General features: G+C 74.0%; 53 protein-coding genes and 1 pseudogene (1 of these 54 only partly in view). 21 read left to right on the plus strand and 33 right to left on the minus strand.

Annotated elements, in window-relative coordinates; translation table 11 throughout:
• Window positions 1-209 precede the first annotated feature (209 nt).
• Both ABZ923_RS02655 and ABZ923_RS02660 read right to left on the minus strand, forming a co-directional pair.
• Window positions 210-869 carry a response regulator transcription factor gene (locus ABZ923_RS02655; RefSeq protein ID WP_361465806.1) on the minus strand — a complete coding sequence of 220 codons (660 nt, stop codon included), beginning with the start codon at window positions 867-869 and terminating at the stop codon, window positions 210-212.
• A 259-nt stretch (window positions 870-1,128) separates the two neighbouring features.
• A complete protein-coding gene (locus tag ABZ923_RS02660) occupies window positions 1,129-1,806 on the minus strand; it encodes a DUF3000 domain-containing protein (protein WP_361465809.1) in 678 nt (225 codons plus the stop codon).
• A gap of 163 nt (window positions 1,807-1,969) precedes the next feature.
• On the opposite strand from ABZ923_RS02660, the gene hemE reads away from it, so the two are divergent.
• Window positions 1,970-3,028 (plus strand): uroporphyrinogen decarboxylase, encoded by a 1,059-nt coding sequence (gene hemE / locus ABZ923_RS02665; RefSeq protein WP_361465811.1) that lies wholly within the window; start codon window positions 1,970-1,972, stop codon window positions 3,026-3,028.
• 13 nt (window positions 3,029-3,041) lie between these two features.
• Here the strand turns inward: hemE and ABZ923_RS02670 are convergent, their stop codons facing one another.
• Complete coding sequence (locus tag ABZ923_RS02670) at window positions 3,042-3,866, minus strand: rhomboid family intramembrane serine protease (protein ID WP_361465814.1); 825 nt, start codon at window positions 3,864-3,866, stop codon at window positions 3,042-3,044.
• Window positions 3,867-3,958: 92 nt separating this feature from the next.
• Here ABZ923_RS02670 and ABZ923_RS02675 point away from each other — a divergent pair, with 92 nt between their 5' ends.
• Window positions 3,959-4,240, plus strand: coding sequence for a hypothetical protein (locus ABZ923_RS02675; protein WP_358647708.1), 282 nt, complete (start codon window positions 3,959-3,961; stop codon window positions 4,238-4,240).
• Here ABZ923_RS02675 and ABZ923_RS02680 read toward each other — a convergent pair.
• Entirely contained in the window at window positions 4,237-5,631 is a 1,395-nt protein-coding gene (locus tag ABZ923_RS02680; RefSeq protein ID WP_361465817.1) for an FAD-dependent oxidoreductase, read from the minus strand. The genes ABZ923_RS02675 and ABZ923_RS02680 overlap by 4 nt on opposite strands.
• A 27-nt stretch (window positions 5,632-5,658) precedes the next feature.
• Entirely contained in the window at window positions 5,659-6,621 is a 963-nt protein-coding gene (locus tag ABZ923_RS02685) for a DUF4349 domain-containing protein (protein ID WP_361465820.1), read from the minus strand.
• Window positions 6,622-6,779: 158 nt separating this feature from the next.
• Here ABZ923_RS02685 and hemG point away from each other — a divergent pair, with 158 nt between their 5' ends.
• Both hemG and hemQ read left to right on the plus strand, forming a co-directional pair.
• Complete coding sequence (hemG, locus tag ABZ923_RS02690; RefSeq protein WP_361465823.1) at window positions 6,780-8,234, plus strand: protoporphyrinogen oxidase; 1,455 nt, start codon at window positions 6,780-6,782, stop codon at window positions 8,232-8,234.
• A gap of 5 nt (window positions 8,235-8,239) precedes the next feature.
• Entirely contained in the window at window positions 8,240-8,971 is a 732-nt protein-coding gene (gene hemQ, locus ABZ923_RS02695; protein ID WP_361465826.1) for a hydrogen peroxide-dependent heme synthase, read from the plus strand.
• 111 nt (window positions 8,972-9,082) lie between these two features.
• Here the strand turns inward: hemQ and ABZ923_RS02700 are convergent, their stop codons facing one another.
• From ABZ923_RS02700 to ABZ923_RS02720, 5 genes are all read right to left on the minus strand, one after another.
• Entirely contained in the window at window positions 9,083-10,747 is a 1,665-nt protein-coding gene (locus tag ABZ923_RS02700) for an alpha/beta hydrolase (protein WP_361465828.1), read from the minus strand.
• Between the two features lie 147 nt (window positions 10,748-10,894).
• Window positions 10,895-11,674, minus strand: coding sequence for a TIGR04222 domain-containing membrane protein (locus ABZ923_RS02705; RefSeq protein ID WP_361465829.1), 780 nt, complete (start codon window positions 11,672-11,674; stop codon window positions 10,895-10,897).
• Between the two features lie 116 nt (window positions 11,675-11,790).
• Window positions 11,791-12,561 (minus strand): DUF4142 domain-containing protein, encoded by a 771-nt coding sequence (locus ABZ923_RS02710; RefSeq protein WP_361465832.1) that lies wholly within the window; start codon window positions 12,559-12,561, stop codon window positions 11,791-11,793.
• A gap of 155 nt (window positions 12,562-12,716) precedes the next feature.
• Window positions 12,717-14,021 carry a DUF692 domain-containing protein gene (locus ABZ923_RS02715; RefSeq protein ID WP_361465834.1) on the minus strand — a complete coding sequence of 435 codons (1,305 nt, stop codon included), beginning with the start codon at window positions 14,019-14,021 and terminating at the stop codon, window positions 12,717-12,719.
• Between the two features lie 122 nt (window positions 14,022-14,143).
• Complete coding sequence (locus ABZ923_RS02720) at window positions 14,144-14,863, minus strand: peptidyl-tRNA hydrolase (protein WP_361465837.1); 720 nt, start codon at window positions 14,861-14,863, stop codon at window positions 14,144-14,146.
• Window positions 14,864-15,010: 147 nt separating this feature from the next.
• Between ABZ923_RS02720 and ABZ923_RS02725 the strand changes: the two genes are divergently transcribed.
• Together ABZ923_RS02725 and ABZ923_RS02730 are read left to right on the plus strand one after the other, a co-directional pair.
• A complete protein-coding gene (locus tag ABZ923_RS02725) occupies window positions 15,011-15,889 on the plus strand; it encodes an ATP-binding cassette domain-containing protein (protein WP_361466193.1) in 879 nt (292 codons plus the stop codon).
• Window positions 15,886-16,557 carry an ABC transporter gene (locus ABZ923_RS02730; RefSeq protein WP_361465840.1) on the plus strand — a complete coding sequence of 224 codons (672 nt, stop codon included), beginning with the start codon at window positions 15,886-15,888 and terminating at the stop codon, window positions 16,555-16,557. Before ABZ923_RS02725 ends, ABZ923_RS02730 begins: the two co-directional genes overlap by 4 nt.
• Here the strand turns inward: ABZ923_RS02730 and ABZ923_RS02735 are convergent.
• The 9 genes from ABZ923_RS02735 to zapE form a co-directional block, all read right to left on the minus strand.
• A complete protein-coding gene (locus ABZ923_RS02735) occupies window positions 16,549-16,731 on the minus strand; it encodes a hypothetical protein (RefSeq protein WP_361465842.1) in 183 nt (60 codons plus the stop codon). The two genes, ABZ923_RS02730 and ABZ923_RS02735, sit on opposite strands and share 9 nt — an antisense overlap.
• 17 nt (window positions 16,732-16,748) lie before the next feature.
• Window positions 16,749-17,585 carry a polysaccharide deacetylase family protein gene (locus ABZ923_RS02740; RefSeq protein ID WP_361465845.1) on the minus strand — a complete coding sequence of 279 codons (837 nt, stop codon included), beginning with the start codon at window positions 17,583-17,585 and terminating at the stop codon, window positions 16,749-16,751.
• Window positions 17,586-17,676: 91 nt separating this feature from the next.
• Entirely contained in the window at window positions 17,677-19,200 is a 1,524-nt protein-coding gene (locus ABZ923_RS02745) for an FAD-dependent oxidoreductase (protein ID WP_361465848.1), read from the minus strand.
• 58 nt (window positions 19,201-19,258) lie between these two features.
• Window positions 19,259-20,128, minus strand: a complete 870-nt coding sequence (locus ABZ923_RS02750; protein ID WP_361465850.1) for a PPK2 family polyphosphate kinase — start codon at window positions 20,126-20,128, stop codon at window positions 19,259-19,261.
• Window positions 20,129-20,170: 42 nt separating this feature from the next.
• Window positions 20,171-20,995 carry a slipin family protein gene (locus tag ABZ923_RS02755; protein WP_361465853.1) on the minus strand — a complete coding sequence of 275 codons (825 nt, stop codon included), beginning with the start codon at window positions 20,993-20,995 and terminating at the stop codon, window positions 20,171-20,173.
• Between the two features lie 104 nt (window positions 20,996-21,099).
• The gene (locus ABZ923_RS02760) at window positions 21,100-22,578 is read right to left on the minus strand and encodes a SulP family inorganic anion transporter (protein ID WP_361465856.1); all 1,479 of its coding nucleotides are present in this window, start codon (window positions 22,576-22,578) and stop codon (window positions 21,100-21,102) included.
• Between the two features lie 8 nt (window positions 22,579-22,586).
• Complete coding sequence (locus tag ABZ923_RS02765) at window positions 22,587-23,165, minus strand: carbonic anhydrase (protein ID WP_361465859.1); 579 nt, start codon at window positions 23,163-23,165, stop codon at window positions 22,587-22,589.
• An 86-nt stretch (window positions 23,166-23,251) separates the two neighbouring features.
• On the minus strand, window positions 23,252-23,647 hold the full coding sequence (locus ABZ923_RS02770; protein ID WP_361465861.1) for a hypothetical protein: 396 nt from the start codon (window positions 23,645-23,647) through the stop codon (window positions 23,252-23,254).
• Between the two features lie 207 nt (window positions 23,648-23,854).
• Window positions 23,855-24,958: a cell division protein ZapE gene (gene zapE / locus ABZ923_RS02775; RefSeq protein WP_361465863.1), complete on the minus strand. Its 1,104-nt coding sequence runs from the start codon at window positions 24,956-24,958 to the stop codon at window positions 23,855-23,857.
• A gap of 37 nt (window positions 24,959-24,995) precedes the next feature.
• On the opposite strand from zapE, the gene ABZ923_RS02780 reads away from it, so the two are divergent.
• From ABZ923_RS02780 to ABZ923_RS02800, 5 genes are all read left to right on the plus strand, one after another.
• Window positions 24,996-25,829 carry a pyrimidine reductase family protein gene (locus tag ABZ923_RS02780; protein ID WP_361465866.1) on the plus strand — a complete coding sequence of 278 codons (834 nt, stop codon included), beginning with the start codon at window positions 24,996-24,998 and terminating at the stop codon, window positions 25,827-25,829.
• A 129-nt stretch (window positions 25,830-25,958) separates the two neighbouring features.
• Entirely contained in the window at window positions 25,959-26,432 is a 474-nt protein-coding gene (locus ABZ923_RS02785) for an indole-3-glycerol phosphate synthase (protein ID WP_361465868.1), read from the plus strand.
• A gap of 124 nt (window positions 26,433-26,556) precedes the next feature.
• Window positions 26,557-27,948 (plus strand): UDP-N-acetylmuramate--L-alanine ligase, encoded by a 1,392-nt coding sequence (gene murC / locus ABZ923_RS02790; RefSeq protein ID WP_361465871.1) that lies wholly within the window; start codon window positions 26,557-26,559, stop codon window positions 27,946-27,948.
• Window positions 27,949-27,963: 15 nt separating this feature from the next.
• On the plus strand, window positions 27,964-28,371 hold the full coding sequence (msrB, locus tag ABZ923_RS02795) for a peptide-methionine (R)-S-oxide reductase MsrB (protein ID WP_361465874.1): 408 nt from the start codon (window positions 27,964-27,966) through the stop codon (window positions 28,369-28,371).
• An 80-nt stretch (window positions 28,372-28,451) separates the two neighbouring features.
• A complete protein-coding gene (locus ABZ923_RS02800) occupies window positions 28,452-29,675 on the plus strand; it encodes a PP2C family protein-serine/threonine phosphatase (RefSeq protein WP_361465877.1) in 1,224 nt (407 codons plus the stop codon).
• A gap of 215 nt (window positions 29,676-29,890) precedes the next feature.
• Here ABZ923_RS02800 and ABZ923_RS02805 read toward each other — a convergent pair whose 3' ends face one another.
• The 3 genes from ABZ923_RS02805 to ABZ923_RS02815 form a co-directional block, all read right to left on the minus strand.
• Window positions 29,891-33,667, minus strand: coding sequence for a CHAT domain-containing protein (locus ABZ923_RS02805; RefSeq protein ID WP_361465880.1), 3,777 nt, complete (start codon window positions 33,665-33,667; stop codon window positions 29,891-29,893).
• A gap of 366 nt (window positions 33,668-34,033) precedes the next feature.
• The gene (locus ABZ923_RS02810) at window positions 34,034-34,918 is read right to left on the minus strand and encodes a hypothetical protein (RefSeq protein ID WP_361465883.1); all 885 of its coding nucleotides are present in this window, start codon (window positions 34,916-34,918) and stop codon (window positions 34,034-34,036) included.
• A 12-nt stretch (window positions 34,919-34,930) separates the two neighbouring features.
• The gene (locus ABZ923_RS02815) at window positions 34,931-35,317 is read right to left on the minus strand and encodes a hypothetical protein (protein ID WP_361465885.1); all 387 of its coding nucleotides are present in this window, start codon (window positions 35,315-35,317) and stop codon (window positions 34,931-34,933) included.
• Between the two features lie 120 nt (window positions 35,318-35,437).
• Between ABZ923_RS02815 and ABZ923_RS02820 the strand changes: the two genes are divergently transcribed.
• The 3 genes from ABZ923_RS02820 to ABZ923_RS02830 are packed head-to-tail and all read left to right on the plus strand — an operon-like array spanning window position 35,438 to window position 37,895.
• Entirely contained in the window at window positions 35,438-36,580 is a 1,143-nt protein-coding gene (locus tag ABZ923_RS02820; protein ID WP_361465888.1) for an ABC transporter ATP-binding protein, read from the plus strand.
• Entirely contained in the window at window positions 36,577-37,230 is a 654-nt protein-coding gene (locus tag ABZ923_RS02825) for an ABC transporter permease subunit (RefSeq protein ID WP_361465891.1), read from the plus strand. Before ABZ923_RS02820 ends, ABZ923_RS02825 begins: the two co-directional genes overlap by 4 nt.
• A complete protein-coding gene (locus ABZ923_RS02830) occupies window positions 37,227-37,895 on the plus strand; it encodes an ABC transporter permease (RefSeq protein ID WP_361465894.1) in 669 nt (222 codons plus the stop codon). Before ABZ923_RS02825 ends, ABZ923_RS02830 begins: the two co-directional genes overlap by 4 nt.
• A gap of 3 nt (window positions 37,896-37,898) precedes the next feature.
• Here the strand turns inward: ABZ923_RS02830 and ABZ923_RS02835 are convergent, their stop codons facing one another.
• Genes ABZ923_RS02835 through ABZ923_RS02850 form a run of 4 tightly spaced genes read right to left on the minus strand, consistent with a single transcriptional unit; the run spans window position 37,899 to window position 42,024 of the window.
• A complete protein-coding gene (locus ABZ923_RS02835) occupies window positions 37,899-38,501 on the minus strand; it encodes an ATP/GTP-binding protein (protein WP_361465896.1) in 603 nt (200 codons plus the stop codon).
• Window positions 38,488-38,904: a DUF742 domain-containing protein gene (locus tag ABZ923_RS02840; protein ID WP_361465899.1), complete on the minus strand. Its 417-nt coding sequence runs from the start codon at window positions 38,902-38,904 to the stop codon at window positions 38,488-38,490. Before ABZ923_RS02840 ends, ABZ923_RS02835 begins: the two co-directional genes overlap by 14 nt.
• A gap of 16 nt (window positions 38,905-38,920) precedes the next feature.
• A complete protein-coding gene (locus tag ABZ923_RS02845) occupies window positions 38,921-39,397 on the minus strand; it encodes a roadblock/LC7 domain-containing protein (protein WP_361465902.1) in 477 nt (158 codons plus the stop codon).
• The gene (locus tag ABZ923_RS02850) at window positions 39,394-42,024 is read right to left on the minus strand and encodes an ATP-binding protein (RefSeq protein WP_361465905.1); all 2,631 of its coding nucleotides are present in this window, start codon (window positions 42,022-42,024) and stop codon (window positions 39,394-39,396) included. The genes ABZ923_RS02845 and ABZ923_RS02850 overlap by 4 nt, the downstream gene beginning before the upstream one ends.
• Before the next feature lie 298 nt (window positions 42,025-42,322).
• On the opposite strand from ABZ923_RS02850, the gene ABZ923_RS02855 reads away from it, so the two are divergent.
• The gene (locus tag ABZ923_RS02855) at window positions 42,323-43,282 is read left to right on the plus strand and encodes an ABC transporter substrate-binding protein (RefSeq protein WP_361465907.1); all 960 of its coding nucleotides are present in this window, start codon (window positions 42,323-42,325) and stop codon (window positions 43,280-43,282) included.
• A 471-nt stretch (window positions 43,283-43,753) separates the two neighbouring features.
• Window positions 43,754-45,142, plus strand: coding sequence for an MFS transporter (locus ABZ923_RS02860; protein ID WP_361465910.1), 1,389 nt, complete (start codon window positions 43,754-43,756; stop codon window positions 45,140-45,142).
• A gap of 97 nt (window positions 45,143-45,239) precedes the next feature.
• Here ABZ923_RS02860 and ABZ923_RS02865 read toward each other — a convergent pair whose 3' ends face one another.
• Both ABZ923_RS02865 and ABZ923_RS02870 read right to left on the minus strand, forming a co-directional pair.
• Window positions 45,240-46,253: an Lrp/AsnC family transcriptional regulator gene (locus ABZ923_RS02865; protein WP_361465914.1), complete on the minus strand. Its 1,014-nt coding sequence runs from the start codon at window positions 46,251-46,253 to the stop codon at window positions 45,240-45,242.
• Window positions 46,254-46,281: 28 nt separating this feature from the next.
• A complete protein-coding gene (locus ABZ923_RS02870; protein ID WP_361465917.1) occupies window positions 46,282-46,737 on the minus strand; it encodes a TerB family tellurite resistance protein in 456 nt (151 codons plus the stop codon).
• Between the two features lie 195 nt (window positions 46,738-46,932).
• Between ABZ923_RS02870 and ABZ923_RS02875 the strand changes: the two genes are divergently transcribed.
• Both ABZ923_RS02875 and ABZ923_RS02880 read left to right on the plus strand, forming a co-directional pair.
• Entirely contained in the window at window positions 46,933-47,301 is a 369-nt protein-coding gene (locus ABZ923_RS02875; protein ID WP_361465920.1) for a metalloregulator ArsR/SmtB family transcription factor, read from the plus strand.
• Window positions 47,291-47,527, plus strand: a pseudogene (locus ABZ923_RS02880) (cation-transporting P-type ATPase); the annotation flags it as partial. The gene ABZ923_RS02875 and the pseudogene ABZ923_RS02880, both read left to right, overlap by 11 nt.
• Window positions 47,528-47,721: 194 nt before the next feature.
• On the opposite strand, the gene ABZ923_RS02885 reads toward ABZ923_RS02880, so the two are convergent.
• From ABZ923_RS02885 to ABZ923_RS02895, 3 genes are all read right to left on the minus strand, one after another.
• Window positions 47,722-48,699 carry a sporulation protein gene (locus ABZ923_RS02885; protein WP_361465922.1) on the minus strand — a complete coding sequence of 326 codons (978 nt, stop codon included), beginning with the start codon at window positions 48,697-48,699 and terminating at the stop codon, window positions 47,722-47,724.
• A 293-nt stretch (window positions 48,700-48,992) separates the two neighbouring features.
• Window positions 48,993-49,445, minus strand: a complete 453-nt coding sequence (locus ABZ923_RS02890; RefSeq protein WP_361465925.1) for a DUF6114 domain-containing protein — start codon at window positions 49,443-49,445, stop codon at window positions 48,993-48,995.
• Window positions 49,446-49,450: 5 nt separating this feature from the next.
• A complete protein-coding gene (locus ABZ923_RS02895; RefSeq protein ID WP_361465927.1) occupies window positions 49,451-50,149 on the minus strand; it encodes a DUF6230 family protein in 699 nt (232 codons plus the stop codon).
• Between the two features lie 639 nt (window positions 50,150-50,788).
• Here ABZ923_RS02895 and ABZ923_RS02900 point away from each other — a divergent pair.
• Window positions 50,789-51,439, plus strand: coding sequence for a Tat pathway signal sequence domain protein (locus ABZ923_RS02900; RefSeq protein WP_361465930.1), 651 nt, complete (start codon window positions 50,789-50,791; stop codon window positions 51,437-51,439).
• An 18-nt stretch (window positions 51,440-51,457) separates the two neighbouring features.
• On the opposite strand, the gene ABZ923_RS02905 is transcribed toward ABZ923_RS02900, so the two are convergent.
• Entirely contained in the window at window positions 51,458-52,414 is a 957-nt protein-coding gene (locus tag ABZ923_RS02905; protein ID WP_361465932.1) for a lytic polysaccharide monooxygenase, read from the minus strand.
• Window positions 52,415-52,850: 436 nt separating this feature from the next.
• Here ABZ923_RS02905 and ABZ923_RS02910 point away from each other — a divergent pair, with 436 nt between their 5' ends.
• Window positions 52,851-53,498, plus strand: a complete 648-nt coding sequence (locus tag ABZ923_RS02910; RefSeq protein WP_361465935.1) for a ScbR family autoregulator-binding transcription factor — start codon at window positions 52,851-52,853, stop codon at window positions 53,496-53,498.
• Between the two features lie 22 nt (window positions 53,499-53,520).
• Entirely contained in the window at window positions 53,521-54,720 is a 1,200-nt protein-coding gene (locus ABZ923_RS02915; RefSeq protein WP_361465938.1) for a damage-control phosphatase ARMT1 family protein, read from the plus strand.
• On the opposite strand, the gene ABZ923_RS02920 is transcribed toward ABZ923_RS02915, so the two are convergent.
• On the minus strand, window positions 54,697-55,875 hold the 3' portion of the coding sequence (locus ABZ923_RS02920; protein ID WP_361465941.1) for a cytochrome P450. The gene runs 87 nt beyond the window's last position; only the last 1,179 of its 1,266 coding nucleotides appear in the window; its start codon lies off the right edge, out of view; the stop codon is at window positions 54,697-54,699. The genes ABZ923_RS02915 and ABZ923_RS02920 overlap by 24 nt on opposite strands.

Here is a 55,875-nt window from a genome sequence, read left to right on the forward strand (position 1 = left end):
GTTTCGCGGGGTTGGGGGGGGACCGGGGGGTGGTGGGGGCGGGGGGGGCGGTGTTGGGGTCGTTTTGGGGGTTTGGGGGGGGGGGCGGGCGCCGGGCGCGGACCGGGCCGGCCGCGGGGCGCTCCAGGGTCGTAAACCAGTCAGTCAGGGGCACGGCCGGGTGCAGGCGAGTGAACGGCGGGTTCCGCCGAAGGGGGGAGCGGGTGGGCTCAGTGGATGATCCCCGTGCGCAGGGCCACGGCCACCATGCCGGCCCGGTCGCCCGTGCCGAGCTTGCGGGCGATGCGGGCGAGGTGGCTCTTCACGGTGAGGGCGGACAGGCCCATGGACACGCCGATCGCCTTGTTCGACTGGCCCTCCGCGACCAGCCGCAGCACCTCGACCTCGCGTCCGGACAGCTCCCGGTAGCCGCCCGGGTGGCTCGGGGCACCCGGGGGACGGCGGTGCATACGGGCGGCGGCGCCGAGGGGGGCGGCACCAGGTCGGACAGGGAGCCCGATGTTGGTGCGGGTGCCGGTGACGACGTAGCCCTTGACGCCGCCGGCCAGCGCGTTGCGGACCGCGCCGATGTCGTCGGCGGCGGACAGCGCGAGTCCGTTGGGCCAGCCCGCGGCGCGGGTTTCGGACAGCAGGGTGAGGCCGGAGCCGTCGGGGAGGTGGACGTCGGCGACACAGATGTCGCGCGGGTTGCCGATGCGGGGACGAGCCTCCGCGATGGACGAGGCCTCGATGACGTCGCGCACCCCGAGCGCCCACAGGTGGCGGGTGACGGTGGAGCGGACGCGCGGGTCGGCCACGACCACCATGGCGGTCGGCTTGTTCGGGCGGTAGGCGACCAGGCTTGCGGGTTGCTCAAGGAGAACGGACACCAGGCCTCCTGGGTGGGGGACGGGGCCGGCTTGTGGGGATGAAGCCGGGACGAACCGTGCTTTCAAGGTCACAGTCGTCTTCGGCAGCAAACTCGTCCGCCTTTAGAGAATGATCACGATCTAGTGAGTAACAATCTGTGCAATTCGGACACGCGATCGATCATCCGAAGATCGAGTCGGTTCGAGCGGGTGCGATTCGAGTACGGAAAGTGGCCGTATCGACAAAGAGATGGTCAATCGGGCGTTTCGCGGCGACCCCTCACCGGGACTGCGGGCCCCTGCGCTGCGGCAGGCTCACCACCGACGCGTCCCCCGGCCCGGCCGGCGGCAGCCCCGCGACCTGCGCCAGCAGATCGCACCACGCGGCCAGGTGCGCGGCGGTGTCCGGCACCCCGCCCAGGCCCTCCCGGGGCGTCCAGGAGGCCCGGATCTCGATCTGCGAGGCGGCCGGCCGCTCGGCGAGACCGCCGAAGTAGTGCGAGCTCGCGCGCGTGATCGTGCCGCTCGGCTCGCCGTAGCCCAGCCCGCGCGCCGCCAGCGCCCCGGTCAGCCACGACCAGCACACCTCGGGCAGCAGCGGATCCGCCGCCATCTCCGGCTCCAGCTCCGCCCGCACCAGCGTCACCAGCCGGAACGTGCCCCGCCAGGCCTCGTGCCCGGCCGGGTCGTGCAGCAGCACCAGCCGCCCGTCGGCCAGCTCCTGGTCGCCGTCGACGACCACCGCCTCCAGCGCGTACGCGTACGGCGCGAGCCGCTGCGGGGCGGGCGTCGGCTCCACCTCCACCTGGGGCCGCAGCCGGCTGCCGCGCAGGGCCTCGACCGCGCTGCGGAAAGCCGGCGGCCCCGGGACACCGGGGTGCCCGTCCGCCTCCTCGGTGTCCTTCACTTCGCCCGCTCCATCAGCGCTGTCCGACCTTCGTCCGTGAGCCGCAGCCATGCGGGGAAGAGTAAGGGGAAGCGAGGCGTCGTGCAGGGCAAGACACCCCTATGACATGGGGCGCCATGGGCGCCCCGGGGGCCGTGCGCCGCGGTGCGCCGCCGCCGGCGGCGGCACCGCCGGGGCGTCGGGCGCCGATCCGGCGGCATGCGAAACTTGCCTCGTGACCGCCAATGACACCCCGCAGCCGACAGCGACGTACGACAGCGCCTTCCTCAGGGCGTGCAGGCGCGAGCCCGTGCCGCACACGCCCGTGTGGTTCATGCGCCAGGCAGGCCGCTCCCTGCCCGAGTACCGCAAGGTGCGCGAGGGCGTCCCGATGCTCGAGTCCTGCATGCGGCCCGAGCTGGTCACCGAGATCACCCTGCAGCCGGTGCGCCGGCACGACGTGGACGCGGCGATCTACTTCAGCGACATCGTCGTCCCGCTGAAGGCCATCGGCCTCGACCTCGACATCAAGCCCGGCGTCGGCCCGGTCGTCGAGCAGCCGATCCGCACCCGTGCCGACCTGGCCCGGCTGCGCGACCTCACCCCCGAGGACGTCTCCTACGTCACCGAGTCCATCGGCCTGCTCACCCGTGAACTGGGCGCCACCCCGCTCATCGGATTCGCCGGCGCGCCTTTCACCCTCGCGAGCTACCTGGTCGAGGGCGGTCCCTCGCGCACGTACGAGAACGCCAAGGCGATGATGTACGGCGACCCCGAGCTGTGGGCCGACCTGCTGGACCGGCTCGCCGACATCACGGCCGCCTTCCTGAAGGTCCAGATCGAGGCCGGCGCGAGCGCCGTCCAGCTCTTCGACTCCTGGGCCGGCGCGCTGGCCCCCGCCGACTACCGGACCTCGGTCATGCCTGCCTCCGCGAAGGTCTTCGACGCCGTCGCCGGGTACGGCGTCCCGCGCATCCACTTCGGCGTCGGCACCGGCGAGCTGCTGAAGCTCATGGGCGAGGCCGGCGCGGACGTCGTCGGTGTCGACTGGCGCGTCCCGCTGGACGAGGCCGCCCGCCGCGTCGGCCCCGGCAAGGCGCTCCAGGGCAACCTGGACCCGACCGTGCTGTTCACCGACAAGGACACCGTCGCCGCCAAGGCCCGCGAGGTGCTCGACGCCGCCGCCGGTCTGGAGGGCCACGTGTTCAACCTCGGCCACGGCGTCATGCCGAACACGGACCCGGACGCGCTGACCCGGCTCGTGGAGTACGTCCACACCGCCACCGCGCGCTGAGCCGCCGGCCGGCTCACCAGGAGTAGTGGGGCCGCGCGCGCCTGCCGAACAGCAGGCCGGGCGGCTCCGGCGGGGGCGGCGTGCCGGGCTTGAGCGGCCAGGCGAGCAGCATGCCCGCCACGAAGCCGACCACGTGCGCCGCGTACGCCACCGTGCCGGCGCCGGACACCCCGTGCCCGGACGAGTACACCGCCTGCAGCCCGAACCAGAAGCCCAGCACCAGCCAGGCGGGCAGCCGCAGCGGCAGGAAGACCAGGAACGGCACCAGCACCCACACCCGGGCCTTCGGGTACAGCACCAGATAGGCGCCGAGGACCCCGGCGATCGCGCCGGACGCGCCGATCAGCGGGTCGCCGGAGCCGTCGTTGAGCAGCGCGAAGCCGTAGCCGGCCGCGTAGCCGCAGACGACGTAGAAGAGGAAGTAGCGGATGTGGCCCATCCGGTCCTCGACGTTGTTGCCGAAGATCAGCAGGAAGAGCATGTTGCCCAGCAGGTGCAGCCAGCCGCCGTGCAGGAACATCGACGTGAACACCGACAGCGCCGGGGACTTGTCGTAGGCGGGCGGCGCCACGACGCAGCCCGGGCCGTGCGGGCCCACGCCGACGTCCCCGGTCGGGACGAGCCGGGGCATCTGATGGTGGATCAGCTCCCTGGGGACCGCCGCGTAGTGGTCCATGAAGGCCTGCAGGTCGCACAGCCGGGCCAGCCTGCCGGCGCCGGCCACGGCACCGGCCGTGCCGGGCATGGTGAGGAACACCAGCACGTTGGCGGCGATCAGGGCGTACGTCACCCAGGGGGTGCGGCGCACCGGGTTCACGTCATGAACGGGGATGACCACACAGGAGTAGTGCCCGCGATCGGGCCCGCGAATCGGTGAACGCGGCCGGGCGGGCGTGCGTATGTGTTCTCAACCGACGTGAGGATCAGGCGATGACGAACGCTCCGCAGGTTTCGGCGATGCACGCTCTGCCCGACGGCGAGGCCGAACTGTCCTTGGTGGTACGGCTGCCCTGGGAGGACGTGGCGCGGCTCGGCCAGGAGGCGGGACGGCTCGCCTCGCAGATGCAGCGGCCCGTGACGCTGGACGAGGCGGTGAGCTACCGGCTCCGGTCCGCCCGGCCGTCCGCCTCCCACGCCAAGCCCTCCGGCGAGCAGCCGGCCGCCGTCTCCTCCGGCGTGACGTCACTGCCCCGGATCAGCGGGACCGCCTAAGCCGCCCGTACCTTCGCCGCCGCCTTTCTCGCCGCCACCAGTACCGGGTCCCACACCGGTGAGAACGGCGGGGCGTAGCCCAGGTCCAGGGCCGTCATCTGGTCCACCGTCATCCGGGCGGTGAGCGCCACCGCCGCGATGTCGACCCGCTTCGCCGCGCCCTCCCTGCCGACGATCTGCACGCCCAGCAGCCGGCCGGTGCGGGACTCGGCGAGCATCTTGACCGTCATGGGGGCGGCACCGGGGTAGTAGCCGGCCCGGCTGGTCGACTCGATCGTGACCGCCTCGAAGCGCAGCCCGACCCGGCGGGCGTCCTTCTCGCGCAGGCCGGTGCGGGCGATCTCCAGGTCGCAGACCTTGCTGACCGCGGTGCCCACGACACCGGGGAAGGTGGCGTAGCCGCCGCCCGCGTTGGTGCCGATGACCTGGCCGTGCTTGTTGGCGTGGGTGCCGAGCGGGACGTACTGCTCCTGCCCGGAGACCAGGTTCAGCACCTCCACGCAGTCGCCGCCCGCCCAGATGTTCTCGTGCCCGCGCACCCGCATCGCGAGGTCGGTGAGCAGGCCGCCGTGGGCGCCGAGCGGAAGCCCGGCCGCCCGGGCGAGGCCGGTCTCCGGGCGGACGCCGATGCCCAGGATCACCAGGTCCGCCGGGTATTCGGCGTCCTCGGTGGCCACCGCGCGGACCCGGCCGTCCTCGCCGGTGAGGAGCTTGGTGACCTCCGCGTCGTTCACCATGGTGATGCCGAGGCCCTCCATGGCCCGGTGCACCATCCGGCCCATGTCCGGGTCGAGCGTCGACATGGGCTCCCGGCCGCGGTTGACGACCGTCACCGCGAAGCCCCGGTTGATCAGCGCCTCGGCCATCTCCACGCCGATGTAGCCCGCCCCCACGACGACCGCCCTGCGGCCGCGCGTGCCGGCCAGCGTGTCCAGCAGGGCCTGTCCGTCGTCCAGGGTCTGCACCCCGTGCACGCCGGGGGCGTCCGCGCCGGGCAGGTCGGGGCGGACCGGGCGGGCGCCGGTGGCGATGACGAGCTTGTCGTACGGCGTCCAGGACTCGGCGCCGGAATCGACGTCACGCGCCCGCACCCGCTGCCCGGCCACGTCGATCTCGGTGACCTCGGTGCGCAGCCGCAGATCGATCCCCCGCGCGCGGTGCTCCGCGGGCGTCCGGGCGATCAGCCGGTCCCGTTCGGGGACCTCGCCGCCCACCCAGTACGGGATGCCGCACGCCGAGAAGGAGGTGAAGTGGCCGCGCTCGAAGGCCACGATCTCCAGTTCCCCGGGGCCCCTGAGCCGCCGTGCCTGCGACGCCGCGGACATGCCCGCGGCGTCGCCGCCGATCACGACCAGCCGTTCCCTGCCGTCCCGCCCCTCGCGCATGCTCATGGGAACACGCTACGGGGCGCGGGGACTTCAGTCCCGCCCGGCCTCCTCGGCGGCGTCCGGCACCGGGCGCGCCGACGGCAGCGCGCCGGGCGCGCCCACCGCGGGGACGGGCTCCGCGCGGCGCGGCAGCCGGGGCCGTACGACCCGCAGCCACAGCAGCACCAGGAGCGCGGCGAGGACCGCGAACGGCAGGGCGGCACCGAGCGCGAGCGCGATCCAGCGCAGCATGCCGACGAACACGTGCCAGCCGCCCGCCAGCGCGTCCGTGAAGCCCGGAGCGTCGTCACCGGACGCCTGCCTCACCGGGGTCTCCGACAGCGACAGGGTGACGGTGGCCAGGCTGGTGCGGTCCTTCAGGGAGGCCTGCCGGGCCAGCAGCGCCTCCAGGTCGGCCTGACGGCTGCTCAGTTCGCCCTCCAGGGCGACGACGTCGCTCAGCTTCGTCGCCTTGTCCATCAGCGCGCGGACCCGGTCCACGCTGGCCCGCTGGGACCTGATCCGGCTGTCCACGTCCACGACCTGCTCGCTGACGTCGACCGCCTTGGCCGTGCGGCCGACCAGCCGGCCCGTGCCCTGGAGACCGGTGAGGGCCTCGTCGTACCGCTCGGTGGGCACGCGCAGCACCACCCGGGTGTGCTCGTGGCCGCCGGCGTCCCGGCTCGTCGTCTCGTCGCCGACGAAGCCGCCCGCCTCCTCGGCGGTCGTGCGGGCGGCGGCCAGGGCCTTGGCCACGTCCTTGACCTCCAGCGTGAGGGACACGGTGCGGATGACCGAGCCCGGGGCCAGCACGGGCGTCGCGTGCGGGGTCCCGTTCCCGCGGGCCGCCGTGCCGCGGGGGGCGCCCGCCGGCTCGGGCCTGCTGTCGGAGGCGGCCTTGGCGGAGCCGCCGCTCGCGTCGTCCGCGCCGCCGCACCCGGCGAGCGCGAGGGAGGCGGCGAGCAGGACCCCGGCCAGGGTCCGAAGGCGAGGTGCGGTGTGTGGTGTGCGCATGGGCGGTACCCCCCGGAGCTGTGGTCTGTGACGGTCCTTCGACGCCGGGTCGGCCGGGAACGTTTGACGGCGCCGGTTCCGATGCGGTCACGGTCCGGACTCGCGCCGGACACCGGGCCCCGGCGGCGGTGCCCGCGGGGTCTGAGAGAGTGGGGGACATGAGCACAACGGACAGGGGCCCGGGGCACGTCGTCGTGATCGGGGCCGGCATCGCCGGGCTGGCCGCCGCGCACCGGCTGCTGGGGCGCGGCGCGCGCGTGACCGTGCTGGAGGCCGGCGACCGGGTGGGCGGCAAGCTGCTGCCCGGCGAGATCGCCGGCGTGCGGGTCGACCTGGGTGCCGAGTCCATGCTCGCCCGCCGCCCCGAGGCGGTGACGCTCGCGCGCGAGGCGGGACTGGGCGAGGCGCTCCAGCCGCCGGCCACCGCGACCGCCTCGATCTGGACCCGGGGCGCCCTGCGGCCCATGCCCAAGGGCCATGTGATGGGCGTGCCCGGCACCGCCGCCGCGCTCTCCGGCGTCCTCTCCGACGAGGGCCTGGCCCGCATCGAACGCGACGCCGACCTGCCCCGCACCGAGACCGGCGACGACGTGGCCGTCGGGGAGTACGTCGCGGCCCGGCTCGGCCGGGAGGTCGTCGACCGGCTGGTGGAACCCCTGCTCGGCGGGGTCTACGCGGGCGACGCCTACCGCATCTCGATGCGCTCGGCCGTCCCGCAGCTCTTCCAGGCCGCACGGGCCCACACCTCCCTCACCGAGGGCGTCCGGGAGATCCAGGCCAGGGCCGCCGCGCAGCAGCAGACCGGGCCCGTCTTCATGGGCATCGCCGGCGGCGTCGGCCGGCTGCCGCTCGCGGTCGCCGGGTCCGTGCGCGCGCGGGGCGGCGAGATCCTGACCGGGACACCCGCGCGGGAACTGCGCCGGGAGGCGGCCGGCGGCTGGCGGATCACCGCCGGGGAACGCGTGCTGCACGCCGACGCCGTGATCGTCGCCGTACCCGCCCCGGCCGCCGCCGCACTGCTGCGCGCCGAGTGCCCGGGGGCGGCGGCCGAGCTGGCCGCCGTCGAGTACGCCTCGATGGCCCTGGTCACCCTCGCCTACCGGCGCACCGGGCTGAGTCTGCCCGAGGGCAGCGGCTTCCTCGTGCCGCCCGTCGACGGCCGCACCATCAAGGCCTCCACCTTCGCCTCCCACAAGTGGGGCTGGATCGCCGAGGAGGACCCGGACGTGGTGGTGCTGCGCACCTCCGTGGGCCGCCACGGCGAGACGGAGGTGCTCGGCCGCGACGACGCCGGCCTGGTGGAGGTCTCCCGGCACGACCTGCGGGAGGCCACCGGCCTGGACGCCGTGCCGCTGGAGACCCGGGTGACCCGCTGGACCGACGGCCTGCCCCAGTACCCCGTCGGGCACCACGCGCGCGTGGCCCGCATCCGCGAGCAGGTGGCCAAGCTGCCGGGCCTCGCGGTGTGCGGCGCGCAGTACGACGGCGTCGGCATCCCCGCGTGCATCGCGAGCGCCCACGCCGCGGTGGACCAGCTGGCCGGCGACCCGGCCGGAGTGGCGGAGCTGACGGCCAACCCGGTGCAGAGCCTGCACGGCGGAGCGGGAGAATAGGGACCATGAGTGACGACGCCCCCACCACCGAGTCCGGCAGGATCCCGAACAAGGGCAAGCTGGCCAAGGACCTCAACGAGGTCATCCGCTACACCCTCTGGTCGGTCTTCAGGCTGAAGGACGTGCTGCCGGAGGACCGCGCGGGATACGCCGACGAGGTCCAGGAGCTGTTCGACCAGCTCGCCGCGAAGGACGTGACGATCCGCGGCACCTACGACGTCTCCGGCCTGCGCGCCGACGCCGACCTGATGATCTGGTGGCACGCCGAGACCAGCGACCAGCTCCAGGAGGCGTACAACCTCTTCCGCCGCACGAGGCTCGGCCGGGCGCTGGAGCCGGTCTGGTCGAACATGGCGCTGCACCGGCCGGCGGAGTTCAACCGCTCGCACATCCCGGCGTTCCTCGCCGACGAGACGCCCCGGAACTACGTGAGCGTCTACCCCTTCGTGCGCTCCTACGACTGGTACCTGCTGCCCGACGAGGACCGCCGCCGCATGCTCGCCGACCACGGCAAGATGGCCCGCGGCTACCCCGACGTGCGCGCCAACACGGTCGCGTCGTTCTCCCTCGGCGACTACGAGTGGATCCTGGCCTTCGAGGCCGACGAGCTGTACCGCATCGTCGACCTCATGCGCCACCTGCGCGCCTCCGAGGCCCGGATGCACGTCCGCGAGGAGGTCCCGTTCTACACCGGCCGCCGCAAGGACATCGGCGAACTGGTGGCGGGCCTGGCCTGACGGCTGCCCCGCGGGGCGGCGCCCCACCGGGGCGCCGGGAACCGAGCGACCGGCCGCGACCGGCCCGCAGCCGCCGACGGCACGGCGCGGCGCTCCATGAGGCGAAGGCGCCTACCGGCGGTTGCCCTTGCCCTTGAGGGCGTCCCGCCGGGCCTCTTTGCCGGCCGAACCGCCGGAGGCGGCCGCGACCGGCTCGGGGCGCGGCGCGCACGACGCGTGCCGCGCCGGCACCCGGCCCTCCAGCAGGTACGCCTCCAGGTGCCCGTTGACGCACTTGTTGGGGCCGCCCCCGATGCCGTGCGTACCCGCGTCCCGCTCGGTCACCAGCACCGAGCCGGCCAGTCGCCGGTTCATCTCCAGGGCCCCCTGGTACGGCGCGGCGGCGTCCCGCTCCGCCGCCAGGATCAGCACCGCCGGCAGCTCACCGGGCCCGGTCCGCACGTCCAGCGGCTGCTGCCGGGGCACCGGCCAGTAGGCGCACGGCAGGTTCATCCACGCGTTGTCCCAGGTCTCGAAGGGCGCCACCCGGGCGAGCCGGGTGTTGTCGCGGTCCCACACCGCGAAGTCCGTCGGCCAGGGCGCGTCGTTGCACTCCACGGCCGTGTACACCGCCCTGCCGTTCTCCGCCTCGGCGGCCGTCTCCGGGCTCGGCGCGGCCAGCCGGACCAGCGGCGCCGGGTCGCCGTGCAGATACGCCGACAGGGCCTCGGCCCGGCTCGGCCAGAAGTCGTCGTAGTACCCGGCCGTCAGGAACACGTTCTGCAGCTGGCCGGGGCCGACCTTGCCGCCCGCCGCCTTCCCGGCCAGCCGCTCGCGCGCGGTGTCGTAGCTGCGCTGCACCGCCGCCGACGTGGCGCCGAGCCCGTACACGTCGTCGTACCGGGCGATCCAGTCCCGGAAGTCCGCCCAGCGCTCCTCGAACGCCGCCGACTGGTCCAGGTTGCTGCGGTACCAGATCCGCTCCGGGTCCGGGTTCACCGCCGAGTCCAGCACCATGCGGCGCACGTGCGAGGGGAACATCGCCGCGTACAGCGCGCCGAAGTAGGTGCCGTACGACGCCCCCATGAAGGTCAGCCGGTCCTCGCCCAGCGCGGCCCGCAGCACGTCCAGGTCCCGGGCGTTGTTGAGGGAGTTGTAGAACCGGATCGCGGTCCCGGACCGCTGGACGCAGCCGCGCGCGTACGCCTTCGCCTGCGCGGCCCGCTGCCGCTTGTAGGCCTCCGACGGATGCACCGGGGACGCGGTGGGCGCCTTGAAGAAGCGCTCGGGGTCCTCGCAGGACAGCGGTGCCGAACGGCCCACCCCGCGCGGGGCGTAGCCGATCAGGTCGTAGGCCGCGGCGATCCGCTTCCACTCCGGGACCGCGCCGACCAGCGGGAAGTACATGCCGGAGGCGCCGGGGCCGCCCGGGTTGAAGACCAGGGCGCCCTGCCGGGGGACCTTCCGCTTGCTGTTGTGCGGGTCCTTCTGGGAGGCCGGGACCCGGCTGACGGTCAGCCGGATCTGCCGGCCGTACGGGCGGGCGTAGTCCAGCGGGACCGTCACCGTGCCGCACCGCACACCGGCCGGCGGGTCCGGCAGGTCGGCGGCGGCGCACGGACCGAAGTCGACACCGGCCGCCCGGGCGCGCGCCACGGCCACCGCGGTGCCGCGCAGCTCGGCCGTGCCGGGGGCGCCCGGCCGGCCCGGGGTGCCGGGCGCGCCGCCTGCCGGGGCCGTGGCCAGGGTGGTCAGGAGCAGGGAACCGGCGGCCGAGTAGAGGGCGGCAGCTTTCATCGCGTATCCCTTCGGTGCGGCGGCGATGGCACGGCTGCCACGGCCCGGCGACGACACAAGGGATGTTTCGGTCGGTTGTGGGGGAAGGCAAGCACCACCCGGCCGGTGTCGGCGCCAATGCCCCCTGTGCGCCCCCGGAAACCGCCCTCACTCCCGCCAGGGCTGGTCGCGGTGGGTGAAGGCCGCGCGCAGCTCCGGCTCGCCGATCGCGCGGATGCCGCGCACGGCGACGGAGGTGAGGAACGACCGCTCGTCACCGGCCGGCCGTCCGGCCAGCGCGCCCAGCAGCCGCTGCCCGGCCGGGGAGGCCCAGCGCGAGTACGGGTGCACCTCGAACCGGGCGATGGCCAGGCAGCTGAGCGCCAGCGTGAGGGGCAGGGCGAACCAGGCGCCCACCAGCGGGCGCGGCGTGCCGGTCTCGATGGGCAGCAGCAGCGCGGTCACGCCCAGCACGGTCACGGCCACCGCGGCGACCCGCACCCGGCGGACGGCGGCCCCCACGGTCGCGCCCGCGCCCTCGGGCACCGCGAGACCGGCGCGCACCAGCCCGTCCGCCAGCCGGCGTACGGCCTCCGTGCCGGCCGCCCGCGCCCGTACCGGGGCGATCCGCGACTGCCCCTCGGGCCCTATGGCCCCTATGACGGACTGCTCCATCTCGTCGCGGCCCCGCGGGTCCACGACCGTGGCCCAGCCGGTGTGCGCGAGCAGCAGCCGCCGCTGGCGGGCCATGGAGACCAGGGTCACGTCGGCGACCCGGGCGGGGCCGCCGGACAGGAAGGCCGCCTCGTACAGCGTGAGGTCGCGCTCCGCGTCCGCCGACGCGTCACGCGCGTCCACGGCGGCGGCGCGGACGGCCGTCAGGCACAGCCGGGTACAGGCGGACCCGGCGAAAGCCCAGGCCAGCAGCAGCAGAAGGACCCAGAACATGACGTGTTTGTATGCCAGGGGACTGGGCGGACGCCATGCCCTTTCACCATCCGGACGGACTGTTGTGGGTATGTGACGTTCCGTTTCCCGGGCTGGTCAGCGGCCGTCCGGGGCGGTCACGGGCTGCCGGTCGCCGGCGGTGGGCTCGCGGCGGCGGGCGGCAGGGCGTACGTCTCGCCCGGCGACGGTGTGACCGGCGCGGCGGCACCCGGGTCGACCTCCGGCGGGGTCGGCACCGGGGTGGCGGGGGCGGCCAGGTCCTCGGCCAGCACCGAGAAGTCGACGTACCCCGTCGCCTCCAGGACCTTGATGTGGTCCAGGACCGTGGTGTTGGCGTCGTCGGCGAGATCGCGGACCAGGGAGTTCTGGGTGCCGGCCCGGACCTGCGCGACCAGGGAGAACACCCGGCCGTGCGCGAGCCGGAGCAGGCCGGCGAACCGGCGGTCGAACTCCTGGCCCTCGGCCGCGTTCAGGGTGTCCAGCCACTCCTTCTGCTGCGCGTTCGGCTCGTTGGGCAGGGCCAGGCCGAGCTGGGTGGCGACCGTGCGGACGTGCGCGTCCAGGGAGGTGTGCCCGTCGACGAGGTGCTGTCCGGCCGTGCGGACGGCGGGCGTCGTCCCCTTGCGCTGCGCCAGCTGCCCGGCGGGCAGCTCCCACAGCCCGGCCAGCCGGACCTTGGTGACGAAGTCCCGGTCCTGCTCCGACAGCGGGCCGTACGGCGTCGTCACCGTCCGGGCGCTCAGGACGTTCGCGCTCGCCGGGTCCTGCCGGCCGGCGTACGACCAGAGCGGGACCAGCAGCGCGACGACCGTGGCGGCCAGGGCGATGATGACGAGCCCGGTGCCGCTGAATATGCCTCGGCCGGTGATCGGGGGACGCGGTCGCATGGTGCCTCCTGCACCGCACGCCGGGGATGTGCCTTGGGGGTTGGGTGCGGAGTTGGCATATTACTGGGGAGCGGGGGCCGGCTTCCGGGCGCGGGTACGGGGGTGGCCGTTCTCGCACGGTTCCCCGCCGTGCCGTCGGCTGCGGCGGTGCCCCTTCAGACCCGGCGCCGCAGCACCCGCTCGACGAGCCCCCGCCTCCGGGGGGCCGGGCCCGATCGGTCCAGCCACCACTCCCGCAGCTCCCGGAGGGTCCCCGCGTCCCCCGGCCGCCCCAGCTTCAGCAGATGCCCCGCGAAGTCCAGCGCGTCCTGCCGGTACCCCGCACGCATCGGCCGCTGCCGCGCGTACTCCAGGAACGCCTCCCGGTACCCGGCCCCGAGCAGCACCGGCAGCTCGGGCGCCACCTTCGCCACCACCCCCGCCCGCTTGGCGGCGAGCGCCCGTGCCTGCACCCCCATCCGCACCCGGTCGAACCCCTCCGGCACCGGCGTCCCCGCCACCAGGGCGGACAGTACGGCGGTCTGGGCCACCGCGACCCGCTCGCGCGCCCCGGCCAGCGGCGGCGCCAGCACACCGACACCCCCCGCCCCGGCAGCGACGGCCCCCCGCACCGCCGTACCCGCCACGGCACGCCCGCGCCCGGCCGCCACCGCCTCCCGGATCGCGTCCAGCTCCCGCTCCAGCTTGCCCGGTCCGGGGAAGTTCTCGTCCCGCTCCAGGAGCACCCCCGGCGGCGCCACCCGGGCGGCGAGGCCGGTCAGGATGTCGAGCACCGGGCGCGGCACGGGGTGCGCGTGACTGTCGTGCCAGACGCCGTCGCGCTCGAACCCGCCCGCGACGTGGACGTAGGCGATCGCCTCCAGGGGCAGCGCGGCCAGCGCCTCGGCCGGGTCCTCGCCCCGGTTGACGTGGTTGGTGTGCAGGTTGGCCACGTCGATCAGCAGCCGTACGCCGGTCCGCTCGACCAGCTCGGACAGGAACTGCCCCTCGGTCAGCTCCTCGCCGGGCCAGGAGAACAGCGCGGCGATGTTCTCCAGGGCCAGCGGCACCGGCAGCGCCTCCTGCGCGATACGGACGTTCTCGCACAGCACGTCCAGGGCGTCCCGGGTGCGCGGCACGGGCAGCAGGTGGCCGGCCTCCAGACGCGGGGAGGCGGTGAGCGCGCCGCCCGCCCGGACGAAGGCGATGTGCTCGGTGACCAGCGGCGAGCCGAGGGCCTCCGCCCGCTCGGCGAGCGCCTTCAGCCGCCCCTCGTCGGGGCGGTCGGCGCCACCGAGGCCGAGCGAGACGCCGTGCGGGACCACCGTCACCCCGCGCTCGCGCAGCCGCAGCAGCGACGCGGGAAGGTGGCCGGGGCAGACGTTCTCCGCCACGACCTCCACCCAGTCGATGCCCGTCATCCCCTCCACGGCGTCCGCGATCTCCGGCCGCCATCCGATCCCGGTCCCCAGTCGCCGCATGCCGTTCCCCCTCCCTCGCCCCGCGCTCCTGCGCCGAGTGACGGAGGTATGGCCCCGCCGGCCGGCCCCGAACCCCCGGCCCGCCGCGTTCAGAGCAACATTTGAGGTTCCGGGGGGCGCGCCTAGCGCAGCGCGGGGTGGTCGGCGACGACCGTGCAGGATCCCGGAGCGATCTCCGTGAAGCCGGCGTCCCGCACCACCGGCAGGCCGCTGGTGGTGAGCCGCGGCCAGTCCGCGGGGGAGGCCGTGCGGACGGTGAGGGGGTGGCCCGCGTCGCGCCACGCGGTGCGCTCCGTGGCGGACAGGGCCCACCAGGCCAGCTGGGCGCCGTGGCCGGCCTGGGCCATCGCCTTGCCGGCCGACATCTCCAGGTCCGGGTTGAGCCAGAGCACCGGCCCGGCGGCCGGGTCGGCGGCCAAAGGCGGCTCCGGGTCGTCCAGTTCGGTGCCCGACACCTGGAGCCTGGCCAGGTCCTTGGGCCAGCCGTCCAGGGGGACCGGCGGGAAGACGCGGACCTCCGCGGACGTGCCGGTCACCGTGATCCCGGGCAGTGCCGCGGCGCGCCGCCACTCGGCGCCGCGGGCCCGCCGGACCACCTTGCGGATGCGGGCGTCCTCCCAGCCGCGTACCGCCTCGGCCCACTCGCCGTCGCCGTGCGCCCGCTCGTCGCCGAGCAGGGTCAGGACGGCCCGGGCGGCCGTCTCCAGGGCGTCGGTGCGGGCCGGCGGGGTGCTCCGCTCGATGCGGACGACGAGCGGCAGCACGAACTGGGGCGCCTCGTCGCGGGGGCCGGCTGCGGACCGGAAGGGACTGTCGGCGGTGGGGGCAGGAACGTGGCTCACGAGAGCCCAGCCTACGAAGCCGCGACCGGCCCGCTCAACGCGCGGTCCGCGTCCGGCGGAATTCCGGCGAAGCCGGGGAACCGCCGGCCCCGCTCAGCCCTCTTGACCGACCGAGGGGACCGGAAGGGGGAGTGCCGCATGGCCTCCGTGCACCATGACCTGCGCCTGACCGCCGTGGGCCGCCGCTACGGCATCCGCGGCCCGTGGGTGCTGCGGGGCGTCGACCTCGTCCTCGCCCCCGGCACCCTCACCCGGATCGACGGGGCGAACGGCACCGGGAAGTCCACCCTGCTGCGGCTGCTCGCCGGGCTCGACGCGCCCAGCGAGGGCCGGATCACCGGCCGGCCGCGCACGGCCTATGTGCCGGAGCGGTTCCCGGCCGCCCTGCCCTTCACGGCCGCCGGCTATCTGACCCACCTCGGCGCCGTCCACGGCCTCGACCGGAAGTCCGCCGCACGCGCCGCGGACACCTGGCTGGAGCGGTTCGGGGCGGGCGCGTACGCCGGTACGCCGATGGCGCGGCTGTCCAAGGGCAGCAGCCAGAAGGTCGCCGTCGCCCAGGCCCTGCTCGGCGACCCGGAGCTGCTGGTGCTGGACGAGGCCTGGACCGGCCTCGACGCGGCGGCGCGGGCCGAGCTGGAACGGGCGGTGGCCGAGCGGACGGCCGCCGGGGGTGCCGTGGTGTTCGTGGACCACGACCCGCGCCGGCTCGCCGGGGCACCGGACGCGGCCTACGCGGTGGTCGAGGGACGGCTGGAACGCCGTACCGACGACACGACGTCGCCGGCCGGGCCGGTCACGGTCGTCACCGTGCAGGGGCCGCCGGGCGGGCGCCTCCCGCCGGACGCGGTGCGGGTCGCCGTGTCCGCCGAGGAGACCGCCCCCGGCAGCCACCGTCTCGCCGTCCCCGGCTCCCACTCCGACATCCTGCTGCGCGCCCTGCTCACGGCCCGCCCGTCCTGGCACGTGGTGCGTGTCGAACCGCCCGCCGCTCCACCGTCCCCCGATCCCGGAAGCCGCCCATGACCGCGCTCCTGCGCTACCACGCCGACCTGCTGCTGCGCTCCCAGCGCTGGCTGCCCCCGGTGATCCTGTACGCCGTGTTCCTCGGCGTCGGCGTGCAGAGCGGCCAGCCGGTGCTGGACTCGCTCGGCTACACGGCCGCGGGTCTGCTGCCGGTGGCCGCCTGGCTGGTGCGGATCTGCGTCACCGGTGAGCCGTCCGCGGCCCGGGCCTGCGTCGCCGCTGCCCGCGGCCCGCTGAGGGCCCACCTCGCCTGCCTGCTCACCGCGCTGCTCGCGGCCGTGCTGCTCGGGGTGGCGGCCACCGTGGTGGTGACGCTGATCAGCGACCCGGTGAACAACGGCCACCGGGTGCACGTGCCCCGGCTCCGGGCCGCCGCCGCGGGCCTGCCGGCCGCCCTCGTCTGCGCACTGCTCGGGACGGCCGTCGGCGCGCTCACCAACCGGCCGGTGCTGCGCTCCACCGGCCGCGCGGTGCCGGCGATGCTGCTGGGTGCGCTGCTGGCGGTCGTGTCGGCCGGCTCCCCGGCGCAGGCGGCGGTCAGCGGCCTGGTCTCCGGCTCGCGGACCGGCCGGGCCCCGGTGCCGCTGCTGCCGCTGGCGGGGGCGGCCCTGCTCACGGCAGCCGTCTTCGCCGCGACCGGCCGGCTGGCCTCGCGCCGCTCACCCTGAGCAGGCGGTGCGCTGGGCCTCCTGCCACTCGCACACCGGGCACAGCGTGATGCCCTTGTACGACTCCGGGTACTCCGTCGGCTCGCGGCACAGCACGCACTCGGCGTACGGCGGGCCGTCGGCCTTCGCCGGCCTCACCGCCTCGGTGACCGTGCAGTAGTCCTCGTCGCTCATACCCCCAGCGTAGGACGTCAGCGGACGGTGCCCGCCTGGCCGATCAGCTCGGAGACCTTCACGAACCGGTAGCCACGCCTGCGCAGTTCCGGTACGACCGTGCGCACGACCCGCTCGGTGGTCGGGGCGGCGCTGCGGGTGCAGTGCATGACGACCACCGACCCGGGCTTCACCCCGTCCAGCACCTGTTGGACCACCGCGTCGGCGTCCGTGGCGAAGGCGTCCCCGCTGATCACGTCCCACTGCACCGCGGTCACCCCGAGCCCGCTCAGCGCGCGCAGCGCCCGCTGGTCGTAACAGCCGCCCGGGAAGCGGAAGTACGGCATCGCCTTCGGCACGCCCGCCTTGCGCAGGGAGGTGTACGCCCGCTGGACGTCCGCCCGCATCCCGTCGGCGTCGACGGTGGGCAGGCCGTAGCAGTCGGCGGTGAAGGCGTAGTGGCTCCAGGAGTGGTTGGCCACCTCGAACTGCGGGTCGTGGCCCAGGTCGCGGGCCTCGGCCGGGTACTGGTCGGCCCACCGGCCGGTCATGAACACGGTCGCCGGCACCTTCAGCGCGCGCAGGGCGCCGATCAGACCGGGGTTGTCGAAGTGCTCGCCGGAGGCCGCGCGGGGGCCCTGGTCGGCGGTCATGTCGGCGTCGAAGGTGAGCGCGACCGTCCTGCCCAGGGTGCGCGGGCCGTGCTCGAAGACCGGCGTCAGCCCGCCGGGGCCCGGCGCGAGCACGGGCGGGCCGGCGGCGGGCGACGGGGAGGCGGAGGCGCCGGCCGGGCGCCCGTCGCCCGCGGTACCGCAGGCGGTGAGCGCCGCGCCCAGGACGCAGACGGCGGTGATGCAGCGTACTCGTGGGATCACTGCACGAACGTAAAGCTGAATATCGGTTTATGTGATTAATGGGAGCCGTAACACGCGATACCGTCACCCGTGCGGCGGCGCCCCTGGGCGGTCACTCCACGTCGCGCCGCTCCAGCGGTGCGACGGCCGGGCCCTGGAGCACCGTGCCGTCCACGGCGAAGCGCGAGCCGTGGCAGGGGCACTCCCAGGCGCGCTCGGCGCGGTTGAAGCTGACCAGGCAGCCGAGGTGGGTGCAGCGGGCCGACACGGCCTGCAGGGCACCCTCCTCGTCGCGGTGGACCGCGAGCCGTGCGGTGCCGGAGCGGACCACCGCGCCGTCGCCCGGGGCCAGGTCGTCCACCGAGGCCGGCGGCTTCAGCCGGTCGCCGACGAAGTGCCGGGCCACCTCGGCCTGCGTCTTCAGCAGCGACGGCGCCTCGCGCACCACCGACTTCAGCCGGCGCGGGTCGTACAGCTCCCGCCAGGCGCAGTCCCGGCCGGTGATCAACGCGGTCAGCAGCAGCCCGCCCATGATCCCGCCGCTCAGGCCCCAGCCGCCGAAGCCGGTGACCACGTAGGCGTGCCGGGCGCCCGGGTGCAGGGGGCCGACCAGCGGGACGGTGTCGGTGGACTCGTTGTCCTGGGTGGCCCAGGCGTGGTCCAGGGTCACCCCGGGGAAGTGCACCTCCGCCCAGCCGGCGAGCCGGTCGAAGCCCGCCTGCGGATCGCCTGTGCCGGGTGTGAAGTGCTCCCCGGTGACCACGAGCAGCCGCTGCCCGTCCGGGCCGTAGGGCGCCGTCCGCACCGAGCGGGTGTTCTCGTCCGGCGTGATGTACATGCCGTGCGGGTCGGGGCCGTCGCCCAGCGGTCCGGCGACGACCAGTTCCCGGCGCGGGGAGAGCCGGGTGAACAGCAGGGCCCGGTCGAACACCGGATAGTGGGTGGCGACCACGACGTCCCGGGCGGTCACCGTGGCGCCCGACTCGGTGGTCAGCCGGCACGGCTCGCCCTCCGTCAGACGGGTGACCCGGGTGTGCTCGAAGACCTGGCCGCCGTGCGCGAGCAGGTCGGCGGTGAGCGCCCGCAGGTACTTGACCGGGTGGAACTGCGCCTGCCCGGTCACCCGGACCGCGCCCGCCACCGGGAACGGCAGGCCGGTCTCCGTGGTGAACGAGGCCGGCAGCCCCGCCTCCCGGGCGGCCTCCGCCTCCGCGCGCACCTCGTCCACCCGCGACCGGTCCCGGACATAGGTGTAGGCGTCCCTGGTCTCCCACTCGCAGTCGACGCCCAGCTCGGCCACCAGCGCCGCCGCGTGCTCGATCGCCTCAGTCTGCGAACGGGCGTACAGCCGCGCCCCCTCCGGCCCCCGGGTGCGCCGGAGCCGGTCGTAGACCAGGGTGTGCTGGGCGGTCAGCTTGGCGGTGGTGTAGCCGGTGACCCCGGCCGCGGCCCGCCCGGCCTCCAGCACCGCCACCCGCCGGCCGGCCCGGGCCAGCTCGTGGGCGGTGCTCAGGCCCGCGATGCCCGCGCCGACGACCGCCACGTCCACGACGAGATCCCCGTCCAGGACGGGGTGGGACGGCCCGGGAGCGGTCTGCAGCCAGTACGAATCGGTGACCTTCCGCTGTTCGCGCATGCCCGCCGGGTACCCCGGCCCGCCCGGCCCACGTCTGCCCCGCATCCTCGGTCCCGCATCACGCCTGCTCCAGCAGCCGCTTCCGGCACTCCGCCACGTCGAAGTCCGCCTCCGGATACCGCGGGTCCAGCTCCCGCAGCTGCTCCAGCAGCAGCCGGCCGACCGCCCAGTTGCGGTACCACTTGTGGTCCGCCGGCACCAGGTACCAGGGCGCGTACGGGGCCGCGCAGCGCGTCAGGGCCAGCTCGTACGCCTCCTGGTAGGCGGGCCACAGGGCGCGTTCGCCGATGTCGCCCGGGTCGAACTTCCAGTGCTTGTCGGGGCGGTCCAGGCGGCGCAGCAGACGGCGGCGCTGCTCGTCGTAGGAGACGTGCAGGAAGCACTTGACGAGGGTCACGCCCTCCTCGGCGAGGGTGCGTTCGAAGTCGTTGATCAAACCGTAGCGGCTGCCGATCTCGGCGGGCCGGGCCAGGTGCCGGACGCGGGCGATCAGCACGTCCTCGTAGTGCGAGCGGTCGAAGATGCCGATCTCGCCGGGCCCGGGCAGCGCCTGCCGCACCCGCCACAGGAAGTCGTGCCGCCGCTCCTCCTCGGTGGGCGCCTTGAACGCCCTGATCCGGCAGCCGGACGGATTGAGCTGGCCGATCACGTGCTTGACCGTGCCGCCCTTGCCGCTGGTGTCCATGCCCTGCAGCACCAGCAGCACCCGGCGGTGGTCGCCCGCGGTGCCCGCCGCCCAGAGCCGCTCCTGGAGCCCGGCCAGGTGCCTGCCCATGCGTTCGGTGTCCGCCAGCGCGGCCTGCTTGCCGTCCGGGGCGCCCGGGGTGGCCCGGGCGTCGTACCCGGACAGCTCGATCCGCTCGCCCGGCGGGAGGCGCAACAGGTCCCGAAGGGTCTCCTCGCGCTTCCTGGCCGGCTTCTTCGGCACGGGCGCTCCTTCCGTCCGGGGCGGGGTGGCTCCGGGTGCCCGTCAGCCCGTGCGCGGTGCGCCGTCGGTGTGCGCGACGGGCTCCTGCTCCTGCTCCGGCAGCGCCGGCTGCCCGCCCCGCTCCAGGAAGTGCAGCAGCTCCACCGGGATGGGCAGGACCAGGGTGGAGTTCTTCTCGGCCGCCACCGCCATCACCGTCTGCAGCAGCCGCAGCTGGAGCGCGGCCGGGGTGTCGGCCATCTGCTGGGCCGCCTCGGCGAGCTTCCTGGAGGCCTGGAGCTCGGCGTCCGCGTTGATGATCCGGGCCCGGCGCTCGCGGTCCGCCTCGGCCTGGCGGGCCATCGACCGCTTCATGGTGTCCGGCAGCGACACGTCCTTGATCTCGACCCGGTCGACCTGGATGCCCCAGCCCACCGCCGGGCTGTCGATCATCAGCTCCAGGCCCTGGTTGAGCTTCTCGCGGTTGGACAGCAGGTCGTCCAGATCGCTCTTGCCGATGATGGACCGCAGCGAGGTCTGTGCCATCTGCGAGACCGCGAACTTGTAGTCCTCGACCTTCAGCAGGGCGCTCGTCGCGTCGACCACCCGGAAGTAGACCACCGCGTCCACCCGGACGGTGACGTTGTCCCGGGTGATGCCCTCCTGGGCCGGGATGGGCAGGGTCACGATCTGCATGTTGACCTTCTGCAGCCGGTCCACGAAGGGGATGATCAGGTTCAGGCCCGGCGAGCGCACCTCCCCGGTGACCCGGCCGAGCCGGAACAGCACACCGCGTTCGTACTGCTTGACCACGCGGGCCGCCGTCGCCAGGTACACGAGACCGGCGGAGCCCGCCGCCGCGACGGCCACCACAAGGTCCTCGACCATGGTGACCTCCTCACCCAGAGGCCGGTTTGTCTGCTGTTGCCACGATAGGCCCGTGGGGCCGGGATGCCGAGAGTTCCCGGCGCCCCGGCCCCACGGGCGGGCACTCAGGCCGCGGTGACCAGCTGCACCGGTTCCGTACCGACCGCGCTGTGCCGTGCGGCCCAGTTGTCCAGGGCGGTACGGCAGGCGTGGTCCAGGTGGTGCAGCCCGGACAGGTCGAGCCGGACCGGGCGGTCCTGGGGCAGCGCCTCCAGGCTGTCCAGGATCTTCGGCAGCCGCAGGAAGGTGGCGTTCCCGGACAGGTGCGCCTCCACCGGGCCGGCCCCCTTGTCCACGACCTCCAGCTTGACGTGCGAGGCCTCCCAGGCGGTCTTGACCACCGCCAGCGCGAGACCGATGAGCACGCCCTCGAACATGCTGACCGCCACGATGGAGACGGCCGTGGCGGCGAGCACCAGCGCCTCCCCGCGGTGCTCGCGCCACAGCACGGTCAGCGCCCGGAGCGGCACCAGCTTGGCGCCCGCGTGGATCAGGATGCCCGCGAGGGCCGGGATCGGGATGTAGGCCAGCACGTCGGGCAGCAGCGCCGCGAACAGCAGCAGCCACACGCCGTGCAGCACCCGCGAGGCCTTCGTCCGGGCGCCCGCCTGGACGTTGGCCGCGCTGCGCACGATCACCGCGGTCATCGGCAGCGCGCCGAGCACCCCGCACACCATGTTGCCGGTGCCCTGGGCGACGAGTTCCCGGTTGTACTGGGTGCGCGGACCGGAGTGCAGCCGGTCCACGGCCGCCGCGCTGAACAGGGACTCGGCGGACGCGATCAGGGTGAACGCGACGACCGTGCCGAGCAGCCCGACGCCGGCCAGCTCGCCGAAGGCGCTCAGCGGCGGCGGCTGGATCGAGCCGAGCAGGCCCTGCACCTCCACCGTCGCCACGGGCAGGTCCAGCGCGAACGCGGCCAGCGTGGCGAGCCCCACCGCGGCCAGCGGACCGGGCACGGCGCGCACCTGCGCCGGGGTGTGCTTCCACAGCAGCAGCACCGCGACCGTGCCCGCGGCCACCGCGAGGGAGGCCAGGGCGTCGGTGTCGCCGAAGGCGTCGAGGAACGCGCCGGGCAGCTGGAAGATCTTGTCCAGGCCGGAGTCGGGCGCCTTCGTCGCCAGGGCCGGGTACAGCTGCCCGGCGATGATCACCAGGCCGATTCCCGCCAGCATGCCCTCGACGACGGAGACGGAGATGGCGCGGAAGTAACGGCCCAGCCGCAGCAGGCCCATGGCCACCTGGAGCACTCCGGTGACGAGCACGATCACGCCGAGCACCGGCAGGCCGAACTCCTTGACCGCCTCGAAGACGAGCACGGTCATGCCGGCCGCCGGACCCGACACCTGCAGGCTGCTGCCGCGCATCAGCCCGGTGACGATGCCGCCCACGATGCCGGTGACCAGGCCGAGTTCGGCCGGCACCCCGGAGGCGACGGCCACGCCCACGCACAGCGGCAGCGCGACCAGGAAGACCACCAGGGAGGCGGCGAAGTCCTCCTTGAGGTGGGGGAAACGGGATATGAGGGTGCGGTTGTCGGTCATCGGCGCGCTCACAGGGACTCGAAGGTGTCGGTCTGCGGGCGGTGCGTCCGTACGGCGCCGGTGTGCACCTCGTAGTACCAGGCGTGCAGGTCGAGCTGACCGTCCGCCAGCTTCCGCTCCACGCACGGGTACGAGCGCAGTCGCAGCAGCTGGGTCAGGACGTGGGACTGCACGCCCTCGGCGACCTCCGGGTCCTCGGCCGCACCGGCCGGGCGCGGAGTGGCGGAGACCAGCCAGTCGCGCACGGCCGGTACGGCGGTCAGGTCGTCCCCGCGCACCAGTGCGCCGACGGCACCGCAGTGCGAGTGGCCGCAGACCACGATGTCGCGGACACCGAGCACCTCCACGGCGTACTCGATGGTGGCCGCCTCGCTGGTGGGGTGCTCGGAGACGTAGGGCGGGACGATGTTGCCCGCGGTGCGCAGCTCGAACAGCTCGCCGGGGCGGGCGCCCGTGATCAGGGCCGGGACGACCCGGGAATCGGAGCAGGTGATGAACAGCACCTGGGGGGACTGGCCTTCGGCGAGTCTGGCGAACTCCTCAGGGCGCTGTCCGAAGGTACGGGCGTTGTCGATGAGGGGCTGCATGAATATGAGTTCCTCCTGGCGCGCCTGCCTGGCGCGTCGGACTTGAACAACGGTTGTGGGGGGGGAGAGAGCAGAGCAGCCGGCTCTCAGCAGCGGAAGACCTGGAGCGCTGCCGGGGTGTGGGATCTGGAGGTTCTCGGAGCGAGGCGGTGCGGGGCCTCGGAGGGAGCCGCGGGGCTCGCACCGGCCGCCCGGCCGGATATGAGGGCGCGTTCCTGGCAGCAGCAGGACGCGGGGCAGCGCTGGCGGTCACGGACGTGCGGGGTCCCCAGGGGGTCGCCCGGGCAGCCGGGGGCGCGGACCCGGTCCGTGCCCTCGCGCACGGGGTGCGCGGAGGGGGCGACTCGGGTCTCGGCCTTGGCCAGCGCCTGACCGAAAGTGTGCGCGGGTGCGAAGGTTCCCGTCGGAGTGAAGAGCTGGAACGCCAGCAGTGCGGCGCCGAGAAGGGTGAGCAGGCTCCGGACGGCCGTACCTCGGAACATGAGCACCCCCTCCGACGTGTTCACGTTTCTTGTCCAGACCAAGTGTTGGTCAATGGATGGTCAAGAAACACGTTAACCCGGCAAAGGCCTTTGCAGTGTTAACTGAACGTTACTCGCCCAAGAGAGCGTGAAAAACGCGGGTGGCGTGGCGTGAACCGGCTCTTGACCCGCGGAGTTTGATGGACTATCGGATGCCCGGGTGGGGGCCTAGGCGCCGAGCAGGCCCTTCCCGTCGCGGGCCAGCGCGGTGAGCCGGGATATCGCGCGGAAGTACTTCTTGCGGTAGCCACCGTTCAGCATCTCCTCGCTGAACAGCTTGTCGAACGGCAGACCCGAGGCCAGCACCGGGACCTCGCGGTCGTAGAGCCGGTCGGCGAGGACCACCAGCCGCAGCGCCGTCGACTGGTCCGGCACCGGCTGGACGCCGGTCAGGCACACCGCCCGCACCCCGTCGGTCAGCGCGCCGTACCGGCTCGGGTGCACCTTCGCCAGGTGCTCCAGCAGGTGCGGGAAGTCGTCCAGCGAGGCGCCCTCGGTGGCGAAGGCGGTCTTCATGACCTCCTCGTCCGAGAAGGGCGCCGGGGCCTCGGGCAGGCCGCGGTGGCGGTAGTCCTCGCCGTCGATGCGCAGCGGGCGGAAGTGGGCCGACAGGCCCTGGATCTCGCGCAGGAAGTCGGCCGCGGCGAAGCGGCCCTCGCCCAGCTTGCCGGGCAGCGTGTTGGAGGTGGCGGCGAGCGCCACGCCCGCCTCGACCAGCTTGCCCAGCAGGGTCGACACCAGGACCGTGTCGCCGGGGTCGTCCAGCTCGAACTCGTCGATGCACAGCAGGCTGTGCCCGGACAGCGTCCGCACCGTCTGCTGGAAGCCGAGCGCGCCGACCAGGTTGGTCAGCTCCACGAAGGTGCCGAACGCCTTGCGGGACGGCTCGGCCGGGGCGGCGTGCCACAGGGAGGCGAGCAGGTGGGTCTTGCCGACGCCGTAGCCGCCGTCCAGGTACACCCCGCGCGGGCCCGCCGGGGCCTTGGGCGCCTTGGCCCGGCCGAAACCGAAGAGGCCGCGCTTGCCGTTGCCGGCGGCCTGCGCCCCGCCGAGCCCGGCCGCGAAGCCCTCCAGCACCCGGACGGCCTCGGTCTGGCTGGGCTGGTTCGCATCCGGGATGTACGTGGCGAAGCGGACCGAGTCGAAACGCGGGGGCGGCACCATCTCGGCGACCAGCCGGTCCGCGGGGACGTGCGGCTCGCGGGCGCACAGGGACAGGGGGCCGGCTTCCGGCAGCGGACTGGAACCGGGGGCGGTGGTGGAGGACGACACAGTTATCCATGCTAAGCGCCGTGTCACACTGCACGGCATGCGACGCCTGTTCCCTGTGACCGAAGAGACAGCAGCCCGGGCCTCGGCCGGGGGCCCGGAAGAGGAGGGGGCCGGCGGGGCCGCACACGCCCGCGAGGAGAACCGGGAGTGGAGCCTCGCCGAGCTGGCCGCCGCCTACGCCTACCCGGAGCCCGCGCAGGGTGCCCCGCGGCCGTGGCTGCGGGCCAACATGGTCTCCTCCCTCGACGGCGCCGCCCAGCACGAGGGCCGCTCCCAGCCCATCTCCAGCGCCGCCGACATGCGGATCTTCGGCACCCTGCGGGCGCTCGCGGACGTCGTGCTGGTGGGCGCGGAGACGGTACGGCAGGAGGGGTACCGCCCCGCCCGCGTGCGGACCGAGTTCGCCGCGGTCCGCGAGGCCGCCGGGCAGGGTCCGGTCCCGGCGATCGCGATCGTCACCGCGAGCCTGGAGCTGGACTTCTCGCTGCCGCTGTTCACCTCGCCCCTGGTGCCCACGCTGCTCCTGACCGGGGCCGCAGCCGCCCCCGACCGGATCGCCGCCGCCGAGCGGGCCGGCGCGCGGGTGCTGGTCGCCGGCGAGGGCATGGGCGTGGAGCCCGCCCGGGCGGTCCAGGCCCTGGCCGGGCTCGGCCACACCCGGCTGCTCACCGAGGGCGGCCCCCGGCTGCTCGGCCAGCTGATCGCCGCGGAGGTGCTGGACGAGCTGTGCCTGACCCTGTCGCCGACGCTCACCGCGGGCAGCGCCCAGCGCATCGCCGGGGGGCCGTCGGTCGCCGTGCCGCACCGGTTCGCCCTCACGTCCCTGCTGGAGGAGGACGGATTCCTGTTCGGTCGTTACCGTCGGTCCTGACACCGGCGGAATCTACCGTTCCGGTTAGTTTCCGGCGGACGGACCCAGTCCGGCAGTACCCGTGCGATCACGGGGAAGGATGGTTTCCGCAGGGGCCCTGCCGGGCCCTCCAAGGAGAAGAGGCGCCTGGTGTTCACAAGCGTTCTGATGATCGAGAAGGCCCTGACGTCCGCCGACGTCGAGTTCGTCACCACCTTGCACGGGGACGAGCCCGTCGCCTTCCACGTCCTGCTGCAGCCGCGCGGCGATCAGGCGGACCGGCTGCTGCGGGCCATCGACGACATCGCGCTCGGCGAACTCGACGAGGCGGTGCGCGAGCGGGAGACGCCGGAGGGGCAGGAGGCGCGCAGCGTGGGACAGCAGGCCCTGGACGTGTCCCTCCGGGCGTTGCGCTCCGCGGGGAGCGCGGCGGAGGGGCGGCTCGTCGAGGACCATCCGCTGGACGCGCTGAAGTCGCTGGTCGCGGAGGTGGGGGCGGACGAGGTGATCGTGCTCACCGACCCGCACTACGTCGAGGAGTTCTTCCACCGGGACTGGGCCTCGCGGGCGCGGCACAAGGTCGGGGTGCCGGTACTGAAGCTGTTCTCGCACAGCAAGGCGTAGCCGCTCCGCCGGGTCGGCCCCGCGGCCCCTGGGCCGGCTGCCCCCCGCCCCTTGCAGGGCGACAGGTGCTTGAGCGCATAGGCTAGGCCTGCTTTCCGCTCGTACCGTCTCTGGGGAGAAACGCATGGCACCCGGCCTTCCTACCGCCATGGACCGACCGCACTTCATCGGCATCGGCGGCGCCGGGATGTCGGGCATCGCCAAGATCCTCGCGCAGCGCGGGGCGAAGGTGGCCGGCAGCGACGCCAAGGATTCGGCGACCGCCGAGGCCCTCCGGGCCCTGGGCGCGACCGTGCACATCGGGCACGCCGCCGAGCACCTCGCCGACGACGCGAGCTGTGTCGTGGTGTCGTCGGCGATCCGCGAGGACAACCCCGAGCTGGCCCGCGCCGCCGAGCTGGGCATCCCGGTCGTGCACCGCTCCGACGCGCTGGCCGCGCTGATGGAGGGGCTGCGGCCGATCGCCGTGGCCGGCACCCACGGCAAGACCACGACCACCTCCATGCTGGCCGTCTCGCTGACCGAGCTGGGCCTGGAGCCGTCGTACGCCATCGGCGGCGACCTGGACGCGCCCGGCTCCAACGCGCTGCACGGCGAGGGCGACATCTTCGTCGCCGAGGCGGACGAGTCGGACCGCAGCTTCCACAAGTACGCGCCCGAGGTCGCCATCGTCCTCAACGTCGAGCTGGACCACCACGCCAACTACGCCTCGATGGACGAGATCTACGAGTCCTTCGAGACGTTCGTCGGCCGCGTCACCGCGGGCGGCACCCTGGTCGTCTCCGCCGACCACGAGGGCGCCCGGGAGCTGACCCGGCGCGTCGCCGGGCGCGAGGTGCGGGTGGTGACGTACGGCGAGGCCGAGGACGCCGACGTCCGCGTGCTGTCGATCGTCCCGCAGGGGCTCAAGAGCCAGGTCACCGCGGTGCTCGACGGCCAGGAGCTGACCTTCGCCGTCTCCGTGCCCGGCCGGCACTACGCCCTCAACGCCGTCGCCGCGCTCGCCGCCGGTGCCGCCCTCGGCGTCCCGGCCGCGGAACTGGCGCCCGCACTCGCCGCCTACACCGGCGTCAAGCGGCGCCTCCAGCTCAAGGGCGAGGCGGCCGGCGTCCAGGTCATCGACTCCTACGCCCACCACCCCACCGAGATGACCGCCGACCTGGAGGCCATGCGCGCCGCCGCCGGCGACGCCCGCATCCTCGTCGTCTTCCAGCCGCACCTGTTCTCCCGCACCCAGGAACTGGGCAAGGAGATGGGGCAGGCGCTGGCCCTCGCCGACGCCTCGGTGGTGCTCGACATCTACCCGGCCCGCGAGGACCCGATCCCCGGGGTGACCAGCGAGCTGATCATCGAGGCCGCGCACGCGGCCGGCGCCGGCGTCACCGCCGTGCACGACAAGGCGGAGATCCCCGCGGTGATCGCGGGAATGGCGAAGCCCGGTGATCTCGTTCTCACCATGGGCGCGGGTGATGTGACCGACCTGGGCCCGCTGATCCTGGACCGCCTGTCGCAGTAAAGGGGCTGAGAGCTGATGTCGTACGACGTCGAGAAGCCGGACGAGCAGTGGCGCGCGGAGCTGACCCCGGCCGAGTACGCCGTGCTGCGCCAGGCCGCCACCGAGCCGGCCTTCACCGGTGAGTACACGGACACCAAGACCAGGGGTGTGTACTCCTGCCGGGCCTGTGGCGCCGACCTGTTCACCTCCGACACCAAGTTCGAGTCGCACTGCGGCTGGCCGTCCTTCTTCGACCCGAAGGACACCGACGCCGTGGAGCTGGTGGAGGACCGGTCCCACGGCATGGTCCGCACCGAGGTGCGCTGCGCCCGCTGCGGCTCCCACCTCGGGCACGTCTTCGCCGGCGAGGGCTACCCGACCCCCACCGACCAGCGGTACTGCATCAACTCGATCTCCCTGCGGCTGGTCCCCGAGGAGAGCTGAGCCGCATCCGCGGGACTGCCGGGGCGGCCGGGGCTGATGCCCGGGTCGTCCCGGTTTGAGACTCTGTGAGGGTGTGGGGTGTGGCGCGGTGGATCCGGTCCTCCCGCCGGCCGCCGCCCGTCGACGCCGGCGGCCACGGCGAGGCCGGACGGCTGAGCGTCCTGCGCGAGGCCCTGGCCGGGATCGGTACGACCCTCGACGCGGCCACCACCCGCACCGAGCTGACCCGGGCCGCCGTACGGCTGGCCGGCGGAGCCGCCGCCGTGCTGCACCGCACCGGGGACGCCGTCGGCGGGTACGAGGCGATCACCGGGGACGCCGCGCTGCTGCCCGACGCCCGGTGGGCCGCCGCGGCGGCCCGGGAGACGGACCTGCCGGCCGTCGGCGCGGGCCGGACGTCCGGACCGGAGCACCCCGGTGCGGTCGTCGCCGCCCCGCTGACCAGCGGGGACGGGGTGTACGGCGTCCTGGTGTGGGCGCGGGCCGGCGCACCGCCGCGGCGTGCCGAGGCCGAGCTGCTCGCCCTCCTCGCCGAGCGCGCCGCCTCCCACCTCCGGCACGCCCACGCCCACGAGCAGGTCAGCCGCACCGCCGGCGATCTGCAGCGGGCCCTGCTCGCCGAACCCGGCCGGCCGCACCCCAACCTGGACGTCGCGGTCCGCTATCTGCCGGTGGGAAGCAGTGCCCTGGTCGGCGGCGACTGGTGCGAGACCGTACGGCTGCACTTCGGCCGGACCCTGCTGGTCGTCGGGGACGTCATGGGGCACGGCCTGGAATCCGCCGTCGACATGAGCGCCTACCGCTCCTCCCTGCGCTCCGTCGCCTCCGCCGACCTCCCCCCGCACCGGGTGCTGCGGCAGCTGGACGACCTCGCCTCCGGGGAGGCCGACCGCAGACCCGCCACCTGTCTGCTCGCCCGCGTCGACCCCCACCGCAGCCAGGTCACCCTGGCCAGCGCCGGCCATCTGCCGCCCGCCCTCATCGACCGGGACGGCGCCACCGGGGTACTGACCGTGCCGGTCGGGCCGCCGCTGGGCACCGGACTCGGCGGGTACGAGTCGGCCACCCACCGGCTGGCGCCCGGCGAGACGCTGGTGCTGTTCACCGACGGGCTCGTGGAGCGCCGCGGCGAGGACATCGACCGCTCCCTGGCCCGGCTGGCCGCCCTGCGCTTCGCTGCCGGGGACGCCCTCGACGCCGTCCTGGACACCATCCTCGCCCGCCTGGACGCCCGGCACGCCGAGGACGACGTCGCCGTCCTCGCCGCCCGCCCACACCCACGGCCCGGGGCGCCGGCCGGCTGAGGCGGTTCGGGGGGGCAGGCGCCGGATGGCGGCGGCCGGCTGAGGCGGCCGGCAGTTCAGGCGCCGGCGTGGACCAGTGCGGCCCAGGTCCAGGGGTGGTCGGGGTCGGCTGTGCGCAGTGCGCGGACTGTGTGGTGCAGGGTGAGTGCGGCGGGCAGGGGGGCGGGGTCCGGCCTGCGGTGGATGGCGGTGGCCGGCTGGGGCGGGTCGGGGGGTCAGGCGCCGGCGTGGACCAGTGCGGCCCAGGTCCAGGGGTGGTCGGGGTCGGCCGTGCGCAGTGCGCGGACCGTGTGGTGCAGGGCGAGTGCCGCGGGCAGCGGGGCCGGGTCCGGCAGGGCCGGGGCCAGTCTGCGGTGGAAGGCGGCGGCGGCCTCGGCGGCGAAGGCGTCCCCGACCTCCCAGAGCGTGGCCACCGACTGCGTGTAGCCCGCCACCTGAAAGACCGAGGCCAGGTGGATGACCTCGTCGACGAAGGCGGGTGAGGCACTCCCGCGGGCCGTCCCGCACGCCGACAGATACGCCAGCTCCGCCGACTCCAGATGCAGCTCGGCGATCTCCCCCACACAGAGGTCGCCGTCGGCGAGCAGCAGCCGGCCCGCCGCGGCGTCCTCGGGGTCGCTGCCGGCATGGCAGGCGAAGTGCACCACCGCCGCGCCCGGCAGCGCTCCGCACACCGCCGCCCGGGTGGCGTCCGGCCCGACCAGCCGGTCACCGCCGCTCGCCGCGACCGCCTCCCCGGCCTCGGCCACCGTCCGCGCCAGCGGCGCCTGCCCCGGCGTCTGGGGCATCGCCACCGCCAGCACACCCCGCCGGCCCGGCGCCGCCCGCCGGCGGGCCCGGCTGTACAGCAGGGCGCGCAGCGTCGGCGTGTAGGAGGAGGCCACCCGGTCCAGGACGGCCGCCCCCGCGGGCGCACCCGGACCGTGGTGCCCGGCGGCGTGCAGCGGGAAGGAGTTGAGCACTCCGGACGGCGACCACCACAGCCGGGGCCACGCCTCGCCCGGGGCGGGCGGCCCGGTGAACCCCAGGGCGTCCAGGACCGGTTCGGCCAGGACGTCCCACAGCCAGGCCAGCGTGCCGGTGAAGATCTCCCGCGCCGACTCGAACAGCGGATCGCGCGGGCCGGCCGTGAGCGCGCCGACGGCCAGCCGGAAGGACTCCGCCTGCGCGGCGAGCCCGGCCGCGTCCAGTCCGGGCAGCGGCACCGGTAGCACCCCGTCGGGCCGCAGCACCAGCGCGTCGCAACGGCGCGGATGGACGTTGACGCTCACCACCGGGCCCTCGGCGGCGGCCGGCCGCAGATCGTCCAGACCGAGCGGCAGCGGCGTCAGGAACCGCTGGAAGTCCGGGCGCTGCTGGAGTTCGGTGACGAGCCGGGCCGCGTGCTCCGCGGCGGCGCGCTGCTCGGCCACCTCCTCCGGGCCGGGCCAGCGGCCGGGCTCCGCGCTCCGGCGCAGCGCGCGCAGCCGGTCCAGAGCGGACCGCAACCGGGCGTGCAGGCCGGCGTCGGCGCCCTCCAGGACGGACAGTTCACGGCGGGCGTTGAGCGCCGTGGACAGCAGGTGCGCCCGGCCGTCCTCCAGCGTCTCCAGGGCGTCCACCGGGTCGTGCCGGTCCAGCGCCTGGGCGGCACCGTCGCAGGCGAGCCGGATGATCAGGCTGGGCGAGCGTCCCTCGCCGGCCGGTTCGGCCTCCAGCAGCCGCCCGCGCCGCACGCGGTGCTGCGCGGCGGAGGCCCACTGCTGCACCAGCAGGGCGGTGCGCACGTCCGGTGCGCCGGTTGCGGTCAGCTCCCGGGCCAGCGCCTCGGCCTCCGTGTAGTCGGCCTCCTCCGACCACAGCCCGTGCCGGGTGAACAGGTGCATGGCCAGCGTGGTGCGGGTGTCGTCGTACTCCCGGGTGCCCGGCGCGAGCCGGGGCAGCCTGCGGCGGGCGCCGCGGACCCCGTCCTCCAGGGCCTGGACGTGGTCGAACGGCGAGTCGTGCGCGAACGCCAGCGCCGCGTGCCCGGCGAAGAGCTCCGGGCTGAGGCCCATGTCCGTCATCATCAGCGGCAGTTCCTCGTACAGCTCGCGCAGCAGCGGCAGCGTCTCGCGCATCCGCTCCAGCCGGGCCGCGGTTTCCCCCTCGGCGTGCAGGGCCGACATCACGAGCAGGGTGGCGCGCCCGGTGCGCAGCAGGCGGTGTTCGCGGGAGTCCGGGGGAGCCGCGGCGAGCAGCCGGTCGTAGACGCCGAGGATCTCGTCGAGGGCCCGGGTGTCGACCGGTTCCCGCGGCTCCGGCTCGGCGGTGGTGCCCCGCAGGAGGTCGGTGACGGCCCGCGCGCGTTCGGCCTCCGGCATCCTGGCGAGGCGCTGGAGCTCCAGGTGCAGGGCCTGGTCGAAGATGTCGCCCAGGGAACTGCGCCCGGGGTGGCCGAGGATCAGCTTGCCGAAGTCCATCAGTTCCTGGCCGCGCCCGCTGCCGCCGCCCTGCGGGCCCATCCCGAGCAGGCCCAGCACGGCGGCGATGGGGTGGCTGTCGTCCTCCCCGGACATCGCCGCGTGCACGATGGCGTCGATGGCGTCCGCGTCGGCCTGCAGCTCGGGGGTGAGGCCGGTCCGGGCGGGCGGTTCGTCCGGACCGAGGGTGTCCGCGCGCAGCCGCGCCGCGGTCTCGCCGATCAGCCGGGACTCCCCGGTGAACACCGGGTCGGCCGCGGCGAGCAGTCCGAACCCTTCCTCGGGCCGTCCGGCGGCCATCAGGTGGGTCGCCAGCCGCAGCCGTACGTCCTCCCGCTCGGGGTGGCCCGCGGGGGTGAGGTCGAGCAGCCGGCGCAGCGCGTCGGCGGCGTCCGCGGCGAGTTCGGCCGCGCGGTCCGGGGCGGCCCGGGACAGGCCGATCAGCGCGGCCTGCGCCAGCCGGTCCAGGTGGGAGCGGACCGCCGCCTCGTCCTCGGCCGGGGTGAGGTCGAGCGCGCGGCGCAGCGCGGTGACGGCCTCCGCCCGCACCTGCGGTGACATGTCCTCGTCCCGCTCGGCGTCCGCCGCGCGCAGGGTGAGGACGTAGCCGAGGTCGGAGTGCATCTGCGCCGCGTTGCCGTCGGCCGGGCCGGCGCCGCGGGTCGCCGCCCGCAGCAGCTCGATCACCTCGGGCAGCCGGGTACGGTCCTGGGTCCTGGCCGCGGTGGCCAGCAGCGCGAGGGCGAGGCCGTTGGCGCAGCGGACGTGGTTGTCGTGGTCCGGGGGAGTGGCCGCCAACGCCGTACGGAACACCCGGACCGCCTCGTCGAGACGGTCGGGGGCGGGGTCGCCGGGCGCGTCGCTGAGGATCAGCAGGGCGTAGCCGAGGTTGCAGCCGGCCACCGCCCGGTCGGGTCCCCCGGCCGCCAGGTGCGGCAGGGCGCCGCGGGTCAGCACCGCGCACGCCTCCAGCGCCTCCGGCCAGGTCCGGCCTAGGCCCAGCTCCAGCAGCAGGTAGCCGACGTTGACCAGGGCGGCGGCGTGCTCCCGCACGACGGCCTCGGGATCCTCGGGCCGGCCGGTGCCGAGCAGCGCGTCGAGCCCGGCGCGCAGCGGCGGCGGCAGCGGGTCCGGGGTGTCCGGCAGGTGGCAGTGGAACGGGGCGAGCAGCAGCAGACCCATCCGGGCGTCCGCCTCCCCGCCGCGGACCAGCAGGGTGACGCCGAGCGTGTACGCCACCTCCGGGTCCACGGCGGGACCGCCGTCCGGCTCGGCGAGCACCAGGTGGCGTAACAGCGCGTCGGCCTCGGCGAGCGCATCCCCGGTCAGCAGCACGGCGGTACCCTCCGGCCCCCCGAGCCGGTCGAGCCGCTCCCGCACCGCCCGCAGCAGCCGGTCGCGCCCGACGGGGTGGTCCTCACCGGTCCGCCGATCACGGCCACCCGGCCGCCCGCCGCCGGCCGGGGGGTATTCGCGGGGCTGCTGGTCGTCGCCGGCCGGTCGGCCGTCGTCGGTTCGCCGCTCGCCGGGGTCCTGTCGGTCGTCATTCACGTGCTGCTCCTTACCCATGCGCCGTTCCTCTCCGCCCGGAGCAGTCGGTTGCCGGTGGCGGGTGGTCCGCGTCGGTCTGCTGGCGTGGGCGGTCGGCCGGACGTGGCCGGCCGGGGCGTACTCGCGGGGCTGCTGGCGTGGCCGGCCGGGGGGTATTCGCGGGGCTGCTGGTCGTCGCCGGCCGGTCGGCCGTCGTCGGTTCGCCGCTCGCCGGGGTCCTGTCGGTCGTCCTTCACGTACCGCTCCTCACTCACGTACCGCGCTCCTCACCCACGCGCCGCCCCCCTCCCGCCCCCTCCCGCCCCACCCCGTCGTCATGGTCCGCGCTCCGCGTTGCCGGGGCGGTGCCCCGTGGGGTCGGGGGTGTCATCGGTGTCGGGCGCCCGCTCCCTTGCGGAAGCGTTCGGTGACCGTGTGGCCGAGGCCGGGCCGGACCGGGTGGGTCTCGTCGTCGAAGCGCTCGAACAGGTCCGGCAGGTGGACGTCCACGGCGGACTCCACCAACTCGGCGTACTCCTCGGCGCGTTCCCGGCCGCGCCGCCAGGCGACCAGGCCCGCGCCCGCCCCGGCCACGGCGGCCGGCCACCACACCGCGCCCAGCAGCACGTACAGCACCGCCCAGCCGCCGAGCCGCATCGCCTCGTCCAGCCGTTGCCGGGACTCCGCCAGCGGGAGCCGGGTGCTGTCCGGCAGGAGCAGCCACAACCGGGGCCAGGCGTCGGCGAGTTCGAGGCGGTAGTGCAGCCGTATCCGGATCGCGGGGGCGCGCAGCCGGTCCCCGGTCCAGGTCGGGCACTCCGGCCGGACCAGGGCCACCGCGTTCCGCTCGGCCTCCAGCCCGGCCGGCGTCGCGGTGGGCGGGGCCGCCCCGCAGGCCTCGTTCCGGTCGTCCCAGGCGCGCTGCCGGCGCTCGGTGAGCCGCCGGGCCAGCGGGTGCAGTGGGCGCGGCCAACTTCCCTGGAGCGCACGCTCGTACGGCACCGCCAGCGCGTCGGCGAGCAGCGCGGCGGCGAAGGACGCGGCCAGCACCCCGAGCAGCAGCACCGCCGTCCGGGTGGAGCCCGAGCCGGATCCGCCGGCGGTCAGCTCGCGCAGCCGGTGCCGCAGCAGCTCCAGGTCCGCCCAGTGCCGCTGGCCGAGGGTCAGCCCGGTGGCCGCGAGCGCGGTGAACACCAGACCCGGCAGCACCAGCACCGCCGCCCACCGCTCGGCCAGTTTCCGGCCGACGTCCGTGACGAGCCCCGTGAGCACCGGCCGCCCCGCTCAGCGCTCGGCGTCGAATCGCAGGGCCACGCCGAACACCTCGCACACCGGCAGCTCCTGGTCCGGCCGCCGTCGTTCGCGCCGGGCGCAGGCCCCGCGCGGGCAGACGTGCACCCCCGTCACCGTGTGCGGACCGGCGCCGGCGACGGCGGTCGGCAGGGACGAGCGGGTGTCCGTCCCGTCGCCGTCCGCCTCGTCGTCCTCGGCCAGCAGACCGAGCCGGGCCAGGTGGTCCGCGACCGGCTCACCGGCCCGGGCGGCCCGGACCGCCTGTTCGACGATCCGCCCGCGGGCCGCGCCGACCGGGCCCCGGTGCAGGCGACGCAGCAGTGGCAACTGACTGCACAGCAGAGCCAGTTGCTCGTCATGATCCTCAAGTGACGGCACGTCACCCATGGTAGGCGTCCGCCCCGCCGTGCGCTCGCCCGCCAAAGTACGGAAACACTCGCCGTCTAGACTCTCCCCGCACCAGCCCAGGATCGGTCGGCCCGAAGGGTACGCGGCGTTTTGATACGGATAGATGGAGTCACGAAGCGGTATCCCGACGGCACGGTCGCGGTCGACCGGCTGTCGCTGGAGATACCGGACCGCGCGATCACCGTCCTCGTCGGGCCCTCCGGCTGCGGCAAGACGACGACCCTGCGGATGATCAACCGGATGGTGGAGCCCACCGAGGGCAGCATCCTCCTCGACGGCCGGGACATCAGGCAGCAGCCGGTCAACACGCTGCGCCGGTCCATGGGGTACGTCATCCAGAACGCCGGTCTCTTCCAGCACCGCACCATCCTCGACAACATCGCCACCGTGCCCCGCCTGCTCGGCTGGACCAAGCAGAAGGCCCGGGCCCGGGCCGCCGAGCTGATGGAACGGGTCGGGCTCGACACGGCGCTGGCCAAGCGGTACCCGTACCAGCTCTCCGGCGGCCAGCAGCAGCGCGTCGGCGTGGCCCGCGCCCTCGCCGCCGACCCGCCGGTGCTGCTGATGGACGAGCCCTTCTCCGCCGTCGACCCCATCGTCCGCAAGGGCCTCCAGGACGAACTCCTGCGCATCCAGGACGAGCTGGGCAAGACCATCGTCTTCGTCACCCACGACATCGACGAGGCGATCAAACTGGGCACCAAGGTCGCCGTGCTGCGCACCGGCGGCCGGCTCGCCCAGTTCGCCCCGCCCGCCGAACTGCTGAGCGCGCCCGCCGACTCCTTCGTGGAGGACTTCCTCGGCGCCGACCGCGGCATCCGCCGGCTCTCCTTCTTCCCCGCCACGGGACTGGAGCTGCAGACCGCGCCCATCGTCGCGGCCGACGCCGGCGCCGAGCAGCTCGCCTCCCGGGCCACCGCCCCCTACCTCCTCGTCACCGACCCGGACGGCAGGCCGCTCGGCTGGAGCGAGCCGGACCGGCTCACCCCCGGCGCCGTCGACCGGGACCGGCTGCTGGACTTCGGGCGGCCCTTCGTGCCCGGCACCGACTCGCTGCGCACCGCGCTGGACGGCGCCGTGCTCTCCCCGACCGGCTGGGCGGTCGCCGTGGACGGCGAGGGACGCGCCGTCGGCGTCGTCTCCCAGCAGGTCATCGGCGAGGCCATCCGCGCCGCCCACAGCCGGGTGGCCGAGCAGGCCGCCGAGCAGGCCGACGTGAAGGCCGTGCGATGAGCGGCTTCTTCGACCTCCCGAGCGACCTCCAGCACAGCTACCTCGGCCTCGTCGGGCTGCACCTGCGCGAGGCCCTGCTGCCGGTGCTGGCCGGGCTGCTCGTCTCGCTGCCCGTCGCCCAGCTGTGCGTGCGGTTCCGCTGGATCTACCCGCCCGTCCTCGGCATCACCACCGTGCTCTACGCCATCCCCTCGCTCGCCTTCTTCGTCGTCCTCATCGACTACTTCGGGCAGAGCGAGACCACGGTGATGATCCCGCTCGCCCTCTACAGCCTGGTGGTGCTGGTCCCGGCCATCGTGGACGGCGTCCGCTCGGTGCCGCCGGAGACCCTGGCCGCCGCGCAGGCCATGGGCCTCGGACCCGTACGCCGGTACTTCCAGGTCCAGTTGCCCATCGCCGTACCCGCCATCATCGCCGGCCTCAGGGTGGCGGCCGTGTCCAGCATCTCCCTGGTCAGCGTCGGCATGCTCATCGGCAACCAGGGCGCCCTCGGCAACATGCTCTGGAACGCCCAGACCTACCACCGGCCCGCCCTGGCCGTGAACTCGGTGCTGACCATCGGGGTGCTGGGCGTCCTCGTCGACGCCGCGCTGGTCCTCGTACGCCTCCTGCTCACCCCGTGGATGCCGCGCAAGGGGGCCACCCGGTGAACGTCCTGGACTTCGCGCAGGCCTTCTTCAGCGACGGTGCCCACTGGCACGGCTACGACGGCATCCCCACCCGGTTCGCCGAGCACATCCAGTACTCGCTGGAAGCCCTGCTGTTCGCCGCCGCGATCGGGCTGCCCGTCGGCCTGCTCACCGGCCACTACGGCCGCGGCGGCAACGCCCTCGCGCTCGTCGCCACCGCCGGCCGGGCGCTGCCCAGCTTCGGCCTGCTGGTGCTGATGTTCATCTGGCTCGGCCTCGGCATGCTGCCGGTGATGATCCCGCTGGTGGTGCTCGCCGTACCGCCGATCCTGGTCACCACCTACGAGGCGATCCGCTCCGTCGACCCCTCCCCGGTCGACGCGGCCCGGGGCATGGGGATGTCCGAGGCGCGCGTGCTGCTCCGGGTCGAGGTGCCGGTCGCGCTCCCGCTGATCCTGAGCGGCCTGCGCACCGCGGCCATCCAGATCGTCTCCACCGCCACCATCGCCGCCTACGTCAGCTTCGGCGGCCTCGGCCGGTACATCATCGACGGCCTCTACCAGAGGGACTACGAGAAGGTCATCGGCGGCGCCACCCTCGTCGCCGGTCTCGCCCTCGCGACCCTCGCCGTGTTCTGGGCGGCCGCCCGGCTCACCGTGTCGCCGGGGGTACGCCGCAGCGGCTGACGGTCACCGCTCGGTGCGGGCCAGCGCCAGTTCGAGTACGACGAGCAGCGCGTCCCGCACCGAGCCCCGCTCCCGGGCGTCGAACACCACCACCGGCACCCCGGCGGAGACGTCCAGCGCCCAGCGGACCTCGTCCAGGGAGTGTTCCACCCGCCCGTCGAAGGCGTTCACGGCGACGGCGAACGGGATGCCCTTGTGCTCGAAGTAGTCGACGGCCGCGTAGCAGTCGTCCAGCCGGCGGGTGTCGACGATGACCAGCCCGCCGACCGCGCCCTCCACGATGTCGTCCCACATGAACCCGAACCGCTCCTGCCCGGGCGTGCCGAACAGGTACAGCTTCAGCGTCGGGTCGATGGTGAGGCAGCCGAAGTCCATCGCCACGGTCGTCGTGGTCTTGCGCGGGGTGTGCGTGAGGTCGTCCACACCGGCCGCGACCTCGGTGATCGACGCCTCCGTGGTCAGCGGCTCGATCTCCGAGATCGCGCCGACGGCCGTGGTCTTGCCCACGCCGAAACCGCCCGCGATCACCATCTTGACCGGCAGCGGCGGCCGTACGGCCCCCGGCGCGGCCGGGCCCCGGCCCAGGAGCGGTTCAGTCGGTGTCACTCGGTACCCCTCGGGAGTCGGGGACGGCCCGCAGGCCGTCGATAACCCTGCGCAGGACGGACGCGTCACGGGTGGCCTCGGCGTCCGGTACGTACACCGCCAGCCGGCCCTCCTCGCGCAGGTCCTCGGCCAGGACACGGACCACGTTCAGATGCAGCCGCAGCCGGGCCGCGAGTTCCGCGATCGACTGCGGCAGCCGGCAGGCGGCCACGATGTCGTGCTGCTCGAAGGAGAGCCGGCCGAGCGCGTCGAGACCGTCGACGGTGGCGACCACCTGGGTCTCCACGGGCAGCGCCCGGCCGGAGGCGGCGTCCGCCACCCGGCCGGCGGTGACCAGGTACGGCCGTACGGCGGGGGCGGGGCCGACCGGGTCCGGGCCCGGCGGCGGGATGCCGTCCGCCATGGGAGGGTTCTCCTTCTCAGCGGGACGACGCCGCGCCGACGCTGTTCTTCAGCTCCAGCACGAGCTGCGGGCTGAGCGCGGCACCGGCGCGGTTGGCGAACAGCGTCATCTCGTAGGCGATGTTGCCGAGCTTCGCCTCCTTGTCGGTGACGACACCGAGCACGGCACCGCTGCCGAGCGCGGAGACGATGACGTGTCCGCCCTCCAGATCGATGATGACCTTGTTCAGGCCGCCCAGCCCGTAGTTGCCGGAGGCGCCCGCGGCCAGGCTGGTGATGCCGGACACGATGGCCGCGAGCCGCTCGGAGTCGGCGTGCTCACGCAGCTGCGACACCGCGATCAGCAGACCGTCGGAGGACACGGCGATCGCGTCGACGACGCCGGCGGTCTCGGTGGCGAATCGGTTCAGCAGCCAGGTGAAGTCGGCCGCGGCGGCCCGCAGATCGGCCGGCGCGCTGCCGCCCGTCGGGCTGTCACCTGTCGACGTGCTCACTGCTCGGCTCCTTCCGGAAGGTGGTTCGGGTGGTGGTGCGGGTGGGTGGGGCCGGCGGTGCCGTCCGGGCGGGGGGAGCCACCCGTGCCGGCGTCCCGACGGGCGCGTTCCACGGCCTGCTCGAACTCCTCCAGCTCGCTGCGGACGGCCTCCGCGTCCAGCGGCCGCACGGTCTGCGGCACGGTCGGCGCGGCACCGGCGGTGGCCTGCAGCGTGGCCCCGCGCACGCGGCGCCGCAGGGGGCGGCCGGTGGCGGAGGCTGGGGGTACGGCGGGCTGGACCTCGCCCGGAGCCGAGGGGGACCCGGGGGCGTCCGGGGCCTGACGGGGAATCCGGCGGGGCAGCGGACCGCCGTGCCCGGCACGGGCGTGCTGGTCACGGGCGGTACCGTCGGCCGGCGCCTTGGCGGGGGCGGTGTCCGGGGCTGGTGCGTGGGGGGTGTCCGGGGTCGGCGGGTGGGTGGTGTCCGCGGCTGGCGTGTGGGTGGTGCTCTGTGCCGGTGTGCGGGTGGTGTCCTGTGCCGGCGTGTGGGTGGTGCCCTGTGCCGGATTGCGGGTGGTGTCCTGTGCCGGCGGCAGTGTGGCTGGTGCTGGTGCCGGTGCCCGTGCCGGGCCAGCCGGTCCGGGGGACGGTGCCGCGGTGACCGGAGTTCCCGCCCTCGCCCCCGTGCTCGGCGGCAGCAGCAGCGAGGCCGGCAGGGTCACCTCCGCCGTCACACCACCGCCCGGCGTCCGGGTCAGCTCGACCCCGATCTCCCAGCGGCGCGCCAGCGCACCCACCACGAACAGGCCCAGCACCTTCGTCGGCACCAGGTCCAGGCGTTCGCGGCGGATCAGCCGGGCGTTCTCCTCGGCGAGCCGCTCGGCGCTCATGCCGAGGCCGTGGTCGGTGATCACGACGTGCGTGCCCTCGGCGCCGGCGCGGACGGTGACCTCGACCGGGCTGCCGTCGGGCGAGAACGACACCGCGTTCTCCAGGAGTTCGGCCACCATCAGCGTGAGGTCGCCGATGACGTCCGGCTCGACCAGGGCGTCCGACGCGGCGTACAGCCGTACCCGCTGATAGCCCTCGATCTGCCCGAGCGCGGCCCGGACCACGGTGGACAGCGCGGTCGGCCCCGCGTCCAGCACGGCCTCGCGGATGCCGGCCAGCAGCATCAGGCTGTCGGCGTTGCGGCGCAGTCGTACGGCGATGTGGTCGATGGAGTAGAGCCGTTCCAGCAGCGCCGGGTCGGTCTCCCCGCGCTCCACCGCGTCGATCAGCGCGAGCTGCCGGGTGGTCAGGTTGCTGACCCGTCGGCCGACGTTGCCGAACATCTCGGCGGTGTTGCGGCGGCTGAGCACCTGGCGTTCCAGCAGCGCGGCCGCGGTGGTCTGCACCCGGTTGAAGGCCGTCGCCAGGTCGCCGATCTCGTCGCGGGCCGTGACCGGCATGTCCCGCAGCCGGGGCGGCCCGTCGTCCTCGGCGTCGTCGTCGGCCACCCGGGCCAGTTCGCGCCCCGCGACCTCGGCGACCTCCCGTGCCGCGCCGGTGAGCGCCTGTACGGGCCGGATCACCGAACGGCGCACCAGCACCGCGAAGGCGAGCCACAGCGCGAAGGCGATCAGCGCGCCGCTCAGCAGCAGACCGGCCCGCCAGCGGGCGGAGTCGGCGGCCGCGTCGGCCCGGTCGGCGATCTGGCCGATCAGCGCGGTGGTGATCTTCAGCCGGGCGGCGGCCTGTTCGGGGTAGGCGGGGTAGTCGGCCAGCGCGTCCTGCACCGCCCGCCGCAGCGCCGCCTGGTCGTCCGTCTGCAACCGGCTCACGCCGACCTGGAGTTCGGCGTAGGCCTCGGCGATCTCACGCTGCGGTCGGGAGTGTTCGATGCCGGAGAGCCGTTCGGCCTGCGCCTCGGTGGCGAACCGGCCGAAGCGCCCGGCCTGGTGGGTGTAGAGGTCGTAGGCGCCGACCGCGTTGGTGAACTCGATCAGCGCGTTGGTGTCGCCCGTGGTGGCGGCGAACACGTTGGTCTCGAAGGCGCCGTGGGCGGCGTCCGCGCGCAGCAGGGAGTCCAGCAGACTGCCGGTGAAGGTCTCGGCGAGGTCGGCGTTGCGGTCGAGTCCGAGACCGTCGATCAGGCCCTGGGCGGCACCCGCGTAGGCCGGGTCGATGTTGTCGGCGGGCAGGTACGACTGCTCCACCGAGGTGCGCAGGCTGCTCAGGCCCTCGACGCCGCGCAGGGCCTGCGCCTCGCTCTGCGGCAGCCGGTCACCGAAGGCCCCGCGCACCTTGGTCACCTGGGAGTCGACCGCGTGCTGGGCCGCGCGGTAGCCGGCCGTCGACGGGTGCGCGTCCCCGGACTCGTAGCGCGTCGAGAGCAGGATGGCCTGCTGGTGCTCGGCCTCCACCCGGTCCACCAGCCGCGCCACCTGCGCGCTGTCCCGTACCAGCCGGGCCGCGGCGGACGCGCTGGACGACTGCTGCACCAGGTCGGTGATGAGGTAGGCGAGCAGGCCGGCGATGACCGCGAGGGGGATGCCGACGAGCAGGTTGAGCTTGCGCCGGAAGGGCCAGCGGTCGGCGAATGCGCGTGCTCCGCCCCGGACGGGGGCGTGCCGGGCGGGCGCGTCCACCTCGTTCGTGGACACCGGGCCTCCTTCGTGGGTGTCTTGTCCGGGAGGGACATCGCTCTCGGACCCCCGGACGTGGAGGGCCTCGTCGCCCTCGAAACGCCTGCGTTCACGACACCGAAGCGGGCCCCGCGCACCGCTGTGGTCGATACCAACGGGGCGAGACTACAGGCCCGTTGAGGGAACGATCAGCTCACCTTTCATCAAGAATCCGTTACGAAGAGGCTGCTCTCCGTGCACAAGCAGTCGCGGATCGAGGCCAATCGGTGATCTGCGGGCCTTGACTGACGGAGAACCGGCTGGATTGGATCGACGGGTGACTTACACGACCCACATCAGCAGGTCCATCCGGAGGAACCGAGGCGCGGCGGTGGTCGCCCTCGTGGCGGCAACGGCTCTGCTGGCGGGCTGTTCCTCCAAGGACGACAACGGCGGCAACCCCCTTACGGAGGGCAAGGCGAGCGGCGACAGCGTCGTCGTCGGATCCAACAACTTCCCTGAGAGCACCCTGCTCGCCGACATCTACGGCGAGGCTCTCAAGGCCAAGGGGATCAAGGTCACGTACAAGCCGAACATCGGCAGCCGCGAGACCACCTACGGTCTGATCAAGAACGGTTCCCTCTCGGTCCTGCCCGAGTACAACGGTGCGCTGCTGGCCTATCTCGACCCGAAGGCCACCCCGAAGACCCTCGGTCAGACCACGGAGGACATCAACGCCAAGCTGGACTCCAAGCTCACGCTGCTCAACCCGGCGGCGGCGGAGAACAAGGACTCGGTCACGGTCAGCGCGGCCACCGCGAAGAAGTACCACCTCACCGAGAACTCCACCATCGCCGACCTGAAGGACATCGCCAAGGACCTGGTCATCGGCGCCTCGCCGGAGTTCCAGACCCGGCAGCAGGGCCTGGTCGGCCTGAAGTCCGTCTACGGCCTGGAGTTCAAGTCCTTCAAGGCGCTGGACGCGGGCGGCCCGCTCACGCTGGCGGCGCTGAAGAAGGACGCCGTGCAGGTCGCGGACCTCTTCACCACCGACGCGAACATCCCCAAGGAGAAGTTCGTCGTCCTGCAGGACCCGAAGAACCTCTTCGGGTTCGAGAACGTCCAGCCGCTCGTCTACAAGAGCGCGCTGTCCCAGAAGGGCGTCGACGCGCTCAACGCCGTCTCCGCCAAGCTCGACACCGAGACCCTGCTGAAGCTGGACACCCAGGTGCAGGTGGAGAACAAGGACCCGCTGGACGTCGCGCAGGCCTGGCTCAAGTCCGCCGGTCTCTCCTGACACCGACCGGCCCGACGACCCGCCGGAACGACCGGAACAACCAGAACGACTGAAACAACCGAACGACCGGAACGACCGGAAGGACTGGAACGACCGGACCGACCGTGGACACGCAGACGCGGGTGCCCCCGACCCCGGGGACACCCGCGTCCTGCTCGACGGCCGTGGCCTCACCCCGCCCGGTCGAAGCTGTCAGGGGCGCGCACGCCGGAGAACGGCCGGCGCGGGAGCTGCCCTCGCACCGCTCAGCAGCAACGCCCTCACCCTCGCCCCCGCCCGTCCCGGCCTTCTCCCACGCCGAGTTGTGAGTGGCACGCTGCCTCACCACGTCAGTTTTCCGCGTCCACGGTCCCGATGATGGAGGAAATCCACGCGTGTGCCGCTCCCGTTGGAGTTCGCCCGCCTCGCGCTCTCACGCTGACCGGTGACCGGGCCCGGCCCCGGTCCCGAAGCGTGAGAGGAGACCCCCCCATGGCCCTGGACCAGACCGAGGTCGTCACCCCGTACCGGTACCGCTGGCCCGCCCTGGCCGCCCTGCTGCTGGGCGAGGCGATGAACCTGCTGGACGCCACCGTCGTCCAGGTGGCCGCGCCCGCCATCCAGGCCGATCTCGGCGGACCCGTCTCGCAGGTGCAGTGGTTCGGCACCGCCTACACCCTGCCGTTCGCCGTGCTGCTGCTCACCGGTGGCCGGCTCGGCGACATCGCCGGCCGGCGCCGGATGGTCGTCCTCGGGGTCACCGTGTTCACGGTCGCGTCCGTGGCGTGCGCCCTGGCATCCTCGGCGGCCGTGCTGATCGGCTTCCGCGCGGTGCAGGGCGCGGCGGCGGCGCTGATCGTTCCGCAGACCATCGGCCTGATCAAGGCGATGTTCGCGGGGGAGGAGACGGCTAAGGCGCTGGGCTGCATCGGCCCGGTGATGGGGCTCGCCGCCGTCTGCGGTCCCGTCGTCGGCGGTGTGCTCACCCACGCCGACCTGTTCGGCTCCTCCTGGCGGGCCGCGTTCCTGCTGAACGTGCCGGTGGCCGCCGTGGTGCTGGCGCTCGCCCCGATGCTGCGGGAGAACCGGGCCCCGCACCGCCCCGCGCTGGACTGGCCGGGCACCGTCCTGGCCGCGCTCGGCACCGGGCTCGTCGTCTACCCGCTGACCGGCACGGACCTCGGACACCTTCCGCCGGTGGACCGGGCGTTGCCGGTGGCGGGACTGCTCGTCCTCGCCGTCTTCGCCGTCCAGCAGCGGCGCTCGGCCCGGCCGCTGCTGGAGCCCAGCCTGTTCGCGCGACGCGGCTTCCCGGCCGCCCTCGTCACCTCCACGGCCTTCTTCGCGGTGACCAACGGACTGTCGATGGTCGTCGTCCTCCAGCTGCAACTCGGCGCCCGCACCGGTGTGCTGGCGGCCGGCCTGAGCCTGCTGCCCTGGTCCGCCGGGCTCGCCGCCGCGTCCTGGCTGGCGGGTTCCCGGCTGGTACGACGGTACGGGCGCCGGGTGATGCCGTACGGGCTCGCCGTGCTGCTGGCCGGTCTGCTCGCCGCCGTCGGCGCCTACACAACAGCCGCTCCGGGCCACTACCCGACGGCGCTGCTGCCGGCCCTCGCCCTCATCGGCGCCGGCGCCGGTCTGTTCACCCCCGCCTTCTTCACCCTCGCCCTGCGGCCGCTGCGCCCGCACGAGATCGGCTCGGCGGCCGGCCTGCTCAACGCGGTCCAGCAACTCGGCGCCACGCTCGGCGTCGCCCTGCTCGGCAGCGTCTACCTCACCGCCAGCGACCTCGACGCGGCACGCACCGCCTGCTGGACGGCGACGGCCCTGATCGGCGTGGCCTGGACGGCGAGCGCACGCGTGGGGACGGCCGCTTCCTAGGCGGGTCGTCGGACAGGGCGGCTCTCGAACGGCCGGGTGGGCAGCCGGGAGCGCGGGCGGAGCCGCAGGACCGAGCGGCCCGAGCAGGGGGTGCCGCCTAGGCTCGCGGCACCCCCTGGGCAGGCGCCGCCCCCTGCCGCCGTACCCGTGCCAGAGGTGTCAGGGCCGGGCTCGCCGCCTTCAGGGTGCGCAGGACCGGGCTGGTCTCCAGGGTGTCGATCTCCCGCAGCCCCCCGAGCCGTCCGGTGAGATAGCGGTGCAGGTCGGCCGGGTCGCGGCACAGCGCCTGGGCGACCAGGTTCGTGGGGCCGGTGGTCGCCGCCACGAAGGCCAGCTCGTCGTGGGCGGCCAGGGCGAGCGCCACCGGCTCCAGGTCCGCCGGCCGCACCGACAGCCACAGCAGGGCCCGCGTGCGCACCCCGAAGAGCCCGGCGTCCACCTCGACGTCGAAGAACAGCGCGCCCGAGGCGCGCAGTCCGGCCAGCCGGCGGGCCACGGTACCGGGGGACCAGCCGGTGGCCCGGGCCAGCTCGCCCTGCCCCGCCCGGCCGTCCCGCTCCAGCTCGGCCAGCAGCGGCGCGTCCTCGGGCCCTGGTGGCCGTACGTCCCCGCGCGTCTCCCGGTACTCCAGGGCGGCCCGCTGCCGTGCGTCCAGGGCCTGGGCGCTGCGCCGCCAGTGGGCGGAGCCGCCCAGGTAGGTGTGGAGCAGGCAGTGCGCCGAGACGGCGGTGACACCGCCGGTGCGCGGGATGTCGTGCAGCAGGAGGGAGCCGGGGGAGGCGTCCTCGGCCGGGGCGTGGATCACCGCCGTGATCTCGGTGCCGCCGGAGGTGAGCTTCACCCAGGACGTGTCGGGCCGCCGCACCAGCGCCCCGGCGATGTCCTGCGCCGACCGGGCCGTCGCCGTCAGCCGGACCAGCCACTGGGCCCGGCCCGCCCGGTGCGGGTCGGGCAGGCCCACCACCCGCAGCCCCGCCTGGGTGCGCAGCCGACGGTAGCGGCGGGCCACGGTCTGCGCCGAGACCCCGAGGACGTCGGCGATCCTGCTGAACGGTGCCCGGCCGTCCAGGTGCAGGGCGTGGATGAGGGCACGGTCGAGGTCGTCGAGCATGCCCTCATCCTCGCGCGCTTCCGTGTGCTCAGAGGTCGAACTCGTGCGGCGGCAGGTCCAGCGTGTAGCACGCCTCGCGCACCACGGCCCGCTCGTCCTTGTCGAAGTCGCCGTCCGCGCCGCCGATGACGATGCCGATCTGGATGACGGCCCGCGCCTCGGCGGGCTTCTTCTTCGCCTTGGCGATCTCCTGAAGCACGCTCACCTTGCCGAAGGCGAAGTCCGTCGTCAGCTTGTCCAGGTTCTCCTCGAAGCGGCGGCGCAGGTCGTCCGCCGGGAAGTTCTGCAACACCTCGTTGGTGGAGATGAGCTGGGCCACCCGCTGCCGCTCCGACGGATCCACCGTCCCGTCGGCGGCGGCCACGAGCGCGCACATCGCCATGCTCGCATCGCGGAACGCTCCGCTCTTCAGGTCGTTCTTCTTCGCCACCAACTGGGTCTGCATCTGCGACGCGGACTCCTTGAAGCGGTCCCACAGGGCCATGTGCGCTCCTCGTACCGGCCGCCTGATGCTCCGACAGCATCCCGGCGGCGACTTCTACAACGACGTAGAACATAACTTCTACAGCAATGTAGAAACGAACGGGACGGCCGGGAAGTTCCCGAGATCTAGACTGAGTCCCCGGACACGGCGGACACAGCCGGACCACAGCGACGACGCAGCGGGAGGAAGGCGACAGTGGCGACAGCGCCCGGCACCGGCCACCAGGACCCCTCCGCCGACGTGCTCGCCGAGGCGGCCGCCGCCTTCGGACTGCTCGCCACGCCCGCCCGGCTGCACATCGTGTGGGTGCTGGCCCAGGGCGAGAGCGATGTGACCGGGCTCGCCGAGCGGGTCGGCGGTGCGCTGCCCGCCGTCAGCCAGCACCTGACCAAGCTCAAGCTCGCCGGACTCGTCCGCTCCCGCCGCGAGGGACGCCGCCAGGTGTACTTCGTCGACACCGCCGAACAGGCCGCCGTGGTCGAGGTCGTACGCCTCCTCGTGGGCCGGTTCGCCGAGCGGGACACCCCCGCCGCCGTCCCGGTCCGCCGGCTCCGTGGCCTCTGAGGCCCCGACCGGCACCGTGCTCCAGGAACTGCGGCGCCTGGAGACCGGCCCCCGCGGACTCACCGACGCCGAGGCCACCGCACGGCTCGCCGCCGTCGGCGAGAACATCCCGCCCCACCCGCACACCCCCTCCTGGCCGGTGCGCTGGGCGCGCGGCCTGCGCGACCCGTTCACCGCCGTCCTGCTGACCCTCGGTCTGGTCTCCGCGTGCGTCGCCTCCTGGGGGCACCGCCGTGGATCCTCACGCTGGTCGCCGTCGGCCCGCGCCCTGGGCAAGTCCCTGCGCATCCTCAAGAGCGAGGCGAAGGCGATGAAGGACGACAGTGGCACGCAGGGCTCCGCCGGCTGAGCGGTCCTCCTCGTCTCCTCTCGGGTTCCTCGCTCTCCTGGCCTCCTCGTTCTCCTGGTCGGCTCAGCCGCTCAGTCCTCCTCTCCCTCGAAGAAGTCCCCGATCTCGTCCACGACTTCCGCGGCCACCATGCCGCCCGCCACGCCCACGGCCAGGCCCGCCGCACCCGCGGCCACGGCCGTGCCCAGGCCCGGGCCGGAGTGGTGGGTGTCGAAGGAGTGGAAGCCGGCCGGAGGTCTGCCGTCGTGGCCGTACGCCGCGTGGCTGCCGTAGGCGTCGCGGTGCTCGGTCACCTGGCGGATCCAGCCGTCCACCTCCGCCGGCCAGTCACGGGCCGGCGCGTCCTCGTGGCGCACGAGGAAACGGGTCAGGGCGTCATGACCCGCCGCGAACGCCCCGCCGCGCTTGTCGGCCTCCAGGACGACCTCGACGCCGGAGGGGGAGGCGAGGAAGGTCAGCTCGATCTCGCTCACCGCGTGCGCGTACTGCGGGGGCGGGGTCAGCTCGATCTCCTGATAGAACGGCAGCTGCTGGCCCGTACCGCCGATGCGGCCGTACTCCAGGTCGGCCGAGCGGAACCCGAAGCCCAGCCCGCCGAGGGCCTCCAGCACGGCCTCCTGCACCGGCAGCGGGCGGACGGCCAATGGATCCAGGTCGCCCTTGTCCCGGGCGCCGGCCACCGCGACGTCCGTGCGCACGCCCAGCACGATGCCGAGCGGCTGCCCGTGCAGCTCGGTCACCGGGGTCTCCCAGGGGAGCGGCACGCTGAACGGCAGCTCGCGTTCCTCCCGCTCGCCGAGCCGGAAGCCGCCGCCGACGGTGAACCGCTCGAAGACGACCGTGCCCTCGCTCTCGCCCTCCGCGTGTTCCGCCTCCACGCGCGCCATCAGCTCCAGGCCGATGTGCTCGACCTCCACGGCCGCGTCGCCGCCCCGCAGCAGCACCCGGCCCGTCAACGCGCCGCCGGGCAGCGCCGCGCCGTCGTCCAGCACCGTGTCCACGGAGGGGCCGCCGACCCCGAGCGCGCCCAGCAGCCTCTTGAACACCATGCCGTGACTCCTTCGTTCATCGCCTCACCCGGACGGTGATCCACCACCGTCCGACTGCCCGATGAACTCGCGGCAAGGGCAAAGAAGTTCCCAAGTCACCTGTTCGGGTGACGTCCGGCCGGGGCCGGTGCCTTCCGGCGCACCCCCATCGAGGGCGAACTGCGAGCGCCCCGGCGCCACGGTGGGGCGCCACCCCACCGGCACGACGAACGGGCACGGTACAACGCCGTACTTCGTGCGAACGGGCACGGCGCAACGCCGTACCCCTCGCGAACGTACCCGTTCCGCGCCCGTCAGGCCGCCCTCTCCACCCCCTCCGAAGTCAGGGAGCGGCCCGCGGTACGTGCCTGTTTGCGGCGTTTGCGGCGGCTGATGCGCGGTTCCTGGTCGGGGAGCCAGCCGAAGGTGAGGCAGCTGCCGATGGCGCCGAGGAGGAGGCCGATGAAGAAGCCGCCCAGGTTGGAGGTGAGCCAGGTGCCCAGGGAGAGCAGGATGCCGGTGATGGAGTAGAAGAGCCGCTGGGAGGGGTTGAAGAGGATCAGCAGGCCCAGCAGCACCATGAGGCCCGGCAGCAGATAGCCGGCCAGGCCCTGCATGCCGATGTGCAGCACGACCTTCAGCGAGGCCTTCTCGGTGAGCAGGATCTCGCCGCCGCCGAGGGCGAGCAGCAGCCCGCCCCAGAACGGCCGACGGGCCCGCCATCCGCGGAAGGCGAGCCTCGGTCCCCGATGCGGACGGTCCGGCACGGTGCTCAGCAGCCCGAGTCGCTGAAGCGGAGCTTGAGACCCGGCAGCTTGAACACACCGGCCGTGGTCGCGTAGTTGGTCTGCCGCAGGTTGGCGATGCGTACGGTGTCCGCCTGCTGGCTGAAGACGCCGATCGGGCCCTTCACGCCCGCCTTGGTCAGTGTGCTGGCGTCGTTGCCGATCTCGATGTTGTTGAAGGCCGCGTCACCCGACAGTTCGGTGGAGTCGGTCGTCAGGTCGGTCGCGCTGACCTTCTCCGACCCGCTGCCCGCGGTGATCAGCAGGTTGGTGCCGCCGAGGTCGACGCTCTGGCACAGCCTGGTGAGCGTGGCGTGCTTGATCGCGGAGGTGACGATGAGCACCTGGCCGCCGGAGTCCCCGGCGTTCGGGCTGCCCTCCGCCATGTTGTCGAGGCCGCCGAACTGCTCGAACCCGGTGCCGTTCAGCTCGGTCGCGGTGACCGTGAACGGCATTCCGGAAATGGCGAACTGGACGCCCAGCGCGCCCTGCGCGGTGAGGACCGCGAGGCCGGCGGCGACCAGGGTGGCGGGTACCGCCATCACCGCGGCCCGGCGGGCCCGGACGCGTCCCCGTCTCTCGCCGCCGGCGCTGGTGCCGGCGGTGTTCGGGGTGTCGGAGGGGGTGTCGCTCCCCGGTGTCTCGGGGGTGTTACCGGCGGACGGGAGGTCCGGGGACGAGGCCATGTCTGCTCCCATGGGCATGGATCAATGCGGGTTGGGCTTCAGTGGCGCGGTGTCCTGGCGCGGACAGCGGATACCGCGTACGCCTCCTCGCAACTCCCGGCGGGTGCAAGGGCTTTCTCGTTACGCGGCAGTAGCCTTCGAGGAAGTTACCGCCGGTTACATTAAGGGGTCAAGGGAGATGTGAAAAAAGGGTGTCGGATGTGCACGGGCCCCTGCTCGCCTGCCACAACTCCCTTCCGACAGCTTGACGCTGACGGTTGATCAGGTCTACAACATCCCCTGTTTCCATGGATCCGTGGCGCCGGATCCAGCAGGCGGCACCCGTCGCGTCGGCGACGTGGCACCAGTCGCGCCCCCGCGGCACCGGCCGCGTTCCCGGCCCTGTCACGGCAAGCGCTCCACCTCGCACAGCGGCACCGACACGGTCGATCCTCCTTTCCCTGCGTGCCCGGCCGCCCCCTTGTCCGGCCCGGCCGGAGGCCTTCCCCCGAGGCCTTCGGCCGGTGCCCGGTGTGCCGCCGGCGCGGGACCGCCGCGTACGGAGAAGGCGCTACGGCCCGCGCCGGCGGCATCGCCCGTACCACCCGCCACCCCCCACCGCACCTCATCTGCCCCCACCTCGGAAGAGAGGCACCCCACATGCGTAAGCGCTCGCTCCTCGCCCTCGCCGGCACCGCCACGGCGCTCGCCCTCACCTGGGCCACCCCGGCCTCCGCGGCCAGTGCGGTCCTGACCACCGGCAGCGTCGGCGGTACCGCGGCCGCCGTCGGCGACACCCTGACCGCACCCCTGGCCTCCGGCACCACGGCCACCTTCTACTCCAGCGCGACCGGCACCAGTGGCGTGAAGTGCACGGGCTCCCAGTTCACGGCGCAGGTCACCGGCAACCCGACCGCGCCCGGTACGGCCACCGAGTCCGTCACCGCGCACACCTTCGACAGCAGCACCTGCTCCAGCAACGTCACCGGTGTCCTCGGTGTCAACGGCATCACCATCAACAACCTGCCGTACTCGGCGACGATCACCTCGGCCGGCACCCTCACCGTCTCGCCCCCGAGCGGCTCCGTCATCCAGGCCACGGTGCAGCTGCGCACCCTGCTGGGCACCGTCACCTGCGTCTACCAGGCGCCCGGCCTGACCGGCACGGCCGACAACGCCGACAGCAGCATCACCTTCACCAACCAGCAGTTCACCAAGAGCTCCGGCTCGTCGCTGTGCTTCGCCAACGGCTACTTCACGGCCAAGTACGCGCCCGTCACCGACGCCGGCGCCCGCGTCTACGTCAACTGACCGACCGGACCGTCCGGTTCAGCGGCCTCGCGCACGCCGTAGCCGGAGAACGAGGGCGGCGCCCCCGGTGAGCAGCAGCACCGCGGAGGCGCCGCCCGCCAGCAGCGGCGCCGAGGGCCCCGAGCCGCCGTGCGTGGCCTCCGCGACAGGAGTCCCGTCGGCGGTGGTGCTCTCGGTCCGCCCACCGCTCCCGCGTGCAGCGGGGGCCGGACTCCCCGCCGGAGCGCTCTGTTCCGGCGAGACCCGTGCGGACGGCGAAGCCGGTGCGGGCGCCGAAGCCCGTGCGGGCGCCGAAGCCGCCGGTTCCGAGGACCGCTTCGCCCCGGCGGCCTTCCCGCGCTCCGGGAACACCACGTCGGAACACGAGTAGTAGGTGTCCGGCGTACTGGTGTTCTGCCAGATCGTGTACAGCACCTGACGCCCCGTCCGGTCGGCCGGCAGCGTGGCGTTCATCCGGTACGCCCCGCCGCGCAACGGCGGGTCCTTGACCTCGGCGAAGGGCCGCTCCGGCAGATCCGACCAGGTCAGCGGCTTCGAGGGGTCGTAACCCGGCTTGGTCAGGTACAGCCGGAACGTGCCCGTGTGCGCGATCGTCGACGCATAGGTCAGCGTCAGCCGCCCGCCCGGACTCAGCCGCGTCGCCGGCCAGTCCCGCCGGGCCAGGTCCAGGCCGCGGTACGCCGGCAGGTTCCCGCTGCACAGTCTGCCGTCCGGGATCACCTCCCGGTCACGGCCCGCCACCCCCGCCACCCGCAGGTTGTCCCAGGCGGTGAACGGAGCGCCGTTCGCCGTGATCGCGGCCCGGCAGGCCGCCGTCCCGGTGGCGTCACCCTCGGGCGAGCAGGCGTAGACCCGGCTGACCGGGTCCGTCGGGGCTCCGTGTGCCTGGGCCGGCCCCGCCGCCCACGGCAGCAACAGCAACGGTGCCGCCGCAGCGGCCACCCTGACGCTCAGGCGGGCGGTCATCCGACTCATCCGGGACGTCTCCTCGGCGGGCGCGGGAACAGGATCTGCGCCGTCCAGTACGACACCGGCGCCCCCCGCGTTCAGCCCGCTCGGCACGCCGTGCGCGGGGGGCGTGAAAGCACCGACCGGTTCGGCTGTTTTGCGCCTGCTTCGACATCCCGTTGAGGAGCCGGCCGTCCGCCTCGTATCGTGGCGATCATGTGGGCCGCGGTCGCCGTCCCCCGGCTGCCGGGCACCCGCCCGCGACGAAGGGGGAATCCGATGTGGGCTCGCCCCTCTCGCGGTGCGCCGAGCGTGCGGCCGGGGCGAAGCCGACCGGTGACACGTGTCGTGACGTGTGCCTGGCACGCCGGACTCCCGCTGCCGTTGGGTGAGTTATCGTATCCAAGGGGTTAAAAACAAACCGCATGTCCTGTTCGGTAGAGATGCGAGGAGGGGTCCCAGGATGGCGAGGCAGTTACGCGCTGAACAGACCCGGGCAACGATCATCACGGCCGCCGCCGACCTGTTCGACCGGCACGGGTACGAATCCACCAGCCTGAGCGACATCGTCGCACACGCGAAGGTCACCAAGGGCGCCCTGTACTTCCACTTCGCCGCCAAGGAGGATCTGGCCCACGCCATCCTGGAGCTCCAGTCCAAGGCCGCGCAACAGCTCGTCGCCGACGTCGAGAGCCGTGGCTGCTCCTCGCTGGAGGCCCTGATGCGCACCACGTTCGGGATCGCCCGGCTCGCCGTGGAGGACCCCGTGCCGCGCGCCGGACTGCGCCTGGCCGCCGCGGACATCGCCGTACGGCCGCCGCTGCGGCATCCGTTCACCGAGTGGCTGGAGTTCGCCACCCGGAAGTTCTCCGGGGCCGTCCGGGAGGCCGATGTCCACGGCGATCTCGACGTCGGCGCCGTCGCCCACTCCCTCGTGTGCTTCTTCATCGGCACCCGCGTCGCCGGCCGCTCGCTGGAACCGACCGGACGGCTGCCGCGCAGAGTCGCCGAGATGTGGCATCTGATGATCCGCGGACTCGTCCCGGTGCACCGCCGCCCCCGCTACGTCACCCTCGCCACGCAGCTGGAGCGGGAGATCCGCGCCGCCTGACGCCCGCGATACCGTGACGGACATGCCCGACACCCCCTTCGCACCCGTGATCCTCGGCAACGAACCCGGCTCCTTCCCGCACAGCGTGCTGGCCGAGCGGCACCCGGCGATCATCCGGCAGGTACGGGAGGCCTTCCCGTACGGCCCCGGGCAGCACACGGCCCTGGACGAGCTGCTGAAGAGCTGCACCCAGGGGACGGTCGAGCCGCTCCCCGCCGACGCGCCGGACCGGGACCGGTGGCACGGCTGGGGCCTGGCCGAGTACGCCGGCCGGTCCTGGTACGACGTGCCGTGGCTGTGGTCCGAGAGCTACTTCTACCGCCGGCTGCTGGACGCCGTCGGCTGGTTCGGCCCGGGCGCCTGGCAGGGCATCGACCCCTTCCGCCCCTTCAAACGCGCCGAACTCGACGCCCCCGAGACCGACGAGGAACTCGCCGCCCTGGACGGCCTGCGCGACCTGCCGGAGGAGGAGCGGGCCCGCGCGCTGCTGCACGGCTCGCTGTGGGGCAACCGCGCCGACCTCGGCTTCCGGCTCTCCGCTGCGGGCGCCGAGGACCGGGACCCGGCCCCCGCGCTGGTCGCCGACGACAGCGAGACCCTCTGGTCGCTGCTCCCGCCCGGCGGGACGGGCACGCTCGTGCTGGTCGCGGACAACGCGGGCCGCGAACTCGTCCCCGACCTGCTGCTGATCGCGCACCTCCTCACCGAGGGCCGGGCCGCACGGGCCGTCCTGCACGTCAAGCCGTACCCGTACTACGTCTCCGACGCCACCACCGCCGACGTGGTCGACGCCCTGCACCGGCTGCGCGGGGCCTCCGGCGCGGCCGCCGAGTACGGGCGGATGCTCTGGTCGGCCATGGCCGACGGCCGCCTCACCGTCCGCGCCCATCCCTTCTCCTGCGCCCCGCTGCCCTACGCCGCGATGCCCGACGACCTGCGCGCCGAGTTCGCCGCGGCCACCCTGACCGTCGTCAAGGGCGACCTCAACTACCGCCGCCTGGTGGGCGACCGCCTCTGGCCGCCCACCACGCCCTTCCGGGAGACCACCGTCCATTTCCCCGGCCCGGTCGCCGCGCTGCGCACCCTCAAGTCCGATGTGATCACCGGCCTCACGGCCGCGACCGAGGCCGCGCTGGTGGCGGCCGAGGGACAGAGCTGGCGGACGGGCGGCACGCACGCGCTGATCCAGGTCGACCCGTCAGGCGAGGTTCAGCGGCAGTGACTTGATGCCGTTGATGAAGTTCGACACCAGCCGCCGGGGCGGTCCGGCGAGCCGCGGCGGCCGTGGCAGGACACGCAGCACCTCCTCGTGGAGCAGCCGCAGTTGCAACCGGGCGAAGTGGGCGCCGAGGCACACGTGCGGGCCGTCGCCGAAGGAGACGTGCGGATTGGGGGAGCGGGCCAGGTCGAGCCGGTCGGGAGCGGTGAAGACCCGCTCGTCCCGGTTGGCCGAGGCGTGGAACACGACGACCTTGTCGCCGGCCCGGATCTCGCGGCCCGCCAGCCGGGTGTCCCGTACGGCCGTGCGGCGGAAGGTGAGGACGGGCGGATGCCAGCGCAGCAGTTCGTCGACGGCAGACGGTATACCGACGACTCCGGCGCGCAGCAGCTCGTACGCCTCGGGGTGCTCGGCCAGGGCCAGCAGGCCGCCCGGTGCGGCGCTGCGCACGGTGTCGTTGCCCGCCACGGTGAGCAGGAAGAAGAACATCTCCAGTTCACCGTCCACGAGTTCGGTGTCGTGGGCGAGTGTCGTCAGGATGTCGTCGACGGGATACCGTCTTTTGTATACGGCCAACTGTCGAACGTATGCGAACATGTCCCGCAACATCGCCGGCGACCGCGGATTCACCGGCCTCCCCGCCCCGTCCAGCACCGGCGGACCGGCCTCGTCCGGATCCTGGTAGCCGATGACCCGCTGCGTCCAGTGCAGCAGCAGCCGCCGGTCGCTCTCCGGGACGCCCAGCAGATCCGCCAGGTTCAGCAGGGCGTACTCGTCGGTGACGGCGGCCACCAGGTCCACCGTGCCGTCCCCCTCCCGCGCCGCCTCGAGAGCGCCCGCGAGCAGGGTGCGCGCCCGCTCCCGGGCGACCGCCGCGAACCGGTCGACGCGCCCCGGCGTGAACGTCCGGCTCACCAGCCGGCGCAGCCGCCCGTGCGCCGGAGGGTCCTGGTTGAGCATCATCCGCCGGATGAACGGCAGGTCCTCCGGGTCGGGGTCCCGTATCTGGGTCGCGCCGGCGTACGAGGAATACGTCCCCGCGTCCTTGAGGACGCGTACGACGTCCGCGTGCCGGGTCACCGCCCAGAACCCGGGCCCGGCCGGCCAGCCCAGCACCTCCGTCTCCTCCTGCCGGACCACCGGATGGTGGTCGCGCAG

This window comes from Streptomyces sp. NPDC046881 (assembly GCF_040645015.1).
Classification (GTDB): Bacteria; Actinomycetota; Actinomycetes; order Streptomycetales; family Streptomycetaceae; genus Streptomyces.

What these genes read in the sequence shown, in the direction of transcription:
- ABZ923_RS02660 (WP_361465809.1), bottom strand. Translation starts at nt 1,806, where the DNA reads ATGGCTGCGGCTCACGGACGAAGGTCGGACAGCGCTGATGGAGCGGGC.
- ABZ923_RS02675 (WP_358647708.1), top strand. Translation starts at nt 3,959, where the DNA reads ATGACGAACGCTCCGCAGGTTTCGGCGATGCACGCTCTGCCCGACGGC.
- ABZ923_RS02680 (WP_361465817.1), bottom strand. Translation starts at nt 5,631, where the DNA reads ATGAGCATGCGCGAGGGGCGGGACGGCAGGGAACGGCTGGTCGTGATC.
- ABZ923_RS02685 (WP_361465820.1), bottom strand. Translation starts at nt 6,621, where the DNA reads ATGCGCACACCACACACCGCACCTCGCCTTCGGACCCTGGCCGGGGTC.
- hemG (WP_361465823.1), top strand. Translation starts at nt 6,780, where the DNA reads ATGAGCACAACGGACAGGGGCCCGGGGCACGTCGTCGTGATCGGGGCC.
- hemQ (WP_361465826.1), top strand. Translation starts at nt 8,240, where the DNA reads ATGAGTGACGACGCCCCCACCACCGAGTCCGGCAGGATCCCGAACAAG.
- ABZ923_RS02700 (WP_361465828.1), bottom strand. Translation starts at nt 10,747, where the DNA reads ATGAAAGCTGCCGCCCTCTACTCGGCCGCCGGTTCCCTGCTCCTGACC.
- ABZ923_RS02705 (WP_361465829.1), bottom strand. Translation starts at nt 11,674, where the DNA reads ATGTTCTGGGTCCTTCTGCTGCTGCTGGCCTGGGCTTTCGCCGGGTCC.
- ABZ923_RS02710 (WP_361465832.1), bottom strand. Translation starts at nt 12,561, where the DNA reads ATGCGACCGCGTCCCCCGATCACCGGCCGAGGCATATTCAGCGGCACC.
- ABZ923_RS02715 (WP_361465834.1), bottom strand. Translation starts at nt 14,021, where the DNA reads ATGCGGCGACTGGGGACCGGGATCGGATGGCGGCCGGAGATCGCGGAC.
- ABZ923_RS02730 (WP_361465840.1), top strand. Translation starts at nt 15,886, where the DNA reads ATGACCGCGCTCCTGCGCTACCACGCCGACCTGCTGCTGCGCTCCCAG.
- ABZ923_RS02735 (WP_361465842.1), bottom strand. Translation starts at nt 16,731, where the DNA reads ATGAGCGACGAGGACTACTGCACGGTCACCGAGGCGGTGAGGCCGGCG.
- ABZ923_RS02745 (WP_361465848.1), bottom strand. Translation starts at nt 19,200, where the DNA reads ATGCGCGAACAGCGGAAGGTCACCGATTCGTACTGGCTGCAGACCGCT.
- ABZ923_RS02755 (WP_361465853.1), bottom strand. Translation starts at nt 20,995, where the DNA reads ATGGTCGAGGACCTTGTGGTGGCCGTCGCGGCGGCGGGCTCCGCCGGT.
- ABZ923_RS02760 (WP_361465856.1), bottom strand. Translation starts at nt 22,578, where the DNA reads ATGACCGACAACCGCACCCTCATATCCCGTTTCCCCCACCTCAAGGAG.
- ABZ923_RS02765 (WP_361465859.1), bottom strand. Translation starts at nt 23,165, where the DNA reads ATGCAGCCCCTCATCGACAACGCCCGTACCTTCGGACAGCGCCCTGAG.
- ABZ923_RS02770 (WP_361465861.1), bottom strand. Translation starts at nt 23,647, where the DNA reads ATGTTCCGAGGTACGGCCGTCCGGAGCCTGCTCACCCTTCTCGGCGCC.
- ABZ923_RS02780 (WP_361465866.1), top strand. Translation starts at nt 24,996, where the DNA reads ATGCGACGCCTGTTCCCTGTGACCGAAGAGACAGCAGCCCGGGCCTCG.
- murC (WP_361465871.1), top strand. Translation starts at nt 26,557, where the DNA reads ATGGCACCCGGCCTTCCTACCGCCATGGACCGACCGCACTTCATCGGC.
- msrB (WP_361465874.1), top strand. Translation starts at nt 27,964, where the DNA reads ATGTCGTACGACGTCGAGAAGCCGGACGAGCAGTGGCGCGCGGAGCTG.
- ABZ923_RS02825 (WP_361465891.1), top strand. Translation starts at nt 36,577, where the DNA reads ATGAGCGGCTTCTTCGACCTCCCGAGCGACCTCCAGCACAGCTACCTC.
- ABZ923_RS02840 (WP_361465899.1), bottom strand. Translation starts at nt 38,904, where the DNA reads ATGGCGGACGGCATCCCGCCGCCGGGCCCGGACCCGGTCGGCCCCGCC.
- ABZ923_RS02860 (WP_361465910.1), top strand. Translation starts at nt 43,754, where the DNA reads ATGGCCCTGGACCAGACCGAGGTCGTCACCCCGTACCGGTACCGCTGG.
- ABZ923_RS02865 (WP_361465914.1), bottom strand. Translation starts at nt 46,253, where the DNA reads ATGCTCGACGACCTCGACCGTGCCCTCATCCACGCCCTGCACCTGGAC.
- ABZ923_RS02870 (WP_361465917.1), bottom strand. Translation starts at nt 46,737, where the DNA reads ATGGCCCTGTGGGACCGCTTCAAGGAGTCCGCGTCGCAGATGCAGACC.
- ABZ923_RS02885 (WP_361465922.1), bottom strand. Translation starts at nt 48,699, where the DNA reads ATGGTGTTCAAGAGGCTGCTGGGCGCGCTCGGGGTCGGCGGCCCCTCC.
- ABZ923_RS02895 (WP_361465927.1), bottom strand. Translation starts at nt 50,149, where the DNA reads ATGGCCTCGTCCCCGGACCTCCCGTCCGCCGGTAACACCCCCGAGACA.
- ABZ923_RS02900 (WP_361465930.1), top strand. Translation starts at nt 50,789, where the DNA reads ATGCGTAAGCGCTCGCTCCTCGCCCTCGCCGGCACCGCCACGGCGCTC.
- ABZ923_RS02905 (WP_361465932.1), bottom strand. Translation starts at nt 52,414, where the DNA reads ATGAGTCGGATGACCGCCCGCCTGAGCGTCAGGGTGGCCGCTGCGGCG.
- ABZ923_RS02910 (WP_361465935.1), top strand. Translation starts at nt 52,851, where the DNA reads ATGGCGAGGCAGTTACGCGCTGAACAGACCCGGGCAACGATCATCACG.
- ABZ923_RS02915 (WP_361465938.1), top strand. Translation starts at nt 53,521, where the DNA reads ATGCCCGACACCCCCTTCGCACCCGTGATCCTCGGCAACGAACCCGGC.